Genomic DNA, 57,671 nt, shown 5'->3' on the forward strand with positions numbered 1-57,671 from the left:
TATTATATGATGATAAAAAAGAAAAAAGTCAGTCGGAAAAACTGGAAAACCCAGATTTACAGGATATGATGGAAGAAGTATATTTTCTTGGTCCCATCGATAGACTTATGCCACAGAATTATAATCCTGGCAGATTAAGAGTTTATCCCCTGCTAAAGGAGGTATATGGAAGTCATCAGTCAGAAATAGAAAAAAATCTTACAGGGATAACAATCAACGGCGGACATCACCGTTTTAATCACAATAACTCGGCAGCAAACTTTCTTAAAAGTGCTATAACAGAATTAAATCACTTAGCCCAAGATCACCCTGCCCTTTGGGGATATATGTATCCTATAGGAGGAACTTATAATTTTAGGCACATAGCCAAAACCAACCGATTAAGTCCCCATGCCTTTGGTATATCTATCGATTTAGCCAGCAACAAAAATGACTACTGGCAGTGGACAACAAGAGCAGCAGGAGAAAAACGTCTAAAGACTTACCCTGAAGCTATCGTAGAAGTAATGGAAAAGAACTTTTTTATATGGGGAGGAAAATGGGGCCAATTTGATATTCTTCATTTTGAATATCGACCAGAAATAATCATAAAGGCACTATATTTTAACAACGAAAAAAAGGATCTCTGGTATGAAAACCTTCCAGTAGAAGATCTGCGGGTATCAAACACAATATGGTTAATAGAAGAAAGACTTCAGCAGTTTCCCGCTGCAAGTCCGCAGTGAATTCCTTCCAACAAGCTGAAACATCGGGAAATCAAGATAAACCCCTAGAAATGTATTTGTAGGGGTTTATTATAAGATTAACTTTTAGACGAAATATACTATTATATAGTAAGATAAATACCTCTTATTCTAATCATACTCCTCCAAGTAGGAGTAATTTTTTCCATCTTTCTGCCAGCCTAGGATTGCTTCCATATTGACATTTTGTGCTGCTCTAAATATAGACTTATCTACGCTTTCAAATTTAGTTTTTAGTTCTTTAATTAGGGCCTTCACCTCATAACGTTTTGTCCCTATTTTTTTTGCCGCTACCATACAGGCACAGTTTAGGGGCCAAATACCGCTATGATCTGTAAAATCAATAATAGCCTCCTCTTCTATATGGTATAAAGGTCGAATCAGCTCTAATCCTTCAAAATTCGAAGATTTTAATTTTGGCAGCATAGTACTAAAGTTCCCTGTATATAGTAGATTTAACATTGTAGTTTCAATCACATCATTAAAATGATGCCCAAGGGCCAGCTTGTTGCAACCTAGCTCTTGTGCCTTCCTATACAATGCCCCCCGTCTCATTTTTGCACACATATAACAGGGATAATCCTTTGCTACATTATCTACAATTCTAAAAATCCCTGAATCAAAGATATGAACGGGAATATCTAGATGCTGACAGTTATCCACTAGTAGCTGTTTGATGCTATCATGGTATCCAGGGTCCATCGCAACAAACTCCAACTGAAAATTATCCCTGCCATGACGTTTTAGTTCTTGAAATAACTTTGCCATCAAAAGACTATCCTTACCACCAGAAATTGCTACAGCAATTTTATCCCCATCTTCTATCAACTGAAATTCTTTGATGGCTTTAATAAATTTGCTCCATATGTCTTTTCTATATGTTGTAATAATACTCCGCTCTATTTCTTGAAGAGATTTTCTATCACTGAAGGGAATCAGCTGCTCACAGCCTTTGCCTGCAATATCACTCATTTTATCACCTCTTTTAAAACTTAAGCTTAGAAAGAGCATCCGCTAAAGCGGTATTGATTGGTTCCTCAGCTTGCTTTTTTTGCTCTTTTAAATATCTAGACACTTCTTTCTTAGAAACCTTGTCACCTGCACTTTTCTTTCTTTCATTGAAGGCAGAAAGTTTTTCTCTGTGGCCACAGCTGCAAACAAATATCTGACCCTCACCCTCACCTCTTAATTCAAGTTTTTTACGACAATTTGGGCATCTAGCATTGGTAATTTTCGCAACAGCCTTTCTGTGACCACACTCCCGATCTTGGCATATCAGCATTTTGCCTTTTTTCCCATTGACCTCCAGCATGTATTTTCCACACTCTGGACACTTGGTTCTTGTAAGATTATCGTGCTTAAATACATCTTCACTATTTTTTATTTCCCTTACAACTGTTTTTGTATAATCTCTCATTTCACCAATAAAGCTCTCCTTTTTAAGGCTGCCTTTAGAAATAGCTGCTAGCTTTTGTTCCCATTCAGCAGTTAAAGCAGGAGATTTTAAATCTTCGGGAACCAGTTGCAGCAATTGCTTTCCTTTGGAGGTGATGAAGATATCTTTTCCTCGCTTTTCGATTAAGAAGGTATTAAACAGCTTTTCAATAATATCTGCCCTTGTGGCTACTGTCCCAATACCACCGGTTTCTCCTATCGTTTTAATTAAATCTTTGCTTTCATTTATCATGTATTTTGCTGGATTTTCCATGGCGGAAAGAAGACTTCCTTCATTAAAGGGGGCAGGAGGCTTAGTTTCCCCTTTCGTTTGAAAAACATTGGCTATCTTCAAAGTATCTCCCTGCTTCAAGCTAGGCAATAATTGATCTGAAATATCCTCCTGTGTATCTTCATCTTCAAATTTATTTTGATAAACTGCTTTCCATCCCTCTGCAATAACAATCTTCCCTTTAGCAATAAAGTTTTCTTCTCCTATTTTAGCTTTTATCGTTGTTTGCTCATACTCAAAGAGAGGATATAATACTGCAAAAAAACGCTTAACAACTAGATCATAAATTTTTCTTTCCTTGTCACTCAACATACCCAAATAAGCTGGCTCCTCTGTTGGTATGATGGCATGATGATCTGAAACCTTGTTATTATCTACAAAAGATTTATTCCCTTTTATTGAAGTTTTCAGTATCTTTGCAGCTATGAATGTATAGGGCCCAACACCACATGCCTTTACCCGATCCTTCAGTGTATCTACAATATCCGAAGAAATATACCTAGAATCTGTCCTGGGGTAGGTCAATAGCTTATGACCTTCATACAGTTTTTGCATGATAGAAAGAGTTTCTTTTGCTGAATAGCCAAAAATTTTATTGGCATCCCTCTGTAATTCTGTCAAATCATATAATTGTGGAGAGAAGCTTTTTTTGTAGGTTTTATTTACTTCTACAACTTTTGCATCTTTTTTCTCCACTGCCATAAGAATTTTATCACACTTATTTTTGTCAAAGCTTCTCATATCCTTTGTCTGAGCATCCTGCCATGTTAACTTTAGCTTATCTGCCACAGCTGTGATACCATAAAAACTCTTAGACTTAAAGTTTTGAATTTCTTCTTCTCGCTTTGCAATCATAGCCAGGGTTGGTGTTTGAACCCTGCCGCAGGAAAGCTGTGCATTATATCTACAGGTTAAAGCTCGTGTAGCATTGATACCTACCAACCAATCCGCCTCAGCCCTTGCAACCGCTGAAGTATAGAGATTTTCATAATCTTTTCCACTTTTTAATTTGCTAAAACCCTCTTTAATCGCCTTATCAGTAACAGAAGAGATCCAAAGACGTTTTACCGGCTTTTTTACATGGGCTTTTTCGATAATCCACCTAGCTACAAGCTCCCCCTCTCTGCCTGCATCAGTGGCTATAACAATTTCATCAACATCCTTTCTGCTAAGCTGCTGTTTTACAATATGGAATTGTTTAGCACTTTGCTTGATGATAATAAGCTTTAAATGTGGGGGTAGCATAGGTAAATCTTCGATTTTCCATGACTTATACTTTTGGTCATAGACTTCTGGATCTGCTAATGTCACCAAATGCCCTAAGGCCCAAGTAACAATATATTTTTCTCCTTCTATAAAACCATTTCCTTTTTTGTGACAATTTAAAACTCTAGCTAAATCCCTTCCTACGGAAGGTTTTTCAGCGAGTACTGCTATTTTTTTCATAACAACAATCCCTTCAAAATAACTACGTTTTATGATAATATGCTGGCTTAAGTTGTGCAATAACTGAATGTAGTGTTAAGAATTGCACAAGTCGAATTTACTTCGAGGATGTAGTACTTAATCTCCCATTTACATAAGTAGATAATCCAAATCTTTGATTTAGTGTTAGTCACTTAGTTTGTTCATCTAGAAGCGTAGGTCTTAGTAATACACCAAAGGATAAAATTTACCTTTAAAATTTTGCCTAAGCAGTATACGCTATATTATAACAAATCCTGCTTTATCTATCTAATATTAACACAAAACACAAATCCTATGAAGTATTCTTAAGGAATCTATTACTTTTCCTAAATCTTTGCTATTTTTAGATGTAATTTTCATCAATATATGATATAATACGCACAGATTGTCAAATTTTAAGAAGAGGAAGGTAATAACGTGATTACTGTAACAAATGTCAGTTTACGCTATGGAGATCAAAAACTTTTTGAAGATGTAAATATAAAATTCACCCCTGGTAATTGCTATGGTGTTATAGGTGCCAATGGCGCAGGAAAAAGTACTTTCTTAAAGATTTTATCAGGAGAAGTTGAACCCAACACTGGAGAGATCAGTATTCCCTTTGGTATACGTATGTCGGTTTTAAAACAGGATCATTATCAGTATGATGCCAACCAAGTACTAGAAACGGTTATCATGGGTAATGCAAGACTTTATGAAATTATGAGGGAAAAGGATGCTATCTATGCAAAGGTAGACTTTACTGACGAAGATGGTATAAAAGCTTCTGAGTTAGAGGGGGAATTTGCAGAATTGAATGGATGGGAAGCTGAATCAGAAGCTTCTTCTCTTCTTCAAGGTCTTGGTATCAAAACAGACCTTCATGATAAAAAAATGAGTGAACTTTCAGGTGCCGAAAAAGTAAAAGTGCTCTTGGCACAAGCTTTGTTTGGAAAGCCTGGAATTCTAATTTTAGATGAGCCTACCAACCACCTGGATATTAAGTCCATTAACTGGTTGCAGGAATTTTTAATTCAATTTGAAGGAACAGTAATTGTTGTGTCCCATGATAGACACTTCTTAAACTATGTATGCACACATATTACCGATGTAGACTTTGGTCAAATTAAGTTATACATGGGTAATTATGACTTTTGGTATGAATCCAGCCAACTAGCCCTTCAAATGATGAAGGATCAAAATAAAAAGAAGGAAGAGAAGATTAAAGAACTTCAGGAATTTATTGCACGTTTCAGCGCCAATGCTTCTAAGTCAAAGCAAGCTACTTCTCGTAAAAAATTATTAGACAAAATATCTCTTGATGATATCCAACCCTCTACTAGAAGATATCCTTATGTAGGTTTTACACCTTCAAGGGAAGTAGGTAATGAAATTCTGACTGTAGAAAATCTAACAAAAACCATTGATGGAAAGAAAGTACTGAACAACGTCAGTTTTAGAGTTGCCAAAGGGGACAAAATCGCATTTGTAGGAGAAAGTGAAATTGTTAATACCACCCTATTCAAAATATTGATGGGGGAAATGGAGGCAGATAGTGGAGAATATAAGTGGGGTGTTACCATCACCAATGCTTATTTTCCTAAGGACAACTCCCAGTTTTTTAACGATGTTGACCTTAACTTAGTAGATTGGTTACGTCAATTCTCTGAGGAGAAATCTGAAAGCTATCTTCGCGGTTTCTTAGGTAGAATGCTTTTTTCAGGAGAAGAGGCTTTAAAACAAGCCAATGTACTTTCTGGAGGAGAAAAGGTGCGCTGTATGCTTTCTAAGATGATGTTAAGTAACGCCAATGTCTTAGTCTTAGATCAGCCTACAAACCATTTAGATCTTGAATCTATTACCGCTCTAAATAATGGTCTCAAGGATTATAAGAGTAATATTCTCTTTACATCCCATGACCATGAATTTATCCAAACCATAGCTAATAGAATTATTGAAATTACAGATTCAGGTGTAATTGATAAAACAATGACCTATGATGAATATTTAGAGACTAAAAACCTGTAGGTAGTGTGCAATATACCGCTTCAACAGATGAAAACAATATTATGATAAAAAATAGTGACGAATGCTTTTAGCATTCGTCACTATTTTTGCTATGTATGAGATTTTCTATAGTTACAGCGCTTCTGAACTACAAAGACGTTTCTTATCATTACAGGTTCGACCACATTTACTACATACATGGGTAGCATCTTTTACTATTTTTTTATACTCCTTTAAATTCTCCTTTAACTCTTTCTTTTTAAGTTTACATAGCTTTTTTTTGTCTCCCATTTTTATCCTCCTTACTCAAAAATGTCATATGTCTACGAAAGTCTTAATGATTATATAGTTAAGGGTTGTATCATTTATTGGTAAGAACTAATTGTAATTGATAATTTTTATCAAATTCTCTTTCTATCATTATAAATGAAAAAAAGGACTTTGTCACTGAAAAATAATTTTAACAACTCAAGTTAACAAGTTAAAAACCATACTAATTTTTCTAGTATGGTTTTTAACTTGTTAACTATTATTTATTTTGTTTTTCCTTTGCAATTGCATCTGCTAAATCGTTCAGATACATCCATCGTTCCATCTTTTCCTCCAACTGTTGCTCTAGCATTTCCTTTTCATTTAATAGTTGTTGTAAGCGTGCATAATCTGAGGATGCTTCGTGAATTTTTTCTTGCTTTTCTTGGATTTTTTCCTCAAGACCAGCAATAATATCATCTATTTCTTCATATTCTCTCTGTTCTTTGAAGGAAAACTTCAGGGGTTTTTCCTTCGATAAATTAGAGGTTTTACCATCAGCTTCTTTAGACTTCTTTATTGAGATATGACTTGGTTCTTCAATTTTATTTATAGCATAATTTATTTTAAAGTCTGAATAATTTCCTGTATATTCAATGATCTTCCCCTTATCTTCAAAAGCAAATATCTTTTCTGCCATCCGATCTAAGAAGTATCGATCATGGGAAACCGCAATCACTGCTCCTTTGAAATCTTCAAGATAATCCTCTAAAATTGTTAAAGTTTCTATATCAAGGTCATTGGTAGGCTCATCTAGAAAAAGGACATTAGGTGATGCCATTAAGACGCTAAGTAGATACAATCTTCTTTTTTCTCCGCCCGATAGTTTTCCAATAGGTGTCCACTGCAAATGAGAAGGAAACAAGAACCTTTCCAACATCTGTGATGCTGTTATTTTATCTCCCTCTGCTGTAGTTACATATTCTGCCGCTTCTTTAATATACTCTATCACCCTTAAATCTTCCTGCATATGTTGATTTTCTTGGGCATACACACCGATTTTTACAGTTTCTCCTATCTCTATCTCTCCAACATCCGGTTGCAGTCTACTGCTCATGATATTCAGAAGGGTTGATTTCCCTCTACCATTTGCTCCTATAATCCCGATCCTATCATTTCTAAGCAAAGTATAGCTAAAATCATCTATCACTTTTTTGCCATCAAAGGACTTATTTATATGTTTCATCTCAATGACTTTTTTTCCCAAGCGGGTGGAGGCCACAGAGATTTCTACACTTTCATCAGGAACATATTTATTTTCTTCACTGAGCTTTTCAAAACGATCAATTCGAGCTTTTTGTTTGGTGGTTCTTGCTTTTGCACCTCTTTTTATCCAAGCAAGCTCTTTCCTCAACAGGTTTTGTCTTTTTTTCTCATTGGCTGCTTCGATTTGTTCTCGTTCCAGTTTCTTTTCTAAAAAACTGCTATAATTCCCTTGATAGAGATAGATATTTCCTCTATCTAATTCCAGCATTTCATTTACTACGCTATCTAAAAAGTATCTATCATGGGTGATCATCAAAAGAGCACCCTTTCTTTTATTAAGATACTGTTCTAACCACTCAATGGTGTCATTGTCCAGATGATTGGTAGGTTCATCTAAAATTAGCAGTTCCGATGGTTGAATCAAGGCAGCTGCTAGGGCAATCCTTTTTCTTTGTCCTCCAGACAATGTCCCTACCCTTGCATTATAATCACCAATTCCTAATTTAGTTAATATCATCTTTGCTTCACTTTCTATGTTCCATGCCTCTAGTGCATCCATATCATGTGTAAGCTTTATTATTTTTTCATTAGGTGTATTGGGATCATAAATAGCTTCTTGATAGTCTCTTATTAGTCTCATCACCGGGGAGTTACCTCTAAACACCTGCTGCAATACAGAAGCTTTCGCATCAAAGTAAGGATTTTGAGGAAGATATTCTATCCTGACAGCATTTCCTTTGATAACTCTCCCTTCATCTGGTGTTTCCAACCCTGCAATAATTTTTAATAAAGTGGTTTTGCCTGTACCATTAATACCTATTACACCTATTTTATCTCCTTCGTTAATACCGAAACTAATCCTGTTCAATAATTGTTTTTCGCTATAGCTTTTTGAGATGTTTTCTGCACTTAAAAGATTCATGTTATTCCCTTTCTCTATCACCATTTGTTATTCTATTTTCTTTATAACACATTCAAGAGAAAAGAGCAAATACTTTCCTATCCTTCTGCTATCTTGGGGCTTTCCTAGTATTTTTGCTGGTGGATCTGGAACCTCTACCCGTAGTCTTTTTGTCTTGTGCAGATTTTTCTTTATTGCTGTTGAAGGCTTTTTTATTGTCGGTACGCTTTCCTTTTCCAAACTTCTTATCCTTAGAAGGACTTCTGTCTTTAAATTTATTATTTTTCTTATTTTTTTCTTCTCTGAATTCCCTCGCATCCTGTGTTGATTTTATACTTTTTTCTCGTTTCTCCTCATCTGATTTCTGTCGTTCTATCTTCATGTTGATCCCTTTTTCTATTAAGGCTAAGTTATGTTGATCCCTTGGTGTTACGAAGGTAATGGCAACACCAGTCTGACCAGCTCTCCCTGTACGGCCTATACGATGAATGTAAGCTTCTGCATCCTGTGCTATATCATAATTAAATATATGGGTTACTCCTTCTATATCTAATCCTCTAGCAGCCACATCTGTCGCTACAAGAAGCTGTATTTCTGCTTTTCTAAAGGCCTTCATTACCTTCTCACGCTTTGCCTGACTCAAGTCCCCATGTAATTCATCTGAGGCATAACCCCCTTCTATTAAAGCTTCATTCAAAGCACTGGCACGACGCTTTGTACGGCAAAAGATAATGGCTAAAAATGGATTATACTTGCCCAGGGTTTCAAAAAGTGCCGCCTGCTTGCGTCTATCGGTGGTTTCAATAACAAGCTGCTTGATTTCATCTAAGGTTATTTTATCGCTTTTTACTCGTATATGAATGGGTTTATTCATGTATTGTGAAGCTAAGTGATGTATTTCTTTAGGCATTGTAGCGGAGAACAACATCGTTTGACGGTTTTTTGAGGTCTGATGTATGATTTCCTCTACTTCCTGTAAAAACCCCATATGAAGCATTTGATCCGCTTCATCCAGCACCAACATCTTTAATTGACGAAAATCAATGGTTCTTCTTCTTAGGTGGTCTAAAAGCCTTCCTGGCGTACCAATCACCATATGTACATCCTGTTTTAATTTCCGAATCTGTTTGTCTACATCTTGTCCGCCGTATGCTGCTAACACATTGATACCCTTTGCAGAGATAAGTTTTTTAGCTTCGTTCGTAATCTGAAGTGCCAGTTCTCTGGTAGGGGTCATGATTAAGGCTTGTATAAAAGGTTTTTTTACATCAATATTTTGCATAATCGGCAGCATAAAAGCAAAGGTTTTTCCCGTACCTGTCTGTGCTTGAGCAATCACGTCTTTGCCCGTCAATAGTGGTGGAATCGTCTGTGCCTGTATGGGGGTGGGCTCAACAATACCATTTTTATTTAATAGATTCTCTAGTTCCGTATCAATGCCAAGGTTAAAAAAGTTTTTTCTCATATTCATTTCCTCTCTTGTTTTTAATTGTCTTCATTATTATTGGTAACAGCAGTTCAGTTCATTCTACCATAATTGCTATTCTAAATAAATTGTTGCACAATCTAGCCCATATCTAAAAGAGCTGTTCTCATTTTACTTTGGACAGCTCTTTTAGTAAAGTTCATGTTAAGGTTTAAATATAACATTAAGGTAAAATCCTTGAAAAATCAATAAATATCAAGTTAATCTATATCTTCAACTTTTATAGCTTTATATCATCTACAGCATTTAACCATGCCTCAATAGGAGGAATGATAGACCTGATACAGCCGTCTTCAAAAGGATTTCTTAAACCTGCTAACGCCACAAGCTCTAAAAAGGATTTACTACCTCCTGCTTTACAAAGAGTTAGGTAATACTGCCATGCTTTTTCTTTGTTTTCCTTAGCCATGGTCCAAAATTGGAAGGCGCAAACTTGAGCTAAGGTATAATCTATATAGTAGAAAGGATTGCCAAAGATGTGCCCCTGTCTAAACCAAAAACCACCTCTATCTAAGAAGCTGTTGGCTTCATAGTCTCGATGGGGTAAGTATTTTTTTTCAAGTTCCCGCCACATCCTTTTTCTTTCAGCAGGGCTTGCTTCTGGGTTTTCATATACCCAATGTTGAAATTCATCTACCAAAACACCGTAGGGAATAAATAATAATGCACCACTTAAATGAGCAAATTTATATTTTGTTACATCTTCTTGAAAGAATAAATCCATCCATGGCCATGCGAAAAACTCCATACTCATAGAATGAATTTCACAAGCCTCCAAGGTAGGCCATATATACTCGGGTACTTCGTAGTTTCTGCTGCAATATACTTGAAAAGCATGACCGGCCTCATGTGTCAGTACATCTACATCCCCCGATGTTCCATTAAAATTGGAGAATATAAAGGGTGACTTATACTTGCTCAAATAGGTACAGTATCCTCCTCCCGCTTTGCCTTTTTTCGTTACTAAATCTAACAGCTCTTTTTGTAACATATAGTTAAAAAATTCATCGGTTTCTGGTGATAACGCTTCATACATTTTCTTTCCCTGATCAATAATCCAGTCAGGAGAACCTTTCGGAAAGGCATTTCCTGTTAAAAATTCCAAAGACTCATCATAATATTTCAAGCTGTCCAGCTGAAGTCTTTTTACTTGTCTTTCTCTTAGCTTTGTAGCTAATGGAACAACATCTGCTAAAACTTGCTTTCTATAATTAGCCACCATTTCTGCATGATAATCGGTTCTCGTAAGCCTTGCATAAGCTAAAGCTACAAAATTTTCATAACCTAGTTTTTTTGCAATGCTGGTACGAACCTTTACAAGTCCATCATAGATTGCATCAAATTCTTCCTCTTTTTCCACAAAAAAGCTGCTGAATGCCTCTTGGGCTGCCTTCCTTACACTTCTATCCTTTGATTCCATAAAGGGTATCATTTGAGACAGATTTCTTTCTTCTCCTTCAAACATGATTTTTGCTGAAGCCCTTAGTTTTGTATATTGACTTGCAAGTTTATTTTCTCGTTGAAGGTCTTGAATCACCTCGTCTGAAAAGGTTTTAAGTTGGATTTCAGCTATCCTAAAAAGCTGCTCTCCCCATCGTTCTTCAAGCTGTTTTCTATGCTTAGAATGTGTCAATGCCTGATGGTACTTATGAATTAAACCCTCATAGACAGGTCTTATCTCATCAATAAAGTCATTTTCCTTCTCATAGTATTCATCCGTGGTGTCGATGGTATGTCTTATATGTACTAAAGCCTCCATGGTCTCAAATTCACTTCTTAGTGTGTTGATTTTTCTCATAACATAATCTTGAATCGGAAAAGAACTTGCATTACTAAACTGACTTAATAGGGTTTCAAATTCCTTCTGAAACCTTTCCATATTAGGTCTCTTGTATTGATAATCTTTAAAAGTTAACATCTATGTCCTCCTATCCTTGTTTATCCTAACACTTCATTTTCTTTGCTACATTTCCCATCTAGAAAACCCTCGAACCATCTCTATGACGCCGTTATTTTTTTATATGGATATGCACCTATACATTTTAATATGCTAAGGATTAAGCTTTCCCTATAGTTTTTGGCGAAACTGGCAATTCATGCTACTACATTCTTTACAATCATGAACCTTTGGAACCAAGGGAAGACTTTTATCAGCCCCATACATAAATGTCATGGATTTTAAAGGATCTAGCATAAAACCTTCTGTAACCCTAGCGGCAATAGGTCTTCTCTCCCCCTCATTCAACTTCGCAAGGATTTCTTCTTGTAGTTCCAGCGGGATCTCTTTTTGACCCGGCTCTATTTTGCCCGTTAAGCCAAGAAATCTTTTCTCTGCTTCAATAAATACACTGTTTGCTACTTCATCACTTATAGAAAACAACATCTGATCTGCCATACTATCTAATAATATGCCCTTAAAGTAGTTTCCTATTTCAAAATAGTACTGTATACGGTCGCTTACTTTGTTATCTATGGAAACAAAGCAATAAACAATATGACTGCAGTTGTTTACCAACTGGTATGGACCCTCAAAACACCTTTTTTGATATTTATAAACACCTATAGGATCTGCCAGCACCTTTAACTCTCTTAACAAAGCCTCATACTGCTGATAGAGGGTATCATCAGGTTGACAGTTTATCCTGTCAAAAATCTTTGCTCTGTCTATTTTCCACTGAAAATCTTTTATCATCTGCATCATTATTTATCAGCATCCTTTTTTTCGTTATTCCTCTATCGGTACTTTAGGTCCTATGAGGTCCAGTTGATAAAAAACAAGGTTAAGCCACTTGCCAAACTTATATCCTGCCTTCTCTATTTTTCCAGAAAATCTAAAGCCCAGCTTTTCATGAATTTTTATGCTTTCTTCATTGGCTTCATCAATTCCTGCTACCAGCGTAGCAAATTCTCTTTCATTAGCGATTTTAATGATTGCCTTCATCAGCGCAGTTCCCACACCCTTGTTCCTGGCATTTCTATCGACATATACAGAGTGCTCAATGGTATACTTATAGGCTGGCCATGCTCTAAAGGGGCCGAAGGTGGCAAAACCAAGAACTTTTTCGTCTCCTTCAAACACTAAGACAGGATATCCCTCTTCCTTTTTTTTATTATACCAGATTTTTCTGTCCTCTAGGGAATGGGCCTTGTACTGATAAACTGCTGTAGTATTTATAATCGCATCATTATATATCTCTAAAATATTTTGTAAGTCATCTTCTGTTGCTTCTCTTATCATCTTTTTTCCTCCTTGTATAAATAAAATGCATTGGCTAAGGGTAATTTAACCAACGCATTCAATATTTTATACCAATCTTACATATTTTTATTATACTTATTAGATAGTAGATTAAACCGTCTTTTTACGAATATTTCTTACCATATCTACCAATTGATCGATTTCTGGTTTGGTAATTTGTGCATCCGCCCCGACACTTAAACCTTTATGTTTCAAATCATTGCTGATAATGGAAGAAAACAAAACTACTGGTATATCCTTTAATTTTTCATTGCTTTTTATGTTTTTGGTTAAAGTTAAACCATCCATAATCGGCATCTCAATATCAGTAATAACACAATATATTTCATCCTTAGAAACTTTTTCTAAATAAGATAGCGCTTCTTTACCATTACTAAACTTTTCTACGATTGCTCCAGCTTTAGTAAAAGACTCGTTTACAACTTTTATTAAAAAACTTGAATCCTCGGCTACTACAAGTTTCTTCCCTTCTAGTCCCTCTATAATCTTTGATTCCTTCAATGCCAATGATGGATCTATATCTGCTAGAATTTTTTCAAAATCTAGTATTAACACCAAGTCATTTTCTTCAGTTTTAACAATTCCTGTTATAGGTGTCTCATTTTCATTTACAATAATCGATGAAGGGATTTCAATGTCTTCCCAAGAAAGTCTTTTAATCCCTACCACTGAACTGACCTCAACAGCAAAGTCACTATTGTTGATATGTATCAAGATGAAAAGTCTTTCATTTAAAGGTTTTTCACAATTCTTCTTTAACGACTTAATTAAGTCCATTACCGGTATGACTCTGCCCCTATAATTAATAATTCCCTTAACATTTTTATGAGCATTTGGAATTTTTGTAACCGGCTGAGCTGTAATGATGCACTCTACCTTCGCCACATTAATTCCTAACAAACTATCTCCTACTTTAAATATAACGATTTCCAATTCATTAATACCGCTCTCTAAAAGTATCTCTTGTTTCAATTTAAAACCTCCTTTTCTGTGGATAATTTATTTTAATAATTTTTATTATACGCTTCTATTTTATGGCTATTGTAGCTCTATTTTATTATTTACCCCAAGGACATTCACATAATCACCAATGTACTTATACCAATTTGTTGATCCTCTATGGATTTACAACCTGTTTTCAATGTCTTTATCATAAAAGTTGCATATTTACAATTCAATAATTATATTCGACATATTTTTTAGAAAACCTTTTTTATCAAAAGGAAATTTTAAAAAGTCTATAGCCTGAGAAGCAAGAAAAATGCCTATTACTCCTAATACAATCCATTGAACTTTATGAAACATCCTTCTTATGACCTATTTACTTATTTAATTTTTTTAAAATTACGACAAATTTTGCAATATCTAATTGAAACAAGTCGACAGAGGTGATATACTTGTAAACACAAGTAAATCTTTTCCATTAATGTAAATTCAAGCAGCAAACAAGGCTTCAAATTTCACTTTAAATTCCTATGAATGGAGGTATTGTTATATGGTAAAAAAATTAATCGTGAAAACCAATAGCTTGTTTAGTAAGATTTTCTTTACATCAATTCTCTGTATTATTGTACCTATGTTAATTAGCTTTATCTATGCCAGCACATCTTCTACCCGTTCGTTAGAAGATGCGATTGTTAGTACCTTATCCTCTTTAACCGCTGAAAAGAAAAATCAAATAGAAATTGCTTTGCAGGGTGAGGTAAAATTGATTGAATCTATGGCAAATCAACCCTTTACTGTAGATACATATCAAGAGTTTGCAGAAACAAATCAGCTAGATTCCATAAAAGCAGAAAGAATTTCTAACATTATTGAAGCAAGCCGAAAAAATTCAAATGGTCTATATGAAAATGTCTTCTATACTTGGTATGATGATGCAAAAGTTATAGTGCTGATGGATGCACTAGGTGGAGAATCTATAGGCAGAGAATTAGATACTACTGGATGGCGCCATGGTTTTCTACGAAACCCAAAGGCTGGTGTAGGAGGCCATAATCTTTCACCTGTGACACAGAGGCCTGTTATCCTAGCAGCTGCTCCTATTTTTACTAAGGATTCTCAACAGCTCCTTGGAACTATAGAAAAAGCCTTCGATTTGGAAACAATGACAGAAGGCATTCTTAAAGGAAATTCTAAGCATAACGTGCAAACACTTTTGATTAATTCATCGGGACTTGTTATTTCATCCGAAGATCAATCACAGGTTCTCAGCTTTGATTTTAGCAAAGAAGAGGGAGACATAAAAGATTTTTATGAGGAATTAATGGCTAATCCTTCTGGCTATAGTTTCTTTACAATGAATGGCGTTAGAAATATAGCCGCCTATGAGAAAAGTGATTATTTAGATATGTATATTATAAGCCTTATGCCTACATCTCAATATCTTTCACAAATCAATGCTCTTAAAAAGGGCTTAAGCATTGTGGTAGTCATCAGCATTATTATAGCTACATTTATAACCATGCTGCTTACATCTAGAATTACCAAGCCTATTCGGAAGGCTGTAGAACATATAAAAATCATAGCTACTGGAGATTTTTCCCAAAGTATTCCAGAGAGATACATGACACTTAAGGATGAAACCGGGACCTTGATGACCTCCATGGATATGATGCAAAAGTCTATTAAAGATATGATTAAAACAATTCTTCAGGAGTCTAGAAATTTAGAAGATTTCGTTGTTGAAACCAACCATCAATTATTAGAGTTAAATTCGCAGGTAGAAGATGTATCAGCAACAACAGAAGAAATGTCAGCCGGTATGGAGGAAACTGCAGCTTCAGCAGAAGAAATGAATGCTTCTTCAAATGAACTTGAAAAAGCAGTGGAATCGATTGCCCAAAAGGCACAAGAAGGGGCTGTAACTTCAAGTGAAATAAGTAAAAGAGCAGAAAATTTGAAAGAAAATGCTGTTACATCTCAAAAGAAAGCAGACGATCTACGCAGAAGTGTAGATACAGGTTTACGGTCAGCTATAGAACAATCAAAGGCAGTTGACACTATTAACTTATTGGCAGAATCTATCTTGCAAATCACAGCACAAACCAATCTCCTTGCCTTGAATGCTGCAATAGAAGCTGCTAGGGCAGGGGAAGCTGGTAAAGGGTTTGCGGTGGTTGCTGATGAAATTAGAAAGCTTGCAGAGGACTCTAAGAAGACGGTTAATAAGATTCAAGAGGTTACGAAAACTGTCATCTCCTTGGTAAAAGACCTAACGCAAAACTCTGAAAAGGCATTGGATTTTATCGAAGTAACTGTACTAAATGACTATAAAGCGATGGTTGATACAGGAGAGCTTTACGCCAAAGATGCTGAATCTATCGAGGATTTAGTTACTGATTTTAGTGGAACTGCACAAGAACTAAATGCTTCTATACAAAATATGGGAAGGATCATCAATGAAATATCCATTGCTAATAACGAATCAGCAGCGGGCTCTGAGAATATAGCTGAAAGAGCATCTATCATTTCTCAAAAAACTAATGAAGTCACAGGGGTTGCAGCTAAGTTAAAAGAAAGCTCCCAACGGTTAAAAAGTGTTGTAGATAGTTTTAAGATATAAGTCTTTCAATAAGGGGTTTTAGTGATTTCATGAAATAAAAGCATCAAAAGAAAGCCCTATGGCCATCCTTTTGATGCTTTTTTCTATAAGTCTCATTTTATATCCCGCTTCTAGATTCATGAATCATTCTAAGGTAGGATTTTTTGAATCCCATTTTTTCATACAGTTTAATTGCTCTATTGTTGTTTTGTTCAACATGGAGAGAGATGTTTCCATTAGATACCTCTATTGCTTCACTCAGAAGCTGCGTAGCAATACCTCTGCCTTTAATCGTCCTCTTGGTAGCAATATAACCTAAATGATAGGTAGGTATAAAGTTCTCAAATCCTGTATGAACAATCACAGCGGTTCCAGCTAATTGGTTATTGTAATAGGCCATCAGTACAAACCCTCTGTCAAAAGCCGATTGCAATGCTTCTTTGATTTCATACAGAGGGTCCGTATACTCCATTAACCATTCATTCATGAGGTTAACGATTTCATCAACAGACATGTCTACATCATTTTTTTGAACTCTTCTTACATCTAAGTCTACACGACCATCATCTAATAGAATAACGTGATTTCCCTCTGACAAGTTGCCATTCTTTGCTTCCTTCATAAATCCTGCCACGGCATAACCATTTTCTGTGCTAAACTTAATATTCTCAATGCTTTTAAATTCGTTTGTATATTTTACTAATTCTTCTTCGCTTATTCCAGTAATCTTACCATTGGCATCATAGATTGAATCAAGAGCATCTTGGGCAATAGAACTATTAAAGTTTAACAAATGTCTATTATACTTGGTAACTTTGATTTTTTCATTAGGTAAAGAAATAATTTTTTCGCTATTTTTTTTAAATGATTCATAAATTACATTGCCTTCATTAATTGTACAGCTATACAGCTTAGGAAGTTTTTTTATACTGTCATTAATCCATAGTTGTCTAAAACCTAAATTAAGGGCAGAAACTGAAAAACCATAACTCATTAGAGAAAACACACTATCTATTTCCCCCTTCACCTGTTGATGTAACTCATCCGCTATAAAAGATAATGATGTCATATTGAGGATATTGTTTTCCATTCCCAAACTGGCATTATACCACTTATTTTCTTCAGACAGTTTTTTGCTATAGCTAATAGCATCAAACTGTGTTTTACCATATTCAATTACTTCAATATTATCTTTATGAAAAATCTTGTTTTTTGCTACTTTACTATTAATAGGAAAAACAAAGACACATTTGATATCATAGTATTGAGATATTAATGCTAGAGACTTGGATAGTGCACCATAGGTTCCCACGCATAGGGTCCTTTTGTTGATAGAAATAGCATCTTTCACTAATAGATATGCTAGTCGGTCAATCCTTTGTCCTGACGGATTATTTCCCTCAAGTTTTAGGTAAATCTTTGAAATACCTAGCTCCTTTTCAAGACTTTCTGCTCTTACCAAAGGGGTTTTACCCACCATGTTGATAATCGTATTTTTATTCATTTTTACCTCCTCTTTATTACAAGCAAGAGAACAGATGTATTGCTTTGTAGCCTCCATAAAAGAATTGTACAAAGGGCTGTCACTCCTGCGACTTCTAACACTATAGGTTTCTAAAATATATTTTGCCTATTTCTACCTAGGAATATAATAGTATACATCCCCTATTTTTTCTTTTTTCCCTCTATCCAGCGTTTGATATGATTTATCCCATATTATACCATAACCTAAAATTTGAGGCAATTTTACCCATGGATATGCTTCCATAACCTTGAATTTTAGTACATAAGGTCTCAGTTTTATCCTTAACCTAGTAAAATTTATAGGCGCATATTCATATAACAAATAGATTGTCTTTCCTTTTGCAGAGATTGAAAATAGGTATAAGATTAGCACAAGTCATGATATAATAAACCATATCAAATATAGCTAAGGAGTTTATTCAAAATGAGAAGAAGAAAAAAGCCTGGGGCAAAAGAAAAATTATTAAGTTATGAGGACTATCTATGCAGAGAACCAGAAAAGTATAAAAGCCATTGGCAGGACTATTTTCATGAACAAAAACCAATTCATGTGGAATTAGGAACAGGGCGAGGCCAATTTATCAGCACCTTGGCAGAGATGAATCCTCATATTTATTACATAGGCATTGAAATTAAGGAAGAAGTCTTATTAAAGGCTGTAGAAAAGGCAGAAGCCAAAAAATTAAAAAACATCTTATTTCTTTGGTATGATATCAATAAAATTCATGATATCTTTGATGAAGAAGAGTTAAGTAGAATCTATATTAATTTTTGTGATCCTTGGCCCAAAAAGCGATGGGTAAAGCGTAGACTTACCCATCGGCGCTTTTTACAGAAGTATCAATCCATTTTAATCGAAGAAGGAGAAGTCCATTTTAAAACAGATAACGAAAAACTTTTTGAGTTCTCTTTAAATGAATTTTCTTACGAAAATTTCCGTTTAAACAATATTACTTTTGATCTGCATCATAGTGAAACAAATGATGGTATTACTACAGAATATGAAGATAAATTTTCTGCTATGGGAATGAAAATCTATCGATGTGAAGGGATAAAAAGAAATTGACATTTTTTACTGCCTATTGTTAAATATAGTTATGTAACGAATTAACAGTTATAATAGCATAAAAGAAATGAACAAGGAAAATGGGGTGAACGCATGAGCCGCGTGGGAGACAGAATCAAAGAAGAGAGAGTGAAAAAAGGTATTACCCCTAAACAGTTAGGGAAAAAATGTGGAGTGACAGAGTCCTTTATCTTAGATATTGAAAGTGGTCGCAAAATTATCAACGAAAAACTACTCAGTCAAATTTCTAAAGTATTGGGTTCTAATTTAGAAGAAAGTATGGTGTTAGAAGTATCTTTTGACGATAAAAAAGAAACAACTGAAAAAAAATCGCAAAAACTCATACCTTCATCTTCTATAAAAAGACCAGAAGTAGAGCCTTTAGCCCAATGGGAAGACGCATTATCTAATATCATAAAAAAAATTCCTATTTATGATATGCAGATGACAGCCATCAAAGATTATAAGAGTTTTCCCATTATCGATAAGAAAGTAGAAGGTTTTCATCCAGACAAGTTGATCTATATAGAAATTTCAGATGATCTCCTGACACAATATAGAATTAAAAAAGGAGATCGATGTCTGATCTATTTAAACCAAGAGTTTACCAATGGTGCCTTTCACCTAATAGAATATGATGATAAAAAGCGTCTAAGGAAGCTAAAAAAGGCAGAAGGTAACAACAAAATTCAGTTCGTTGAAGGACTTGATGGTAAAGCCCTTATAAAAGATAGAAAAGAGATTAAAGTGCTAGGCAAGTTGGTTCGGGTAGAAATTGACTTTAAATAAAATGAGACTTAATTCAGGGGGAGTTTTTGCTCCCCCTGAACTGTAAGCAAATTTATCATAATTTTGCTTTAAGGTATAAGACCCCCACCTCTAAGCGTTAACGCAGGTGGGGGTCTTAGCAATACACCGGAGGATAAAAATCAAGTTATAATTTCCCGAAGACCTTAGATATTAAAATTCAAGTTTAAAGACCTACACCTATACAACAATTTCTTCTTTGAATCTTTTGCAACTTATTTTTTATAATACTAAAGATAAAATAAAGTTAAATAGCATATCTTCGTATTTTTGTACTTTAGGTGCCATAGCTGCTTCAAGCGCCTCATTGATCTCGGGGCAAGCTGCTTTATACTCTTTCCAAGTTTTATAATATTTTGAATCCATATTCATCTCTCCTTTAATACTTTCCTTTTTCATCTATGTACTCTAACACAGCCTTTAAATTCTCAACATTAATACTGTCTACGGTTATTGCAACTTTATCTAAATCAAAATAATATTTTCCTCCAGGTGCTAAGATGTCTAAAAGTTCTTTTGCTTTATCAATACATTCTTCCTTTGTTCCACTCTTAAGTAAAGAAAGAGGATAAAATCCACTAACGATATGTTTTTTTCCTAACTTTTCTTTTACCAGCTTTGGATCACCATATTCAAATCTCATTCTTGTATTTTCAGGTAATTCATATAAATAATCTAAATATCTCATCCAATCATGCTCAACAAATAGATAGATCCCCTGGCCTTTGGCTGCAAGCGCTTCTACCATTTTTTTAAATGTAGGCCAATAGAATTTTTCAAAATCTTTTTCACGCATATAAGGCGCCATATGCAATGGTATGACTGTTTCTCCATCCATAGAAGGAACAGGTGGCGTACCTTTTTTTATCATCAAAGGTGTTACTGCTTCGCAGGCTTCTAAAACCTTTTGTGGATGTCTCCTGATATCATTAGAAATCCCCTTGAATCCTCTTATAATATCAGCAATAAAATCATAGGGAGCTTCACAGAAAGTTGTAGAAGCTGGTGGTAAAACTGCATAGCCATATTTCTGAATCATTTTTGCTTTTATTGCTCCAAAGTTTCCAAACTCATCATAAAAAGCCTTCATTCCTTTTGCTAAGGTTAATGCCTTCGTATTTGCATCTGCATCAAGCTTAGTATATAGCCTCGGCAACACTCTTTCTACAATACAGTCATAGGGTGCCTTAATAAATTCATCATATTCATCAGGCTCCAATCCATGAAGTTCTGGATGTTGTATAAACCCACCTGAACCCATCACGAAGGTTTTAGCTCCCAATAACTCATAGAAGGAAATAAATCTATTGGCAGAAATCGGTGCTACATCAGAAACAAAATCTTTACATACTTTATCAAATGCTTCTTCAAGTTTTTCTGTATTCCATTGAACCTCGACTAAATCCATGTTAGCATACTGCATGCAAAATTCCGGATAGAATTTCACTCCTATGGGTACCTTTTTAGGTATTTTTCCTTTATAGAGGTCTTTAAATAACTGGGTCCTCTCCTGAGATAAGACTACTGTATTCTCCATTTTAACACATCCATCCTTGACAAATTTTTACACCTTCCGCTGCATTGGTAGTAAAGGCATCTGCACCAACATGTTCACAAGCCTCTTTTGTTACAGGATTACCGCCAATAATAATTTTTAAATCATTTTTCAATCCTTCTTTTTCTAAACCATCAACTACATTTTTCATAGCATCAATTGCTAGGGTTAGAACACCACTCATACCAAGAATTTGAGGCTTAACCTCTTTGATCTTTTCTATAAACGCAGTTACCGATTGATCTATACCTATATCATAAACTTCAAAGCCAGCAGCCTCCGACATACTTCTAAATATGTTCTTACCAATATCATGCAAATCGCCTTCTACTGTACCAAGAACGATGGTGCCTACCTTTTCTGTTGTTCCAGAACCAATTACTGACTTTAATGCTTCAATAGCACTTGAAAGCAATTCGCCAGCAAAGATTAAGTCTCCTACGAAATACTCACCTTTATCAAATAAATCTCCTACAATTGCCATACCCTGCTGACATGCATTTACAACTTTTTGTGCCTCTTCTTCTGTTGGCTCACTTGCTACAAATTCATTTAACATTTCTACTACTTTGTCTTCATCAAGTTCTCCCACTGCTTCAGTTAATACTTTTAAATCCAATGCCATTTCCATTACTAACTCCCCCTTGAAATTATAGGTTAATTTTAACTACTTATATACTGAAATGTAGTTAAAGTATTGTAAGCATATTAACAAAATAAATATTTTGAATACTCTACGGATAACGTTTTCTCTTTTTTATTGCTATTTACTTTTATTTTACAAATCTGTAGCATATTTTTTATATTCCTGCTGATGATAGAATGTTTTTTACTTGATAGGTCCTATTTTGTTTTTTCTATAAGCAGTATTATACTTTCTACAGTGTTTATCTTTTTGTAGTAATGCTTCTGTTGCAAGTAATGTTGCCAGCATATCTCTATTGCATGGGTCCATAATGGCTGAATCCATGCCTACAAAGGCAGCAATTGTTAAAAATCCTTGATTTACAACTTTTCTTAAAGGCATGCCAAAAGAAATATTACTTAACCCTGATGTCACTTTAATCGTAGGATACATTTCTTTTATAGTTCTTGTGGTTTCTACAAAGCTCATCAAAGATGCGTTATCTGTAGACAAAGCCATAACTAAAGGGTCGATATGTATTCTGTCTGGTGTGATATCATATTTTTGTGCCTTTTCTACTAATATTTTTGTAATATCTATTCTAGTTTTTACGTCGCTAGGTATACCTTTATTATCACAGGTTAAACCAATCACTTCCCATGCTGTACCTTGAATCATAGGATAAATCACTTCACACTTATTCCCTTCTTCAGATACAGAGTTAATTAATCCTGGAGTCTTGGCATATTTAAATACCGCTTCAATCGTTTTTGCATTGGGACTATCAATACATAAGGGTTTATCTACTGCATCCTGAACAATATCCATCAGCCATTTTAAGGTTTCCACCTCGAATTCAGGGGCTGTACTTGCACAAACATCAATATAGTCTGCTCCCGCATCCACCTGATTCATGGCAAGGTTGCGGATGAATTCTTCATCCCTAGCTTCAATAGCCTTTTTTACACTAGGAATGGTTCCATTAACTTTTTCTCCAATGATAATCATTAAAATCCCACCTTTATTTATAATTTGCAATGCTATATATACAGGAATACTAATAAAGCCACAAACCTCTGATAGAGTAAGTTTATAGCTGTTTGTGCTAAATCTACAATGATCCATTATTTATAGGTACCTACTTTTGAAGATAGATTTTAATATACACAATTTACAGCGCTTCTTTTGCCTATTAAAACTGCTAGATGTATAACTAGCTTGTAAAATTTGTAAAATATTGTCGTTTTAGTAAATTTTATATATTTACTATTATATTAACTGTAAATATCTTGTAAGTCAATAAAAAAATAGTAAAAAATAAAATTTTACTATTTTTTTGATTAATTTATATTCCTATGTTATAATCAATCTATCTTATAAAAGGGTTGATGACGATGCAGAAAACAAAAGGAGAAATTACAAAACAAAAGATTTATGATACAGCTAAAGAAATGTTTTACCATAAAGGTTATAACGGCACCACAATGAAGGATATTGCTGCCGATCTTGGCATCTCCTTAGGAAATTTAACCTATTACTTTAAAACAAAAGATGCCATTGTAATCAATATTTTTGTTGATTACTTGGATAATATCTATGAATTTATTAAAGATAAAGTAGAGGATAGTGCAAATTCCTACTACAAGCATTTTTTTGTATCAATTATATTTTACAAGATTATTTTATCTGATCCTAACAACAAAAGATTTTTCGGAGAGATTATGACAAAAAAATCCTTCTATAGATTATTATCTGATAGAATTAGCATCATTTATCAAGATTTTATTGAGGACTATCATCTCAGAGTTTCTCAATCGGAATATGCACGAATTGTCATAGCCGATTTTGGTGCAAGAAGAGAAATCATATTAAACTATTTGTCAGGTAAAATCAAAATGCCCATTGAAGATTTAGCCATCTTTTTATTATCTACTACAAGTAAGCTTTTAGGAATGAAGGAAAAAGACATTTATACCACATCTTTTAATGCTTATACAGTAAGTAAAAAATATAATTATTCTCAAATCAAACTACTTATCTAATTTTTTCTAACAAGTTGTTTTTACAGCTGTTTTTCCAAAAAACTTAAATCATGTTGCAAAACAGAGGGGTTCCGCTAGCCAAACAGCCCTATAATCCCTCTGTTTCACAGTTTTCTTTTCAATTAAATTTGTGTAACTAGCAGCATATACTAGTTTGTGCTATAAGTATGAAAACTTCACTTATTATAATAGGTGAAGTTTTCATACTTTTTGTGAGCTATTAAAGAAACTAAAGCATTATATAATAACTATATAAAATTTGGCTACAATTCAGGGTAGTTTTTACCCTCCCTGAGAGGAATGATTGAAAAAATAGACATATAACCTATGAACTAAATTTACAACTATATCATAATGTAGTATTAAGGTGCTTAAGTACAAAATATTTTATTGATTTATGCATAAATTCCTTTATTAATTAGCAGGGAATAAAAAATATATGCTATAAATTAAAGAGAAGGGAGAAATGACTAATGGCAAAAACGTCACCCAATGAAAATGTAAGTATAGAAAAACAAACTTCACTTATGAATAAAGTTGAAGTTAAACCCACCAAAGATATTTCACCGAACAACACCTTATCTGTATTCTATCCATATATTTCTATACTATTGGTGTTTCTCATATTTAGCAGAAAAGAAAGATATCCTGGGTATATGGAAACATCAAATACAGCTGGGATGGATAAAGCCCTTTCTATTCAGAAGGTAATAGAAAATCCTGATATAAAAAAAGCTCTTCAGTCTGTTTGCATGCATTTAAATGAAGAAGAACAAACCCCTATTCACACACTTACAGGGCTATTGGAAGTGATAAGTACATTCCAGAACCTTCTAGGTAATTTTTCTAAAACTCAAAGATCCTCCTATTCAGCATCTTCTAATAAATTTGAAAAGCAATCAGGAATTATCAAAGTTCTAAAGGATCATGCTCATGAGGAAGATAAAAATTTATTGGAAGCTGTTGAAAGTGTAATAACTGCTGCAGAAAAAATAAAAAAAGTTATGCAGGGATTAAAAACACCAGAAATTTTCGATAAAGAAAGAATAGATGCTCATAAAATTCCAGCATTGGCAGATATTCCTGAACCTTTGCTTTCTGAAAATAAACACTATGCTATTGAAGAAGTACAGGAAACAATAAAAACTATTGAAGCAATAAATCCACCTGAAAGTTAAGAGGATGTTGACTAGTGAACAAAAACTAGAACAGCTTTTTATACAGTCATGCGGCTTTATAAAAAATAGAATCTTTTAAATTTAAAAATTAACCTTTTTGCTTTTAATTGCATATTTTATATTAGGGTTAGGATAATCAAATATTTAAAGGTAGGTGAAAATATATGAGCGATGTAGCTAGAAAAGATTTTTTTGGAGGAATCGCTGGTAAGAGTAGTTTGCTGTTCTTCTTTTTACTACTGGTGATTATCTTCTGTTTCTGTCCATTATTCTGTACTTCAGGTGATAGTTTACTATTCTTCTTCCTATTACTCATTGTACTGTTTGGAGGCAAAACTTTTTTTGGATCCTTTTGCTAAAGTAAGATACTAACTAAACAATACGCTTAAAAGAGAAATTAAAGTTCTAGAAACGAGTCTAGGACTTTAATTTCTTAATTTTAATTATCATAGGCGTTAACTTAACCCTATTATTTCCAAAATTCTCTCATGAACTGTCATTCTGTATAAAACTTTTTTTAAAATTCTTCTTTTCCTTATTTCAAAAGCCCGGCTTTTTCATGTAAATTTTGTATTTTGGCCATATCTGCCTCAGAAATGGAGTCAACATCATTTATCATTTGAAAAGTGTGCTTAGGTTTGAATAACAAGCATTTAACACCCCGTAGCACCCAACAGACAGGTAGTAAAAACGGCAACTTACCAAGGAAGGGATATGAAATTTTCATCCTATTCAATCCTGGGAAAAACAACTTTAGTCTGTATATTTGCTTCGCTGTTCCAATAGACCTTTTCTTATCTGCATTCATAGAGGATACTATTGAATGTTTTTTGATGCCGCAAACCCCACTGGAAAATATGTATGCTGTCATTTCATCATACAGCTCATTGCTCTCTCTACTCTCAAACCATATCTCACTAAGTCTACAAATGTTTTTCGTAAACTTCCAGAGTTGAATCTTCTCTAGTTCTGCTTGTATATACTCCCAATCCATTTTGTCTCTATAGTGCTTATTGTACACCCATATATCCATAATGGAGCGGATTCCCGTTCCGCCATTGGCATAATGCTTTGTAAGATGTATCATGATATAAACAAAAAAATCCTCATGGGACAGCTGATAGATGCATTTGTATCCGGTTTTTAATATGGCTCTATCCCATACTTTATTTAGATAATCACTGTAGGGGGAATTTTCTGCTATAAGCCTACGGTGCATTTCTATATTCATAAAAGGTTTCTTGTAATACACATCATGGTTTCCACCCTCACTTTCTAGGGTGAAACCTAATCCTAACATAAGCTTCTTCACTTGCTTTTTTTGTTCATTTTTAAATAAAATATCCACATCAACCATCAGCCTCATATCCGGCTGCGGATACAAATATTTGATTAGATATCCTTTCAGAGGCATACAGGCGATATGATTCTCTTCAAAGATTTTTAAGACCTGCTCTACTATAATATGCTGGGTAGCTTCCTTTGCGATGCCCTTTTTATAGTCATTATAAAATTTTACCATGATATCTTGCGGGGGCTTGCTGCTCAGCTTGCTTAGACAATAGCAGACCATATTGGATACGCTGTGCCAGGTTGAAAGCTTATACAGCTTTTCCCAATCCAGATTTTCTGGAGGATTTTGTGGCTGTGCATCATGAAGCACTGAGGAAAGCAAATGGATTAAATAACCTCTCTCAAGCTGAATGATAGTCAATAATATTTCTCCTTTCAGTCGTTTTAACTGCGGTATTTTCTATGCGTATTTCCTTGTTGCACACAGATAATGCCGCTTTTTTGTGGCTGATAATGATGCAGGTCTTATCCGTCATTTCCTTGATATTATTCAACAGGCTTTCCTCTGTGGCTTCATCCAGAGCGGAGGTTGCCTCATCTAAAAGTAATATGGGCGCACCACATAAAACTGCCCTTGCAATTGCAAGACGCTGCGCCTGTCCCTCAGATAAACCCTGACCCTTTTCTCCGATGACTGTATTAAGGCCATGGGGAAGAGTCATAATAAACTCTGCTGCACAGCTCACCTGTGCCGCCGCCATGATTTCTTCATCCGTTGCGTTTGAATTTACAAAGGCAATATTTTCCCGGATGGTTCCCGATAACAGCAGATTTCCTTGGGGCACATATGCAAACAGTTTTCTTGTATGCCTGTCGATTGGTATCTGTTCGCCAGTATTAAGTTTAATACTGATAGTTCCATCGCACGCTGAAAATACCCCAAGCAGCAGCTTTAAAAGGGTGCTTTTACCAATACCAGATATACCGGATACCGCAGCAAAGTCGCCTTTCTCTATGGTTAAATCAGCGTGGCTCAATACAATATCTCTATCATATCGGAAGGAAATATCCTCAAGCTTTATGCTTTGCATATCTGTATAAATGGCTGCTATATTGATATCCTGTTTATTTATCTCTATCTCATCAGGCAGGTTTTCAAGCTCTATCATGCGTTCTGCTGACGCGATGACGCCATACACCTTGGGAAGTAATCCCGACAGCCCCGTAAAAGGCGTCTGCACCTGTCCCACAAGCTGCAAAATTGCAGTGAGACTACCAAAGCTGATGGTTTTTGCAACCAACCCAAAGGAACTCCAAACCAAAGCATACAGGTATCCCATGGAAAAAATAAATGAAAAACCCGAATTTGCCAAGATACTGATGGTATTTTTCTTGATTTTTTCCCTGTAATACTCCCCTCCAAGCCCTGCCGCCTTATCTTCCATTTCATGCTCCACACCAAATATTTTTACAACGATTATGCTTTCCAGTACCTCCTGCATAAAGGAACGCACTACGCCGTCCTTTTCCTGCACATTTTTATGCAGGTATTTGAGCTTCTCCCGGAAGTACTTTGTGGTGAGGAATAATAACAAACCGCCAGCAGCAAATATCAGTGCAAAGGTTCGGTCAAACACACACAGTACTACAAAGGCACTGAGCAGCTTTGTCAGTAAGCCCACAAAGTCCGGCAAAATGGTTGTGACGCCCTCGCTGACAATGATAATATCACTGGTAAGCCTGTTCATCAGCTCACCGCTGTGATATTTCCCAGTGTGTGCGTAATCCTTTTGAAAAATTTCCCCAAGAAGCTTCGTTTTGTAGCTCATTTCCAGCCTACCCTGTATACGGACCTCAATGTTCCGGCACAAGATGCGCAGTAGCAGCTGCAGGACAATTACAAAAAACAACCATACCCCCTGTTTAATCAAGATATGCTTTTCTCCTGCGGCGGCACCGTCAATGACACCTCGGCTGGCAAGAGCAAACAGCACACCACACCCTGCAAACAGTGCATTGCCTAGAATCAAAATGAGTAGGGGGAAAAGCTGTGTTTTTGAATTTTCATAGAGCCATGCAAGAGTCTGTTTATCCTTCATTTTTCTTATCTCCCAAAAATCTTTCCGCTTTAACGCAAAGTTGTTTTGCTCTTAAATAAATCCGTCGGATAGGATACCCGAAAACCCAAAGTCTGCAATATACCCGATACCAGAAATCATCACAGGAAATGTATTTTCCCTCTCGCCAAAAGCCCTTGACCACCCCCATCACTTGATAGAAGCTAACAGGATATTCTTTTACCCACTGATTATCTCCTATCACCACATAGCCCTCCTCCTTTACTGCAACAATCCTGTGTAAAATATATTTTCCGTCCTTACGAAGAAATAGAGGAACGTCATACTTTTTCAAAGGCTTTTCTTGGGGTTTCACGATGCATACCTTATCCCTGCGGTGATGCAACATAGGCGCCATACTATTGCCGGTTACTGTAAAAATAACCTCTCCCCCCTTTTCCATGACTTCCGTCATTAGCGGGAAAAGCTCTGCCAGAGGTACCCTTTTATTCAAAGAGATCAGCCGCCTTCAACTTTGCAAGAAATTCGGTAATATCAGCTTTTGCAGTGGCTTCATTTACATCATATTCCTCCAGCAGAGCGGTAAGCATCTGCTGCTGGGTTTTACCTTTTTCAAGCTGACTCCATAAAAATCCTCCTGTTTCATTGAATGTTATCATTCCACTGAAATCAAGGGCTGCCTTCCCGGTGGGAACCACCACATAACTTCCTGCTACCTGTCGCATGAGATATCCCTCTTTTATTTTCATCACTACTTCATCCTCTCTTTGTTTGTTGTTTCATAGGCCAGCTTTACTGCATCAGCGCTAACGGTACAGGCCATTTGATATACAGGTGCCTTTTTCAGCAAAGTATCCAGCAAAGTCAAAAGCCTGCTCATTTTATCTCTGTCACTGTTGGGACGCAAACTTTGATAAATCAGCATCTGTGCCGCTTCCTTATTATTTAAAGGCCTGATATGATTTTCTTCTGCCTGTTCAATAAACACAATTGCCTGCAATGGCACCTTGATATTTGTATTAAGGTGGCTTTTTCCGCTCCAAGGGGTTCCATAGACATAGAAGTTATCTTCTACTAACCTCAGTGCCGGTTTGTCATCATTGATGATAACTGCCTTATCTTTACCGAAATGCTGCTGCCACAAGCTGGCATGGGTGGATTTGCCGATGCCACAGGGGCCAGAAAACAGCACTGCCCTGTTATCGTGAGCAACCGCCGAAGCATGTAGACAAAAACCGTCAAACTCCAATAAAGCACTGGAAAAGACAAAGCCTGTTTGGATATATTCCCATTCATTAGCAGTTAAATGAGGATATTTTTCCCTGTTTTTTTTCAACTCTTCATTTTTGATCTGTATAATTATGTCTATCGGTCCAACTGCATCCATCCTATAAGCTTTTCCTTGCTTCAGCAAGGTTTCACCAAAGCATTTCATCTTTACTGTTAAATCCGCTATTTTATATAAGTCCATAGTATATCACCTTTGCTAAGCTATAGAACAAGCAGAGAGATAATACCCTCTGCCTGTTTTAGCTTTATTATATGTCTGTACCATCCATGCCGAAAAATTGAGTAACACCGCTCATGCTGCAGATTTCTTCCACTTCAAACACAGTAACCTCCATTTCCGGTTTTTCATAGGGTTTTTTCATTTCCTCCACCCGCTTCATCCTCCTTTATTAGCAGACTTAATTCATGGTTTCATTTTCAGTATTGTTACTGTAAACCGTGATCATATTCCCCCCCGTATCCTGATAAATCAAATAGGCTCTTGCATACCAGGTATCCCCTGAGTTTATATCCACCTTTCGGATGTAGAACTGGTCTGTGGAGTTATTTTTTATTTTTCCATAAAGAACATTGCTGGTATCCACTGTCAGATCTCCGGACCAACTAGCGCTTTCCTTTAGCAGCAGTATACCGTTCTCTACTAATGTGTATCCATTGGGGACTTCTCGATTTGCAAAAAACATCATGGTTTTGTTGCTATTATCCACATGTACATCCTGTAATAAAGTAATAAAGGGTACTTTTTCTATCACTGTTGCTTCTCCCACAAATACCGCTTCAAGGGTAATAGGTTTCATCGGCATAAAAAAGCTATAGGTGCTACTGGTGCTTATTTTTACTCCGTTTTGCTGCCAATGACTGAATTTCTGTCCTGCTGGTGCAGTGTCAGCTATTACAGTTACTCGTGTATCATACTGGAAGTTCTCTTGTGTTCCTTCCACTCTTCCGTTTACAACTGTTACTGTATAGGTGTTTGATGATCTTTCAAAGAGGGCATTGATTATCAAATCTGTTGTTACATTGGTATATGCCTTATCCCATCCTACAAATTCATAGCCCGCCAGTACAGGGTCTTGTGGAGGAGTTGCATCTCCACCTTTTTCAACAGTTTCAGTTTTCAGGATTCTTCCCCTTTGATCCTTAAATACAACCGTGAATTCATCTGTAGAAGTGCTATTAAACACAGCCTTGATGTGAATTCCTGTTCCCATGACGCATTCATAAACGCGATCCGTAGAGAGAATATTTTCTATTCTGACATCCTGCCAATAAGCGAAGACATATCCATCCCCTTCAGTGGCTTCTAATCGAATCGTTTCATTCCTTGAGTATTTATAAGTATTTTCTGACGTGATGTTTTCTCCGTTTAATTTGACAGTTCCACTTCCTTCGATATCCACCATCAGATTACTTTTTGGTGGGGTTATCTCTGGCAATATGACCGATGAACTTGTAATCTGGGTAAGATCTGAAGCATCAAATGCCAACTTTGCCCCTGTGACCGATGCCGTATTGGATGCACCCAGATTGTTGAAGGTGGCTACGCCTGTACTTGCTATAGCAGTTTCAGTACCGGTAAGCTCCCATGAGCCTGAATCCTTCTTTGAGGCTGTTATAACCGTTGTGGTATCATTTGTACATATGTTTCCATAAGCATCCTTTAGTGTTACCTGGGGCTGCCGAGCAAACTGTCCTCCGTTTGTCAGAGGTGCTGCGATGTCCTGCGTTAACTCCATTGATGCAGCAGTTGCCGGTACTGGTGTTATGGTAACTTCATTGGTCTTTGGTATATTCACCCCTGCTATGCTAAACTCTATAGTTTGAGCTTCTGCATGGTGCAGTACCAGATTAGATGAAGCAACTCCACTTATAAATTCTACGCTTATTGGATCTAGCGATGAAGTCAGAGTAGTGCCGTTAAAACTTCCGTAGGTGTCGTCTGGAGCTTTTGTATATCCCGATACCGTCACCTCTTTGTTACCACTGAAGGTAGTATCGGTATCGCCGTCTGCATTCTTCACTGTCAGCGTTATGATGTTGTTTGCTCCCGTAGTTGGATCTGGCGACGCCGCAGATGCCTCTGCTGTATAGGCAGGCAACGACTGCATTTTTACATGTATCTTTTTTTCTGTTCCCTGGTATACTCCTTCCTGCCAAGCTACATAAAATTTGCCGTCACCGGCTGTCAGTGTCGGATTGCCAGCATAAATACCTGTATTATGGTTCAATCCATATTGCCCATTTCCATCAATAAATGTAAAACCTGCTCCATCATATTTTGCTACCCGAATTTGAGTTGGCCAAAGTTCCTCACCAATATCAACTATCTCATCCCACGATACATATAATGTATCATTATATGCTGTTAACACAGGGTTACGGGCATCATTTGCTTTGTCAAAGTTAATACCCCAATCATTGTTTCCATCAACGAAAGACCATGAATTGCCGCCATTATATTTTTTGACACGTATTTGGGGTATTGACCCATAAATTGGATCATTATATGTTGCTTCTTCCCAGGCTAAATACAGACTTCCATTACATGCCATAAGCGCAGGTCTTAATGCTTGATTGGAAGCATTACGATTTAGTCCGTAGACACCGCCCCCGTCTACAAAAGACCACGAACTCCCACTGCCACTGTATTTTTTGACACGCAACTGTCCTTTATTAGATTTATTTTCCATCCACACAGCATACAGTTCGTTATTATATGACATAAGATTAGGAAAGTAAGTTGATTCAGAAAAATCATAATTCAATCCAAATTCACTTTCCATCTGACCGGGACCATCATCTATAAATACCCATTCGCCTGTATCTTTATTATACTCTTTCACAGCTACCTTCGAGGCACCAAAAGTCGTCTCGCACCAAGCTGCATATAATTTTCCATTGTTTACTGTAAGTGAAGGGTTATAAGCACTTAAGTGATAATAATGATTTAAACCGTACCATTCATTGCCATCCTGACTATAGCTTGGACTTAGTGAAGTCCAGCTGCTACCTTCATTGTCAAGGTCTAATGATTTTACCTTTATTTGATCACAGTTACTAAATCTTCTGTCAGATTCCGACCATGCTGCAAAAAGTTTACCGTCATAGACAGCAAGCACTGGGCCGTTTGCATTTTCTATATGATTAGTATTATAGTTTAAAGTACCTCCATCTATAAAAGTCCAATCCCCCTCAGAATATTTCATAACACGAACCTGGTATTTAGAGGTTTCTGTACTATGCGCCTCACACCAGGCAGCATACAATTTACCGTTATAGGATGCTACTGATACAACTTGAGGATATGTGTCAAGTACCAATACAGAACTATTGTTTAACCCGTTTTGACCCTTGGTCCCAACAAATCTCCACGCTTCATTAACCCCATAGGCGTACGATATTCTGTCAATACCTTGAAATATAAATACAAAAACAAGACAAAATAACACCATCATAGTAGTTTTCACTAACCTGCCGTTCAAGTTTCACACCCCCTTCTTAAATATAAGCCTGCTTAATTATTCTAAAAATCACTTTGAACCTGAACTAACTTTTTGTAACACTTATTATATAGGTGGTAAGACTGCCGCCGCCTTTAGGCGTTACCTGAATTGTTATGGTGTTAATGCCCGGATTTAAACTAATTGACTGTGAGGGCTGTCCGCTTGGTGTAACAACATTGTTTACCTTTATGATAGAGCTGGTTTCTTTAGCTGTAGGGGTTACTGTAACGCTGGGTACCGACGTGCTTGCAATATAGTTGAAAGTACTTTCCTTAAATACAGGTTCCATGCCTACCGTAATCCCCCTAGGTCCGTTAAGGACAAGCCCAGATAGATATTCAGGTTTCTGTTTTATCACTTTTATAGTATAGGACTGATTAACCGGACCTGTAGTTACTATTATCGGTATGTTTTTATCTCCGACACCTAAGATAATTGGCTCGGATGGTGTACCGCTTGCCACATCCTCACCGTCTACCTTGATGTTTGCATTAGCAGCCTCTGCAGTAGGAGTAACTCTGACAGATGTTATATTCTCCTCTACCTGTACAGTATAAGAAAAAGTTTTTTGAGAAAATACCGGATTAAGTATACCGCTGCTAATGGCAAGCCCCAATAGATATGGTTTATAAGATGATTCGTAAATCTCCAATTCAAGTATGGAAGCAACTCCCTGATTCATACGCATCCCTGCAGTCATGTAGACTCTCACATACCTCACCTGAGCTGCCGTAAAAGTACGGTTCGTAATGCCTGCAAAATTATTCACTACGGTATCCAGATCAACCCACTTTGACTTATCCATACTTCCCTGTAGTTTGTAATCTTTCATATTATAGTCAGATGACCACCATCCTACTGCTCCCATATGCTTTACTATCCATTTGTCAATCCAATAAGGGGCACCCAAGTCCACTTCCAGTGAACAGGGCATAGCATGACACAGCCATCTTCTAGTTGGTGCCAAAGTACCGTCAACTGCCCTTGAGGCAGCAAAAGGTGCGACATATCCACTTGCCCGAGCGGGCTTGTTTAGAGCCAGGTTACTCATATTTTATTCAATCCTTTCTATGTAAAAGATTTTAATTTTTTATGTCCAGTCAAGTTAAGGTCTTTGAGGGTACATACCGTCCAGTGCAATATAGTAATTCGTACCCGGTACTGGTTCCGTTCCTTTTAAATTGGGCAGTGCAAATGTGATTTTACCGTCACCACCGTAATGGGTTCCTATCAGTGAAAATAGAGCTGTATATTTTGAAATACTGAGAAGCCTTCCGTCACAACGTGCCCAGTTATAAGGTTCAAAGTCGTAAGGGAACAGCTCTATTTGACCTAAAAGTGATTCCATACTAGACCCATCTCTGGATGGAAATATGCCCTGAAGTGCAATACAGTAACGGTTCCCCGACTGTGGTTCTGCACCTTGTAGGTCAGGTAAGGCAAAAGTACTTCGACCATCACCGCCGAACTTGTTGCCTAATAATACATAGAGAGCCGAATATTGCTGTACTGGAAGGATCTGTCCTGCACAAAAAACCCAAGAATAAGGTGCGAAATTATAGGGAAATAATTTAATTAGTCCTAAGTATGGTTCCATGATTTTATCACTCTCCTAACAAATAATTTAAACGCTTAAACAATTAATTCCTAGATGGATAGATACCGGCAAGAGCAATATAATATTGATTATACTGACCTAGTGCGGCATTTCGCAGATCCGGTAGAGCAAAGGTTGTTTGACCATCACCGCCATATGTAGTACCCAATAATGAAAATAGTGCCTGATTTTCTGAAATTCTTAAAAGCTGGCCATTACAAACTGTCCAGTCCTGAGGTGCAAAACCATAGGGAAACAATTCAATTTGCCCCAAAAATTGATCCATGCTGTCACCTTCCTTTTTCAAAATTTTATAAATTATCACAATTTACCAATTACATTATATCCCAGTATTATAACAACCTACAACATAATTTTTATCACTTTCCTATAAATTTATATCCCAGTGATTTTATTTCGCTTAGGAAAAAAATACATTGGTGATTTTGCTATTTTTCTGAAAAAGATAAAAAAATTTTTTTGAAACATAAAATTGTAAATGCAATACTTTGATTACAGTCTTATTAGGTGGTTTTGAATATTATAAATAGTCGATAAATTTTTCCTTGAAGTTAAAATTTTACTGTGTTACACTAACAACTAGGATAGTATCTTTTAAGAGCTATACCTATTACTAAACTTTATTATTCTAAAAACATTTCTGCTCTGAACCACAGGACTGAGACGGAAGAAAAAAGCTCTTGGATTCTTGTGCCTTTTTGCAATTTGTAAAAAGGTATTTTACTTACGTGCCTTTTTCTATTTCCGTACTTTGGAATAGAAAAAGGCATTTTTTATATATAAAGGAGGGATGAAATGAAAATTGGTTTTATAGGAGCAGGAAAAGTAGGAAAAAGTTTTGGTTGTTACTTAAAGCAGAATGGTTTTACAATAGCAGGATATTACAGCAGAAGCATAGCGTCTTCAAACGAAGCAGCAGTACTCACCCATAGTTGTGTTTATCACGGGATAAAAGAATTAGCTCATTCAGCCGATGTAATTATGATTACAACACCGGATGATATGATTCAATCCACTGCAGTTGAAATAGCTACAATAAAAGAGCCGATAGGATCTAAAACTTTTGTGCATATGAGTGGAACACATAGCTCAAATATTTTAATGCCAATTAAAGAAACCCATCCAAATGCCAATCTCTGTTCTTTGCATCCTTTACAAGCATTTGCCAATGTTCAACAAGCCCTATTGGAATTAAAAAATACTGTGTTTAGCATTGAGGGAGATCAATTAGGCAGAAAATGTTTAAGCAATATCATGGAAAAATGTGATAATCCTTATTTCCTTTTAGCGGGAGAAAATAAAGTCCTTTATCATGCTGCTGCCTGCATTGTATCTAATTATTTGGTGACATTGATGGATCATGGATTAAAGTTGCTTGAAGCTTCTGGTATTGATCCTCAAAAAGGGTTTGAAGCAATGCTTCCTTTAATAAAAGGAAGTCTTGAAAACATCCAAAGTCTAGGCACTGCCAATGCCTTGACAGGACCCATTGCAAGGGGTGATGTAGAAACCATCAAAAGTCATCTTAATGCAATGAGGCATAAAAAACTAGCAACAGAGGAGTTTTACCGTTATTTAGGAAAAGAAACAACAAAACTTGCAGAGTTTAAAAAGCTTACAAATATTAAGCAAATGAATTCAATCAATCAATTATGGAAAGAGGGAGAAGAATGAGTAAATTTACAACAACGTCTTTTATAAAAAGCAAGAAGGAAGGTCGAAAAATCTCAATGCTAACAGCTTATGATTATTCAACAGCCAAGCTTTTAGATGAAGCTGGCATCGATAGTATACTGGTGGGAGATTCACTGGGAATGGTGGTATTAGGCTATGAAAATACCCTTCAAGTAACCATTGATGATATGATTCATCATACAAAGGCAGTAGCAAGAGGTGTCAAAAATGCTATGGTTATTGGTGATATGCCGTTTTTATCCTATCATGTTAATATTGAAGAAACCATCAAAAATGCCGGTAGATTGATTCAAGAAGGAAATGCCCACGCGGTTAAATTGGAGGGAGGAACTGAAATCATTCCTCAAGTAGAGGCTTTAGTAAAAGCTCAAATTCCTGTTATCGGTCACCTTGGCTTAACACCCCAATCAGTCAATATTTTTGGAGGCTTTAAAGTGCAGGGAAAAGTTGAAGAAGATGCAAAGAAAATGATTGAAGATGCAAAACAACTTCAGAAGGCAGGTGCTTTTGCAATTGTCTTAGAATGTATCCCAGAGAAACTAGCCGAATTAATCTCAAAATCTATTGAAATTCCTACGATTGGCATCGGTGCAGGCAAATATTGCGATGGTCAAGTACTGGTTACCCAAGATATGTTAGGAATGTTCAGTAACTTTACACCTAAATTTGTAAAAAAATATGCTGATTTAGGAGATAGTATTAGAAAGGCGGTTGCTGCTTATTGTAGTGAAATACAAAACGGCGTGTTCCCAGAAACAAAACATACATTTTAGTACTAATGAGAAGATATAGACATCCGCTCCTAAATTTTAGTATACTTTAGTATACTAAAGGCTACATTTGCAGCCCACGGTTTTGGGGGAAACCGTAGACCGTGTATATTAAAATTTAGCTTTAAAAGCGTATGTCTATAGTAAATAAAGGAAGGATAATTATAGTGAAAATCATAACTTCAATTGATGAATTAAAAACAATTATACGTAAAGAAAAGCAAAATGGCAAACAAATTGGTTTTGTTCCCACCATGGGGTACTTGCACGATGGTCACCTTTCACTTATTGAAAAAGCCAGTATTGAAAACCATTTTGTTGTCGTCAGCATATTTGTAAACCCAACACAATTTGGTATAAATGAAGATTTTGATGTTTATCCAAGAGATCTAGAAAGAGATCAAAAGATAGCTGAAATCGGTGGTGCAAATATCATTTTTCATCCAACCATCAAAGAAATGTATCCAAATGGCTATCGTACTTATGTGGAAGTTGAAGAAATTACAGAAAAGCTATGTGGTGCTTCAAGGCCAGGGCACTTCAGAGGAGTGACAACAGTTGTTGCTAAATTATTTCATATTGTTACACCCCATCGTGCTTATTTCGGTTTGAAAGATGCACAACAGGTAGCTGTCCTTCAAAAAATGGTGAAAGACTTAAATATGGATGTACAAGTTATTCCCTGTCCTATTGTCAGGGAAGCAGATGGACTAGCCATGAGTTCTAGAAATGTAAATTTAAGCCCACAAGATCGAAAAACTGCTTTAATTCTTTCTAAGAGCTTAGCGAAGGCAAAAGAAATCGTAGCAGCAGGAGAACGAAATGCTGAAATGATTTTAATACAAGTCAAGAAAACCCTGGCTACTGAACCTACAGTAATCATTGATTATATTGAAATTGTTGATTTTGAAACATTTGAGAGGATAGATATATTAAAAGGCAGGGTGTTAATTGCTATAGCTGCTAAAATTGGTAAAGTGAGGTTGATTGATAATATTATCTTGGAGGATTTACCATCATGTATTTAAATTTTCTTAAATCTAAATTACACAGAGCTACAGTAACAGAAGCTAATTTAAACTATGTAGGCAGTATTACTATTGACGAAGCTTTGTTGGAGGCTGCCAATATTTATCCAAATGAAAAGGTACAGGTTGTTAACAATAACAATGGTGCTAGATTAGAAACCTATGTTATTCAAGGAGAAAGAAACAGTGGTATCATCTGCTTAAATGGTGCTGCAGCTAGACTGGTACAACCTGGAGACCATGTAATTATTATAGCTTACTGTTTGATTCGTGAAGATAAAGTAAACACCTTTAAACCAAAGATTGTGATTTTAGGTGAAAATAATGAAATTGTTGCTTTAAAGGATGAAGAGATTCATGGCACTACGAAGCACCTCTAAGCGTTAGCGTAGGTGGGATTTTTAAATCAGGTGGAGTAGCGTCTCCACCTGATTTCCGGTTCTTTTTTATCATAATATGCTGTGAATCTTTCATCATCCACGTACATCTGAGAAACTCCAGCATGGGCTTCTTTTCGGCCTACTATTTTTTTAGAAACATTTTCCAAATTCCTGACTCCGGCGATTTCGAAGAATCAACCGCTATATCCATTTGGATATCCTTGATGCCATTTCCAAGCACTACCAATGATTTCTTCTAGGGAAGCATGCTTAGGCTTCCATCCCAGTTCTTTTATAATCTTTTCAGACGATGCAATCAAAATCACTGGGTCCCCTGCCCTACGACCTGCAACTTCCGCTGGGATGGGGTGTCCTGTAACTCTTCTTGCGGCTTCTATCACTTCTTTTACACTAAATCCCGCTCCGTTTCCAAGGTTATAGATTGCACTTGTGTTATCCTTTCTCAGTTTATCTACGGCTAGCAAATGTGCCTCTGATAAATCCACAACATGTATATAATCTCTAATACAGCTTCCGTCTTTGGTTGGATAATCTTCTCCATAGATCATAATCTTTTCCCTTTTTCCTAATGCTACTTGTAATATAATGGGAATCAAATGGGTTTCTGGAGAATGATCTTCACCAATTTTACCACTTTTATGGGCACCTGCAACATTAAAGTACCTCAAAATCACATATTTCATAGCATACGCTACCTCCGCCCACCTTAACATCTTTTCAACTGCAAGCTTCGTCTCTCCATAAGTATTTGTAGGGATCGTCTCCTCTTCCTCCTTAATTGGTACTGTCTTTGGTTCTCCATAGGTCGCAGCTGTAGAGGAAAATACAATTTTTTTAACATTGTGTTTATTCATCGCCTCTAAAAGTTTCAATGTACCATATACATTGTTTTCATAATATTTCAAAGGGGCTTCCATACTCTCTCCCACTAGAGAAAAGGCTGCAAAATCAATAACTGCTTCTATTTCATTTTCTTTAAATACTTTATCTAAGAATTCACTATCTCTTAAATCTCCTATATATAATTTCCCGCCTAAAACCGCCTGTTCATGTCCTGTAGCTAAATTATCTACAATGACAACTTCTTCCTTTCTTTCTAATAGCGCAGCCACTGTATGACTTCCTATGTAGCCAGCACCTCCACATACTAAAATTGCCATAGTCTCCACCTCCTCTATTTACTATACCATTTCTCCAGTAGCCTTTGTAGAAAGAATAAAAAATATTGCTTTCATCTTTTTTTATAAAAAAAGGCAAATCAGTTTAGATTTCCCTCTATTAGGTATAATCTATATAACAATTCTTTTATTTTGCTATTTGCGTTTTACAATCACTAAATATAGTGGTGAAAATAATCAGAACAACTGCACAAGTGAAACTTACTATTTTAAAATGGAGGAGATAATATGGGGAAGAAAATTATTGCAATAGACAGTTTTAAGTTTCGGGAGGATGTGGGAGATCCTTTTTTGGCAAGGATGCACCATCTTGACTATTATCCCAGTGGCAATGGCAATATGGGGGTACCTACCTCACTCTTAAAAGGAAAACAAACAGAAGAAGATTTTGATTTAGCTAGTGATTGGAAGATGTACTATGGAAAAAATGTTCCCGGATTTCCTGCACACCCACATCGTGGTTTTGAGACAGTTACGGTAGTCCTTCAAGGCTATGTAGATCATTCAGATTCTAATGGTGCTACAGGTAGATATGGTGCTGGGGATGTACAATGGATGACTGCCGGAAGTGGCATGCAACATGCGGAGATGTTTCCATTGGTACATGATGATAAAGAGAATACCATGGAATTATTTCAAATATGGCTGAACCTTCCAAGTAAAGATAAATTTGTAGCACCTAGCTATAAAATGCTATGGGCTGAAGATATTCCAGTGGTAGAAGAAAAAGATGAGGCTGGAAATGTAGCTAGAATAAATATCATCGCAGGTACTTATAAAGGTAGTGATAGTTTAGATCCTAATCCCAATTCATGGGCCAACAACCGTGAGAACCATGTGGGAATATGGACAATTCATCTAACGCCAGGGGCAAGCTTTACCCTGCCAAGGGTCTCTTCTACCTTAAATAGAAATTTATATTATTACCGGGGTGGTAGTATCATGATAGATGATACCAATATCACCTACCCTGCTAGTATCAAATTGGCTGGAGATGAAGAAATTAAAGTAACAAACGGTAATAAAGATAGCTACCTCCTCTTACTAGAAGGGGAACCTATCAGCGAGCCTATAATCAACCATGGTCCCTTCGTGATGAATACACAGGATGAAATTCTTCAGGCCTATAATGATTATCGTGCTACTAAATTTGGTGGATGGCCTTGGGATAGAGAAGATCCCGTCAATCCTAAAAATGTCGGCAGATTTGCAAGATATGATGACGACAATATAGAGATTCGAGAAGAACATATAGATACGCACCTTTAAACTTCATAGGCATATGTCTATATTAATAAATCAAAATTAAAGTCAAACCATAAGTGAACTCATCCAGCTAAAGCTGAACATCGGGGAATCAGATGGAGACTCTACTCCACCTGATTCAAAGCCCACTTATAGAAGTGGGGGGCTTAACCCAGTAAAGTATTTGATAATAAGATAAAGGTATGCATCTATCATAAAGATTGCATACCTTTTGCTTTAATATATATAGTTAAGTACTTTTTTATTTAATATCTTAAACAGTACATTCACGCATTTATACTATAAAAGATTTACTTCCCTCATAACAGTTTTGATTTCTTCCACTTGTTTTTCGTTTGCTTGAAGAAATGGCTTTGTGCAATAATCTTGCATATCAACACCCCTTATCATCATTGCCTTTTTGATAATTGGAATAAAAGGCGTTCCTATATTATAAAGCTTCATCATTTTATCAACAACTTTTTGATATTCAGCCATTTTATCAAAATCTTTTTCATTCACTGCTTTTGTCCATGCAGCAAAAATTTCTGGCGCAAGATTAGAAAGTCCACCTATGCATCCACCGCCACCACAAAGTACATTGTGTACGAAGTTTTCATCGTATCCTGATAAAACATCAAATTCTGGAAACTCTGATTTCATCAATGAAATCAGCGCTCTTGTATGACCCATTTCCACAACTGTATCCTTACATCCGATAATGTTTTTGTTTTTTCTAGCAAGTCTAAAGGCTATTTCTGGTGATAAATCATAGCCACTTCTGGCAGGGAAGTTATAAAGATAGATATTTGCTTCAGTTGCTGCAGCAACTTCATCATAGAAAGCCTCTATGCTCTCATCAGAAAGACTAAAATAATAGGGACTAATAATCATAACGGCGTCGGCACCCGCGTGATGTGCGTAATTAGCCATTTCTATCGTATCTTCAACTGACATGCAGCTTGTTCCAATATATACCTTTACTCTTTTATTGATATAACCTACAGCTAAATCAATCAGCTCTTTTTGTTGCTCTAAAGGCATGTTAAAAAATTCGCCGGTACTCCCCATTACAACAATGCCATCAACGCCACCTTTAATAAGATGATCATAGATATTCTTATTTGCTTGTATATCCAATTTGCCCTTCTCATCAAATGCAGTCACCACTGGTGTTAAAAATCTTGCTTTCATTATAGAAACACTCCTTTTCATTATCACTATATATTTGACTAAATCTTAATAACCCGCACCCTTCATCGCTGATAATGCAGAAGTAGTATATCTCTTGTATAAGCCTTTTCTAGGTGGTCTTGGAATAACGCCTTCCTTAGCTCTTTCAGCAAAGACTTGTTCAACTTCTTCAAGTGACACTTCAACACCATTGATTCCTACAACATTTAGAGAACGTTCAGGAATGTTATATTCTATAATATCTCCTGTAGCAACCCAAGCCAATGGACCACCTGAAGCAGCTTCTGGAGAAACATGGCCAATTGCAGCACCACGGGTAGCCCCTGAGAATCTACCGTCAGTTACTAATGAAACTGTACCGTTTAAACGCTTGTCACAAACAATCGCTTCTGTTGTCATTAACATTTCAGGCATACCATTTCCACGGGGTCCTTCATAACGAATGACGATAACATCCCCTGGATTAATATCTCCTTGAACAACAGCATTGTACGCATCTTCTTCGGAATTATAAACCCTTGCAGGACCTTTGTGCACAAACATGCTTTCAGTACAAGCAGAATACTTAACAACAGAACCTTCTGGTGCTATATTTCCTTTAAGAATAGCAATAGAACCTATTTCTTTTGCTTTATCTAACGGCAAGATAACATCCTCACGTTTAAGCCCATAGTTAGCTAAGTAACCAAGATTCCTATCAAAAAAGTTTTCCTTCTCTAAATCTTCAAGGTTCTCACCTAAAGTTTTTCCTGTAGCTGTCATAACATCAAGGTTTAAATAATCCTTTATCATATACTGTACCATTGGAATACCGCCGGCAAACCAGAAGGACTCTGTTAAATGCTCTCCGCTTGGATTGATATTTCCAATATGGGGTATCTTATGATTAATTTCATCAAATAGTTCTGGAGATAATTCTATACCTAACTCTAAAGCTATAGATGGAAGATGGATGGCTGCATTCGTAGACCCACCAATAGCCGCGTGTACAATAATTGCATTGATAAAGGCTTCTTTTGTTAATATCTTACTAGGCGTAATATTTCTTTCAACTAACTCCATAATCTTCCTACCAGCTTTACGAGAATTGCGAAGGATATCTGTCATGGTGGCTGGCATAAGTGCTGATCCTGGTAAAGCTAAACCAAGGGCTTCTGACATACATTGCATTGTGCTGGCTGTACCTAAGAATGTACAAGCACCGACTGAAGGGCATCCCGTTACCTTATAATCTCTAACTTCTTGGTCTGTAATTTGACCTTCACGCTTTTGGCGTAAAGAAATATCTCCTGCCACTAAAGATGTTGTCATATGAGGACCTACCCTCATACTTCCACCGGGTATGAATATTGTCGGTATATCAAGTCGAGCTGCAGCCTTTAGATGTGCAGGGATGGATTTATCACAAGAAGAAGCTAAAATCATACCATCCCAAGGGCAAACAGTACCATGAACCTCTACCATATCACATAGGGCTTCTCGAGAAGCCAGGATAATATTCATGCCGTCATGTCCTTGTGCACAACCATCACAAATGTCAGTAGCATGAAATTGTGCAGGGAATCCACCAGTTTCAAATACACCATATTTCACTTGCTCTGTAAGTTTATTTAAATGAACACTACCTGGATGACTGTCTCCAAATACGTCTTCTACTAAAATTTGTGGTTTTTTAATATCTTCTTCATCCCATCCTGAACCAAGTTGTAATGCATCAAATTGCGCCCATAAAAGTCTTTCAGGAGCACTTTTTTGTTTTATGTTTCTCATAATGATAATCTCCCTTCCTTATTTAATGTCAGTTGAAATATTATTGTTGTAAATCAAGCTTGGGAAATAGTTCATTACCTAAACTTGATGGTCTAATGCATTTAATATCTATATACAGGTATACGCTTATGAATTTTAATATACGAAGGATTATATTTGCAGTCCTCGGCTACTCTTTTAACCAAGGGGAAACCGTAGACCCTGCATATTAAAATTCAAGCTTAAAGGCGTATACCTATACGATCTAACTTAATATGATCTATCCCAAAAGCCCAATTGCGTTAAATATAAATACAATTGCAAATAGAATTACACTAATAACAACGCTGGGGAATGTTATATATTTTAAAGCTTGTTTTGGATTTAAGTTGTAGAATCCACTGAATACCCAGAAACCACTGTTGTTTACATGATTCGGTCCAATTGCTCCTGCACCGATAGCTAATACTGCTGCTAATGGAGATAGACCTAACACTGGTAGTAACGGCAAAACTAAAGCTGTTGCAGTCATCTGCGCCATTGTCATGGAACCTAATGAAGCCATCATCACCATAGCAATTAACCATGGAATAGCTAAAGCTGGTATACCAAATCCTGCGATTACTGTTGCTAAATCCTGCGCTGCTGGAGCTGCTGCAAGAACCCTCCCAAAAGCTCCACCCATACCTGTTACAAGTAATGGAATTACTGCCATTTGTAATGCTCTTGTTACCCAAGAACCAAAGATACATTCAAGCAATGAACAGTCTTTTCCTAGTTTTGAATCATTTTTTCTGGCAATTTCCTTTACCTTTTCTGTTCTACCAATTGTAAGGGTCATTGCTGCAGCCACACCAATAAGCAATGCAACTACACGATCGCCAAGGAATGTAATAATCATATAGGCTGTACTACTAGGGTCAAAGGATACCTTCATAAAAGAAGCTACCGTGATTAGTACTACTGGTAAAAATAGTGGCAAAAAAGAATGCAATGTCGATGGTAGGTTTTCATTCCATCCTTCACTGGTTGCAGCTTGCTCTTCGTTAAAAGCCAATTGCTCTGGGCTTTGCTTATACTGATCAATCGGTTCTATCATCTCTTTTCCTGCCCAATTTCTTAATAGGAAGTAGAATAAGAAGAATCCTATAATACCAATGACTGTACCAAATAAAATTACTCTACCTAAGTCAGCACCCATTTCAAGGGTAATTGCTAAAACCCCTGGTGTTGGTGGTACTAAAACATGGGTAATATTTAGCGCAGCACAGATAAATACTGCCATCTTGGCCATACTGATTTTATGTTTTTGTGCAAGGGTACTGGCTATTGGTGCCATAAGAAGCGTTGTTATATCACCAAATACTGGAATGGAAAGTATATAAGCTGCCATAGATGGTCCAAGCTCAACATTTTTTCCATGTACTAGTTTTACAAAGAAATTTGCTATCGGTATAGCTGCACCTGTATCTTGAACAACTACCGCAATAATACTCCCTAAGATAATAACGATACCTATAGAAGTAAGAGTTGCTCCAAAACCATTATTAATTGCTGTGATTGCGTCTGTTGGTGAATTTCCAAGAACAATCGCCATAGGAATTGTTACAAGTAATATAGCTAAAACTGGATTCATTTTCAGTTTTAGAATCAAAAGCATAAGGAATACCACAGAGCTTATTAAAATAAGCAAAAACGTACCTGGTAGCATACTATTAATCCCCCTTGATTTTTTATAGTTTGTTACTTGACTTTACTTTTTTAAACTTTTTTCACTATGCTATTTTAACAACCTGTAGTTTTTTCAGCAGCCAGTATAGATATGTTATGTATGTTGTCAGTTGTCATACAGGTATAGTGTTAGAAAAGTAGCTCTGCCTACTCTTCTCTTTCGGCATCATTGTCAAATATATTTTTGTTATCTAGCATATGTTCATCCATTATTTTTCTTACTTCCTTTGGATCACCTTTTTTAATGGTCTCTAACAACAACTTATGAAAATAAAGACCTGCAGTATTACCTCTTTTATAGACAACCTTCGTCATGGCATCATATAAAACATCGTATATTATACTAAATATTTGTATAAACAATGAGTTCTTGGTTGCCTTCGCCAAAATCAAATGAAAGTCAAAGTCTGCTTTAGAAAATAGCTCTAAATTATCTTTGTGAATTTCCATTTGCTTATAGCAATTTTCAAGTTCGTTTATATCATCCTCAGTAATTTTTTCTGTAGCCAGTTCAGCAACTACGCCCTCTATGGCCCTACGAAACTCTAAAACCTCTTGCAGGGAGTCCTCTCCAAGGTAAGCTATTGGAATGATTGTATTCATATAGAGACCTGGTTTTACTTCTTTTACAAAAGACCCCTCACCTAGCTTTGTTTCCAATAAGCCTAAAGTAGTAAGCTTTTGTATTGCTTGACGCACTGTTACACGACTGACGCCAAATGCTTCTGCTAAATCGTTTTCTGATGGAATCTTTTCCCCTTGCTTCCACTCATTGTTTAAAAGTTGTTGTTTCAGTTGTTCAAAGACCTGTTCACTTACACTTAGTTTTTTCACCTGTTTAATAGCCATTATTTCTATGCTCACTCCATTTTAATAGAATTATTTAGATTAACCTTATCCATTATATCATTTATTGCTATATAATTCTATAAACAGGGTGAAATCTTTTTAATCACACTGGTACTTTGTTTCATAAGGCCAAGGTTTTCCTCCCGCTAGATAACCACCATCTACATGGTAGGTCATACCAGACATGAAGCTTGATGCATCAGACGCCAGCATGATCGTTAGTCCTACAAGCTCTTCAGGCAGTCCGGGTCTTTCCATGGCAGTTCGTTCCCTTAAAAACCTACTGCGTTCCGGGTTTTCCCAAGTAACTTCTGTTAAAGGTGTTAGAATATGTCCCGGCGCAATTGCATTTGCCCTGATGCCATACTGTGCTAATTCTACTGCCATAGACCTTGTTATGCCTAAAAGAGCACTTTTACTAGCACCATAGACGCTGCAGCCACCTAACATACCAAACGAATTGTGTGATGCTATATTAATGATATTTCCTTTTTTAGCTTTTATCATTAGTTTTGTAATTTCTTGAGATAAGAAAAACAATCCCTTTAGGTTAGCATCCATAATCTTATCATAGGTATTTTCTTCAACATCAACAAAAGCCTCTCTTTTATTGATTCCTGCACAATTAATAAGAACATCAATCTTGCCATATTCTTGACTGATATCGTTTACACATTGGGCAATAGAATTCATATCAACCATATCGAGCATAAAACATTTTGCCTTTCCATCATTGCCGATGATCTCTTTTTGAAGCTTTGACATTTTTTCCATACTTCTACCACATAGCGCCATATCAGCGCCTACACTGGCCAATCCCTTAGCTAAAACACTTCCAATGCCACCTGTGGCGCCTGTTAAGACAATCACTTTTCCTTCCAAAGAAAATATTTTTTCAAGATTCTTGCCAATCAAAAATTTCCCCCCTTTACTATAAACTTGAATGATGTCAGCTGTCCTACAAGTCTTATCCTAATAATATAACTTTGACTAATTCATGTCAATATATTTTTGCAAACTTTTTCAAATAATCTTTTATTTTAATAGAATTATAAATGAATCCCTCATAAATGACGAAGCAAGAGTCTATATTCCCGCCCTTTAAATTTTTTCACTTTGCTCTTCTAAATCAACTTTGTAATTAGTTTTCAAAAAAACACCTGCATTTTTGACAGATGTTTTCTATATTTCACCAAGTAAAACTTTTAAGCATTCCTTATGATGTGGTTTTAATCTTTTTCATAGCATTTACTAAAAATCCACCCTTAAACTTTCTTGCTTCATAGGAAATAATAAAGGCTTTAGGTTCATACGCTTCAATTCTCTGTAGTAGCTCTTCTTCTCTGCTTCTCTTTGTAAGAATATCTAAGCGATACCGCTTGCTATCCCGGCCCTCCCCTTCGTACACAGTCACACCAAAACCTTCCGCCCTTAGATGATCAATTAGTTCCATGTTTTTCTCCATCAAATTCACCACAAGACTATTATAACCAATTGCAAGCTTATTCTCAATGGCTCCTCCAACCAGTATTCCAACACCAAATCCAACAGCATATACAATCAGTGCCACCGGGCCCTGTTCTCCCCTGAAAACAAGTGATAAACCAAATACATACACTAATGACTCCATGAATCCAAGAAAAGATGCAATCATAGTCATATTTTTTACAAGAAATATTGTTCTAAGGGTAAAGATAGGCACATAAACCAACTGTAGTAATAGAATTAAAATAATTTCTTGCATGTCAGCACTCCTCCATTTTAATTTCTATTATTCATGATAACATATCTCTAGTAAAAATGCTAATGCTGTAAACGAACTTCCACCTATGCAATTTCTTATAAAAATTTACATATTTCAACAAAGTGAGATTAAAAATTTTAAGATTTTTTCATTGAAAGGGGCGTTAGGCTTGTAGATCCTTGAAAGAAAATGAGGATATACATTTGATTTTTACGATTCTATTAAAATATTAAATAGTTAAACAATTCAAGTAAAACAACTTGACATTTTTTAATAATATGAATTATAATAGTTCTATTAAACCAATGATGTGGAGATAACGTCGTAATAAGCACCTACAGAGAGCAGGGGATGGTGGAAACCTGCGGAGACGCTGTACGGCAAATGGACCACTGAGGGCGAGGTGAAAGATGAGTATTTATAAGGCGTATCCTTGTAAAGTCATCTAGTAGCCAAGACGTAGGTTGGCGTTAACAACAGAGAATGTGTTGGCATTTTCATGAAATTAGGGTTATTATGCTATTTACATAATAACTAGATTAAGGTGGCATTAGCAGATATGATCTGTCCTTAAGTAAAGGGCAGATTTTTTATTTTGCGAGAACTTTCTTAGTACAACACATCCCTCACTGGCAGCATATTTTATATAAACCTAATGAAAAGGAGAGAAAAAGCTATGAAAAAAATTTTATCATCTTTACTTGTAATGATCATGATATTAGGGGTGTTAACAGCTTGTTCAAGCAATACGGGTTCTTCTGGATCAGAAACATCCTCTGAAGCAAAAGTTTTTAAAATTGGTATTATTCAACCTATGGATCATCCTTCCTTAAATCAAATCCGCGAAACAATTATTTCAGAATTAGAGGTACTTGCATCAAATGATGAAATTAAGATTGAAATTGATTTTAAAAATGCCAATGGTGATATGAGCTTATTGCCTTCTATTATGCAGAATATGTTGAGTAGTGGTGTAGATATGCTTGTTCCGATTGGAACCGCTCCCGCTCAAGCTGCAAAGGCTTCTACGACGACTGTTCCTATTGTATTTTCTGCAGTCAGCAATCCAATAGAAGCAGGTATTGTCTCTGCTTTTGAAGAAACAACAGGCAATATTACCGGTGTTTCAAATTCAATTGCTATTGAAGATATTTTTGAACTGGCAAATGCATTAACGCCAGATGTAAAGGTATTCGGTTTTATCTATAACAGCAGTGAAATAAACTCTGCAACCGGCATCGACAGAGCAAAGGCTTATTGCGATGAACATGGTATAGCCTACAAAGAAGCTACCATCACAAGCACCGCTGATTTGCAGCAAGCTGCTACTTCTTTGGTTGGGTCAGTGGATGCCTTCTTCACACCAAATGATAATACAGTTGCTTCTGCAATGCCTACTTATCTTCAAGTTGCAATGGATGCAAACCTGCCTACTTATGTAGGAGCCGACTCTATGGTTATTGATGGAGGCTTGGCAACAGTAGGTATTGATTATACTGTGCTAGGAAAACAAACTGTTTTAATGATTTCTCGTATTCTTCAGGGCGAAACCATAGAAGAAAATCATGTTGAACAAATTGCCGAATATGCAAAAATGATTAATATCAATACAGCTGAGGAATTAGGCATAACTATTTCAGAAGAATTGATGCAAGAATTTGTTATTATTGGTGAGTAGGATTGCTTACCATCTAAGAAAGGAAGAAAAATATGACATTATTCATCGGCTCCATACAACTTGGACTCATCTATGCTATTATGGCATTGGGAATTTATATAACATTTCGTATTTTAAATGTACCAGACTTAACTGTTGATGGCAGCTTTTCACTTGGTATGGCCTGTGCTGCGGTAATCACCATAGCTGGCTATCCCTTCCTTGCCCTATTGTTTGCAATGATTGCTGGTGCATTAGCCGGTCTCACTACTGGTCTTTTGCAAACCAAATTAAGTATACACCCTATTCTGTCGGGTATTCTTGTTATGACAGGATTATACACAGTAAATCTAGGTATTATGGGAGGTAGGGCAAATCTATCTCTTGTGGGGAGTGAAACTCTCTTTATGAAGATGGAATCGATGATTGTTTCTCAAAGCGGCTTAGGAAGAACACTTCTAGCTTTACTGGTATGTATCGTTATCATAGGATTCCTCGCTATTGTTTTCAAAACAAGGTTTGGACTTGCCATTCGAGCAACGGGAGATAATGAGGAAATGGTTCGTTCCTCCTCTATCAACGCAAATACTTCGAAGTGTATTGGTTTATCTATGGGTAATGCCTGTGTGGCTTTATCTGGCGCTTTAATCTGCCAATACCAAATGTTTTCCGATGTAGGCTCTGGAAGTGGTATGGTGGTCATTGGACTAGCCTCTGTAATCATTGGAGAAGCTTTGTTTGGTAGACGCTCTGTTACCTTTGGTTTGATTTCTTCAGCAGTAGGCTCTATCATCTACAGAATTATTGTCGCCTTTGCTTTGAAAATTGATCTATTCCCTCCCTATGCTTTAAAATTAGTCTCTGCAACTATTGTAGCAATTGCTCTTTCTGTACCTTCTATAAAAGCAAACATAGAACAGAATAAAAAGAGAAGGGAGGCTGCAAACCGTTTGAATTAAAGTGGTTTGTGACAATATATGTTAGACTTAAAAAATGTTAGTAAAACTTTTTACCCCGGAACAGCAAATGAAAAGAGAGCTTTGAATTCATTAAATCTTCACTTGGATTCAGGTGACTTTGTTACCATCATTGGTTCCAATGGTGCTGGAAAATCTACATTATTTGGTGCTATTGCTGGAGCTTATTATATAGATAGCGGTGTCATTATGCTGGACAATAAAAACATCACTGGACTTGCCGATTATAAACGGGCATATGATATCGGAAGGCTTATGCAGGACCCGATGAAGGGTACTGCCCCCTCCATGACCATTGAAGAAAATTTAGCACTAGCCTACACGAGAAAAGCTAAGAAAAGCTTCTTTGCTTTGAATAAAAAAGATTCTTCTTATTTTAGGGAATTATTAACTACCTTAGATTTAGGTTTAGAAGACCGTATGAAAACAAAGGTAGGTCATTTGTCAGGAGGGCAAAGACAGGCGGTTACCCTCCTGATGTGTACTATTTCTTCACCAAAACTTTTACTTTTAGACGAACATACCGCTGCTCTTGATCCACTGACAGCACAAAAAATCCTAAAAATTACTACAGATATTATTGCTGAATCAAAAATAACCACCATGATGATTACCCACGATATACAGGCGGCACTTTCCTTTGGTAATCGTACGATTATGATGGATGCTGGTGAGATTATCTTAGATATCAAAGGGGAAAAACGAAGTAAAATGACGGTGGAGGAATTATTGCTCTACTACTCTAAAGAAAGAAAAAAACAGCTGGTAAATGATAGAATGTTATTAGCTTAATAAAAAAAGAGGGCCTCCCAAACAATTTTATTCTTTGGGAGGCTTTATTTTAGTTGTTATGACTTAGCTTCTTTTAGTATTTCTCTAGAAGGTATTTAAATTATTCTATAGAAATGATCTTACTTTTTCATTTCCGTATAAATAAGGATGGCATCTCTCAGAAATTCTGCTGTTCCCGGTTGTTCTTGATCATAATATGCAGTGAATCTTTCGTCATCTACATACATTTGTGCAACTCCAGCATGAGCTTCTTTGGTGTAGTTATCCCAAAAAAGGTTTAACCATTGGCGATGTAAATCCGCTGCCTTCTGAGCCAATTCACCTGCTGGATTTCCAGTTTTAAGAGCTGTATGAAGTGTTGCAATAATTTCTTCTCCTAATCTATTAGCTTCATCATACTCTTTTTTTACCATATTTTTCAGTTTATTGTTTGACCGATCCACAACCTTATCACCGTATTTTTCACGAATTTCTTTGCCATATTTCTTTTCATTGTCATTGATTAACTTTTGGTTAAAACCTTGAAATCTTTCTCTATTATCCATAGTAGTTCTCCCTTCTATTACCGCAATGGTTTTATTGACATTTGCAATTAACAAATCTAATTGCACTCTTTTCTCAAGCAGCTTTTCTCGATGTTCTCTCAATGCCTTTTCTCTGTCAAAAGAGGGTGTAGTTATAATATCTTTAATTTTTTCTAAATTCACACCTAGTTCTCTATAAAAAAGGATCTGTTGCAAGGCATCTACTTCTTTTTCACCATAAATACGATAACCTGATGAATTGATCCTTGCCGGCTTAAGGAGTCCAATCTCATCATAGTATCTCAATGTCCGTGTGCTGACACCTGCTATTTGAGATAACTTCTGTACTGTATATTCCATGTTTTCACCTCCTGATAAAATAACCATATACCTTCACGCTACGTTAATGTCAACAGGGATTTTAAATATTTTTGGAGAAACAGTAATCTTCTGTGTTGCTAAACGCATGCTAGAATTATCCTATTATCTACTTCTTTCACTTACCTCATCTAATTGGCCCATTATTTTTTGAAAGTATTCTCCAAATTCCTGACTCCAACGATTTCGAGGATAGGCTAGTTCTATATGATAGTCTCCTACAATTTCTCCAGGTCTTGGACTCATTAAAATAACTCTTGTACCTAAAAATATTGCTTCCTCTACACTATGGGTTACAAAGACGATGGTTCTCTTTTCTTGCAACCAAAACTCTATTAAATCTTTTTGCATTTGAAATCTTGTATAGGCATCTAAGGCCCCAAAGGGTTCATCCATGTAAAGTATTTTAGGAGAAGTTGCTATAGACCTTGCTATAGCCGCTCTTTGTTTCATACCACCGGATAACTCATGGGGAAAACTTTTTGTAAACTCTCCAAGACCAAACTTGTCCAGAATTTCGCTAGCAACTTTGTATCTATCCCTCTTAGGTACTTTTCTTAATTCTAACCCAAAAGCTACATTATCTATTATATTTTTCCAAGGCATTAACGAATACTCTTGAAAAACCATTCCCGCATCTAATATAGGTCCTCTTATGGTCTGACCCATAACTTTTACTTCACCTGTTGTAGGCTCTGTAATCCCTTCCATAAGTCTAAGTAAGGTTGATTTTCCCGAACCGCTAGGACCTAGCAAACAAACAAATTCCTGGGCTTCTATACTAAGGTTAATATCTCTTAATGCATAAACTTCCTTTTTCTTTTCTGTTAAAAAAATTTTGTTCAATCCTTTAACCTCTATCATTTTATTCATGCCCTACCTCCTACTTCTCTAACCTCTGCCAGCTAAAAAATTTCACTTCTATGATGTGAAATAGATTGTCAAAAATTCCACCAACCAAACTTATTGATATCATACCTGCTATCACAATATCCGTTCTTGCCAGGGTGTAGGCGTGGGTTATAAGATATCCTATGCCCGCTAAACTTCCTGGAAGCATTTCAGCAGATACAAGGCACATCCATGCCACACCAAGGCCTACCCTTAGTCCTGTTACTATAGAAGGTAAGGATGCTGGTAGAAGAACCTTTATAAGTATATCTATCTTTTTAGCGCCTAAAGTTAAAGCAGAATCTATCAGTGTATTCCTTACACTTTTCACACCATATATGCTATTTGTTAGTATAGGGAAAAAAGCCCCTATAAAAATGATAAATATCATGGAAAGCTTTATATTATTAAATAATATATATAGCTCTCCACCTTGAATATTAAACAAAGTAGCTAAACTTGCTACTCCAAACCAAGCTAATACCAATGGAACCCACGCTAATGGAGCAATAGGCCTAAAAAGACTTAAAAAAGGCATGAGAAATTTTTCAACCTTTTTAAAATATCCAATAAACATCCCCAAAGGGATTGCTACGATTGCAGCCACAGTATAGCCTATCCCTACCCTTAAAATGCTTATCCACGTATTTCTTACCAATGATCCTATGCTCAAAAGACTTTCATTAGGCTGCATAAGTATCTTAACTACATTATCTACTGAGGGTATGACAATAGGGTTTTCTATCCTTATAGAAAAAAGCTGCCAGCTAAATATAAACAAAAGCGGCAGTATTATTGGTGATACAAATTTCAAACCTTTATTCAAGAGAATCCCCCCAAGATATAATTCATATTTCTGTAATGCAGAATTAGCAGGGTATCCCCTGCTAATCTGTTTTTTGTTTTTAAACTATTTTTCATCTATAGACATCCAAGTTAAAAACTTAAGTTATACCTATAAATTTATACAGGGCAATTCATTGAAAATCCTATAAATAATTAAATGTATAACTTAAGTAATTAGGTTGGATATCTATATTTTATTTATAAATACAAACTCAAATATATCATCATGAATTTCTTCGTAGGCTTTATCACTAAATCTTCCATTAAAACTATCTGCATTTTTAAGTGTTTCATAAACAAGGCCTAGGTTGGTTATCCATGTCTCACTTGGATTGGTTGTATACTTTATAGCTGACATTCTAGCCGCTTCTATAGGCACACCTGTAAATTCTGAAGTTATTTTTGCTGCATCATCACTATGCTCATCAGCATAATTAGCCGCTACAGTCATTAGCTTTGTAAAATATTCTACTGCCTCTGGATATTCATCTATCGCTTTTTGAGTAGCTCCTGCTACACAACAAGGAAAGTCATACCATTTTCCTTCAGGAGGCATATGCTTCATATCCAGAATGACTTTACCTACATTTTCTGTAACAGCCAATTCAGGATACGGTGATGGTCCCACCCAAGCATCTACTTGCTTGCTGGTTAAGGCAGGTATTAAGTTGTTTGTCCCCTTAAGGTCTACAAGCATAATATTTACACTTAAATCCTCTGGATTTTTTGTATAGCTTAGTCCTGCTTCCCTTATGGCTGCTTCAAATAATATAAGAGGTGCACTAGTTGGAGAGTGATATCCTACCTTTATAGGCTCCTCACTGTCCTTTGCAAGCTTAGCAAATTCTTCCCAGTTGTTTACTTCAACATCTTTAGCCATTACAAGACCAATTCCCTCTGTATGTACAGGACAAAGCATCTTTACTTCAGCACCTTGATCAACAGCAGATATAAATGCAGCACTAGATGCTAAAGCTAAATCAATATGCCCTTGCGTCATCATCGTAATAGTTTCTGCTCCATTTTTATTAACAATTATATCTAAATTGGCTACAGGAGTTTCTTCCCTCATCAATACATATTTTTCACGATTTATTATCTCCTTTAAATAAATACCTTCTTCTTTAAACGCCTCACCCTTACTAGCAGCTACCATCAAAGGTGTTTGATGATTTGTAAATATGTATCCTACCTTTAAGCTTGGTATGTCTATATTGGCCTTATTACTGTCAATATCATTAGAACTACATCCACTAAAAATTGCAAAAAAAATAATAATTCCAAGTATGAAAAAAATCATGTTTTTCTTCATTTTTACACATCCTTTTCCTTATTTTATAAAATACTCAAGAAACATATAACATCTTTTACATTATATAGCAGCTTTTTGTTGCTGTCTAATTGATAAAACCAATACATCTCTATTGGTTAATTAATTTTGTCTATTGCAAATACTTGGTTCTTACATACAAAAAACAAAGCCCTACATCAATAGGACTTTATTAGCACAATAACATTAACTGTTTTTTGCAACAAACAAAACTTAAACTTTTAAAAACTTATAACAGTAAATCTATATTTATTGCCCCTTATATCCATTTGGATATCCTTGATGCCATTTCCAAGCACTACCAATAATTTCTTCTAGGGAAGCATACTTAGGCTTCTATCCCAGTTCTTTTATAGTTTTTTTAGATAAACTTTTTCAAGCCGGCTGCCTAGTCTACTAACCAACTCATTGGTAATCGTTCCAGCTTGTCCAGCCACTTCTCCTGCGGTGATTTTTTCTTTGCCTTCTTGCCCTATCATTGTAACGATATCCCCTTGTTCTACATTTGGGATATTGGTAACATCAATGGTTAATTGATCCATACAGATTCTACCTATAATTGGTACCTTTACACCTCTTAAAAGAACATGCCCACGAATAAGATTTCTAGGAATACCGTCTGCATAGCCAAGGGTGACGGTGGCAATTTTCATTGGAGTATTGGCTACAAATTGTCGTCCATACCCTATCGTTTCAGAAGCTTTGAGGGTTTTTATGATAGAAATTCTGGCTTTAATAGAAAGTACTGGACGAAGTTTCGCTTTTGCTTTTGTTTCATCCATCTCATTACTCAACAGACCATACAGGGCAATGCCCAGTCGTGCATAATTACAAGAGATCTCTGGATAGTTCAATACGCCATAACTACTTTGAATATGAAGTTTCAGTGAAGAATAGCCTAATCCCTTTAAGTAGTCTACTACCTTATAAAAATTTTCAACCTGCTGTATAGTAAATGCTACATCCTTTCTTATCTGGCTATCAGCTACACATAAATGCGTATACATTCCTTCAATAACTAAATTTGGCAATTGAAATATTTTTGTGATTTCATCTATATGGTGAAAATTTTCACCTAAACGATTCATACCAGTATCAATTTTAATATGAACTTTGATTTTTTTCCCATATTGATTCAAAACAGTAGCATAATGATAATCTATAACCGTTTGGGTTAGATCATACTTTATCACTCTATTTATTTCTTCTGGATAGATATAACCTAAGATTAAAATACATCCCTTTATCCCATTTTTGCGGAGACGAATTCCTTCCTCTAATGATGCCACTGCAAAGGCATTGACCCCCATGGTCTGCAATTCATAAGCAATTTGAATATCCCCATGCCCATAAGCATTTGCTTTAACCACCGCCATGACTTGGCATCCTTTTGGCAGCACATCTTTTAACTGTAAGAAATTATGCTTCAAATTTGATAAATCAATTTCTAGCCAAGCTCTTCCTTTTTGATCCAGGTTTTTTCTCT

The 57,671-nt window shown here is 36.1% G+C and carries 52 protein-coding genes (2 of these 52 cut by a window edge); 15 read left to right on the forward strand and 37 right to left on the reverse strand.

Features of this window, described 5'->3' with window-relative positions:
- Nucleotides 1-725 carry the 3' portion of a M15 family metallopeptidase gene (locus BJL90_RS20160; protein ID WP_070972475.1) on the forward strand. Its footprint begins 235 nt before the window's first position, so 725 of the gene's 960 nt are visible here — the last part of the coding sequence; its start codon lies off the left edge, out of view; the stop codon is at nucleotides 723-725.
- Between the two features lie 129 nt (nucleotides 726-854).
- On the opposite strand, the gene BJL90_RS20165 is transcribed toward BJL90_RS20160, so the two are convergent.
- A complete protein-coding gene (locus BJL90_RS20165; RefSeq protein WP_070972477.1) occupies nucleotides 855-1,715 on the reverse strand; it encodes a tRNA 2-thiocytidine biosynthesis TtcA family protein in 861 nt (286 codons plus the stop codon).
- A gap of 13 nt (nucleotides 1,716-1,728) precedes the next feature.
- Nucleotides 1,729-3,915: a DNA topoisomerase III gene (locus BJL90_RS20170; protein ID WP_070972479.1), complete on the reverse strand. Its 2,187-nt coding sequence runs from the start codon at nucleotides 3,913-3,915 to the stop codon at nucleotides 1,729-1,731.
- A gap of 438 nt (nucleotides 3,916-4,353) precedes the next feature.
- On the opposite strand from BJL90_RS20170, the gene BJL90_RS20175 reads away from it, so the two are divergent.
- On the forward strand, nucleotides 4,354-5,943 hold the full coding sequence (locus BJL90_RS20175) for an ABC-F family ATP-binding cassette domain-containing protein (RefSeq protein WP_070972480.1): 1,590 nt from the start codon (nucleotides 4,354-4,356) through the stop codon (nucleotides 5,941-5,943).
- Nucleotides 5,944-6,054: 111 nt separating this feature from the next.
- Here BJL90_RS20175 and BJL90_RS22480 read toward each other — a convergent pair whose 3' ends face one another.
- The 7 genes from BJL90_RS22480 to BJL90_RS20205 all read right to left on the reverse strand — a co-directional run bounded on the left by BJL90_RS22480 (nucleotide 6,055) and on the right by BJL90_RS20205 (nucleotide 14,055).
- Nucleotides 6,055-6,213 (reverse strand): hypothetical protein, encoded by a 159-nt coding sequence (locus BJL90_RS22480; RefSeq protein WP_169824248.1) that lies wholly within the window; start codon nucleotides 6,211-6,213, stop codon nucleotides 6,055-6,057.
- Nucleotides 6,214-6,451: 238 nt separating this feature from the next.
- A complete protein-coding gene (locus tag BJL90_RS20180) occupies nucleotides 6,452-8,359 on the reverse strand; it encodes an ABC-F family ATP-binding cassette domain-containing protein (protein ID WP_070972482.1) in 1,908 nt (635 codons plus the stop codon).
- Nucleotides 8,360-8,447: 88 nt separating this feature from the next.
- Nucleotides 8,448-9,803, reverse strand: coding sequence for a DEAD/DEAH box helicase (locus BJL90_RS20185; protein WP_070972484.1), 1,356 nt, complete (start codon nucleotides 9,801-9,803; stop codon nucleotides 8,448-8,450).
- A 241-nt stretch (nucleotides 9,804-10,044) separates the two neighbouring features.
- Nucleotides 10,045-11,742, reverse strand: coding sequence for a M3 family oligoendopeptidase (locus tag BJL90_RS20190; RefSeq protein WP_070972485.1), 1,698 nt, complete (start codon nucleotides 11,740-11,742; stop codon nucleotides 10,045-10,047).
- Between the two features lie 150 nt (nucleotides 11,743-11,892).
- Nucleotides 11,893-12,525, reverse strand: a complete 633-nt coding sequence (locus tag BJL90_RS20195; protein WP_070972487.1) for a hypothetical protein — start codon at nucleotides 12,523-12,525, stop codon at nucleotides 11,893-11,895.
- Nucleotides 12,526-12,549: 24 nt separating this feature from the next.
- Nucleotides 12,550-13,062 carry a GNAT family N-acetyltransferase gene (locus BJL90_RS20200; protein ID WP_070972489.1) on the reverse strand — a complete coding sequence of 171 codons (513 nt, stop codon included), beginning with the start codon at nucleotides 13,060-13,062 and terminating at the stop codon, nucleotides 12,550-12,552.
- A 111-nt stretch (nucleotides 13,063-13,173) separates the two neighbouring features.
- Entirely contained in the window at nucleotides 13,174-14,055 is an 882-nt protein-coding gene (locus BJL90_RS20205) for a chemotaxis protein CheV (protein WP_070972491.1), read from the reverse strand.
- Nucleotides 14,056-14,578: 523 nt separating this feature from the next.
- On the opposite strand from BJL90_RS20205, the gene BJL90_RS20210 reads away from it, so the two are divergent.
- The gene (locus BJL90_RS20210) at nucleotides 14,579-16,648 is read left to right on the forward strand and encodes a methyl-accepting chemotaxis protein (protein WP_081562132.1); all 2,070 of its coding nucleotides are present in this window, start codon (nucleotides 14,579-14,581) and stop codon (nucleotides 16,646-16,648) included.
- Between the two features lie 97 nt (nucleotides 16,649-16,745).
- Here BJL90_RS20210 and BJL90_RS20215 read toward each other — a convergent pair whose 3' ends face one another.
- Nucleotides 16,746-18,203 (reverse strand): pyridoxal-phosphate dependent enzyme, encoded by a 1,458-nt coding sequence (locus BJL90_RS20215; protein ID WP_236904969.1) that lies wholly within the window; start codon nucleotides 18,201-18,203, stop codon nucleotides 16,746-16,748.
- 372 nt (nucleotides 18,204-18,575) lie between these two features.
- Between BJL90_RS20215 and trmB the strand changes: the two genes are divergently transcribed.
- Both trmB and BJL90_RS20230 read left to right on the forward strand, forming a co-directional pair.
- Complete coding sequence (gene trmB / locus BJL90_RS20225) at nucleotides 18,576-19,217, forward strand: tRNA (guanosine(46)-N7)-methyltransferase TrmB (RefSeq protein WP_070972496.1); 642 nt, start codon at nucleotides 18,576-18,578, stop codon at nucleotides 19,215-19,217.
- A 93-nt stretch (nucleotides 19,218-19,310) separates the two neighbouring features.
- Nucleotides 19,311-20,006: a helix-turn-helix domain-containing protein gene (locus tag BJL90_RS20230; protein WP_070972498.1), complete on the forward strand. Its 696-nt coding sequence runs from the start codon at nucleotides 19,311-19,313 to the stop codon at nucleotides 20,004-20,006.
- Between the two features lie 240 nt (nucleotides 20,007-20,246).
- On the opposite strand, the gene BJL90_RS22485 is transcribed toward BJL90_RS20230, so the two are convergent.
- The 4 genes from BJL90_RS22485 to BJL90_RS20245 form a co-directional block, all read right to left on the reverse strand.
- The gene (locus BJL90_RS22485) at nucleotides 20,247-20,390 is read right to left on the reverse strand and encodes a hypothetical protein (RefSeq protein ID WP_169824249.1); all 144 of its coding nucleotides are present in this window, start codon (nucleotides 20,388-20,390) and stop codon (nucleotides 20,247-20,249) included.
- Between the two features lie 13 nt (nucleotides 20,391-20,403).
- Nucleotides 20,404-21,561, reverse strand: a complete 1,158-nt coding sequence (locus BJL90_RS20235; protein WP_070972499.1) for a uroporphyrinogen decarboxylase family protein — start codon at nucleotides 21,559-21,561, stop codon at nucleotides 20,404-20,406.
- A 1-nt stretch (nucleotide 21,562) separates the two neighbouring features.
- Nucleotides 21,563-22,210 (reverse strand): cobalamin B12-binding domain-containing protein, encoded by a 648-nt coding sequence (locus BJL90_RS20240; protein WP_070972501.1) that lies wholly within the window; start codon nucleotides 22,208-22,210, stop codon nucleotides 21,563-21,565.
- Between the two features lie 198 nt (nucleotides 22,211-22,408).
- Nucleotides 22,409-23,329: a methyltetrahydrofolate cobalamin methyltransferase gene (locus BJL90_RS20245; RefSeq protein WP_472234916.1), complete on the reverse strand. Its 921-nt coding sequence runs from the start codon at nucleotides 23,327-23,329 to the stop codon at nucleotides 22,409-22,411.
- A 269-nt stretch (nucleotides 23,330-23,598) separates the two neighbouring features.
- Here BJL90_RS20245 and BJL90_RS20250 point away from each other — a divergent pair, with 269 nt between their 5' ends.
- Together BJL90_RS20250 and BJL90_RS20255 are read left to right on the forward strand one after the other, a co-directional pair.
- Complete coding sequence (locus BJL90_RS20250; RefSeq protein WP_070972506.1) at nucleotides 23,599-24,246, forward strand: TetR/AcrR family transcriptional regulator; 648 nt, start codon at nucleotides 23,599-23,601, stop codon at nucleotides 24,244-24,246.
- Nucleotides 24,247-24,719: 473 nt separating this feature from the next.
- Nucleotides 24,720-25,424, forward strand: a complete 705-nt coding sequence (locus tag BJL90_RS20255; RefSeq protein ID WP_070972508.1) for a hypothetical protein — start codon at nucleotides 24,720-24,722, stop codon at nucleotides 25,422-25,424.
- Nucleotides 25,425-25,959: 535 nt separating this feature from the next.
- Here the strand turns inward: BJL90_RS20255 and BJL90_RS20260 are convergent.
- The 10 genes from BJL90_RS20260 to BJL90_RS20300 form a co-directional block, all read right to left on the reverse strand.
- A complete protein-coding gene (locus BJL90_RS20260) occupies nucleotides 25,960-27,138 on the reverse strand; it encodes a nucleotidyltransferase domain-containing protein (RefSeq protein WP_070972510.1) in 1,179 nt (392 codons plus the stop codon).
- Complete coding sequence (locus tag BJL90_RS20265; protein ID WP_070972512.1) at nucleotides 27,119-28,816, reverse strand: ABC transporter ATP-binding protein; 1,698 nt, start codon at nucleotides 28,814-28,816, stop codon at nucleotides 27,119-27,121. The genes BJL90_RS20260 and BJL90_RS20265 overlap by 20 nt, the downstream gene beginning before the upstream one ends.
- Entirely contained in the window at nucleotides 28,806-29,288 is a 483-nt protein-coding gene (locus BJL90_RS20270) for a S24/S26 family peptidase (protein ID WP_236904970.1), read from the reverse strand. Before BJL90_RS20270 ends, BJL90_RS20265 begins: the two co-directional genes overlap by 11 nt.
- Nucleotides 29,281-29,544, reverse strand: a complete 264-nt coding sequence (locus tag BJL90_RS20275; protein WP_070972514.1) for a PqqD family protein — start codon at nucleotides 29,542-29,544, stop codon at nucleotides 29,281-29,283. The genes BJL90_RS20270 and BJL90_RS20275 overlap by 8 nt, the downstream gene beginning before the upstream one ends.
- 2 nt (nucleotides 29,545-29,546) lie before the next feature.
- Nucleotides 29,547-30,266 (reverse strand): hypothetical protein, encoded by a 720-nt coding sequence (locus BJL90_RS20280; RefSeq protein ID WP_070972516.1) that lies wholly within the window; start codon nucleotides 30,264-30,266, stop codon nucleotides 29,547-29,549.
- 67 nt (nucleotides 30,267-30,333) lie between these two features.
- The gene (locus BJL90_RS23105; protein ID WP_257786391.1) at nucleotides 30,334-30,456 is read right to left on the reverse strand and encodes a hypothetical protein; all 123 of its coding nucleotides are present in this window, start codon (nucleotides 30,454-30,456) and stop codon (nucleotides 30,334-30,336) included.
- Between the two features lie 27 nt (nucleotides 30,457-30,483).
- Nucleotides 30,484-33,567, reverse strand: coding sequence for an InlB B-repeat-containing protein (locus tag BJL90_RS20285; RefSeq protein ID WP_070972518.1), 3,084 nt, complete (start codon nucleotides 33,565-33,567; stop codon nucleotides 30,484-30,486).
- 64 nt (nucleotides 33,568-33,631) lie between these two features.
- Nucleotides 33,632-34,639, reverse strand: coding sequence for a cadherin-like beta sandwich domain-containing protein (locus tag BJL90_RS20290; RefSeq protein ID WP_070972520.1), 1,008 nt, complete (start codon nucleotides 34,637-34,639; stop codon nucleotides 33,632-33,634).
- Nucleotides 34,640-34,693: 54 nt separating this feature from the next.
- A complete protein-coding gene (locus BJL90_RS23210; protein WP_081562135.1) occupies nucleotides 34,694-35,185 on the reverse strand; it encodes a phage tail protein in 492 nt (163 codons plus the stop codon).
- Nucleotides 35,186-35,228: 43 nt separating this feature from the next.
- Nucleotides 35,229-35,471 (reverse strand): phage tail protein, encoded by a 243-nt coding sequence (locus tag BJL90_RS20300; protein ID WP_070972522.1) that lies wholly within the window; start codon nucleotides 35,469-35,471, stop codon nucleotides 35,229-35,231.
- A gap of 530 nt (nucleotides 35,472-36,001) precedes the next feature.
- Between BJL90_RS20300 and BJL90_RS20305 the strand changes: the two genes are divergently transcribed.
- The 4 genes from BJL90_RS20305 (at nucleotide 36,002) to panD (ending at nucleotide 39,079) form a co-directional block, all read left to right on the forward strand.
- The gene (locus BJL90_RS20305; RefSeq protein WP_070972523.1) at nucleotides 36,002-36,880 is read left to right on the forward strand and encodes a Rossmann-like and DUF2520 domain-containing protein; all 879 of its coding nucleotides are present in this window, start codon (nucleotides 36,002-36,004) and stop codon (nucleotides 36,878-36,880) included.
- On the forward strand, nucleotides 36,877-37,674 hold the full coding sequence (gene panB, locus BJL90_RS20310) for a 3-methyl-2-oxobutanoate hydroxymethyltransferase (protein WP_070972525.1): 798 nt from the start codon (nucleotides 36,877-36,879) through the stop codon (nucleotides 37,672-37,674). The genes BJL90_RS20305 and panB overlap by 4 nt, the downstream gene beginning before the upstream one ends.
- A gap of 164 nt (nucleotides 37,675-37,838) precedes the next feature.
- Nucleotides 37,839-38,699 (forward strand): pantoate--beta-alanine ligase, encoded by an 861-nt coding sequence (gene panC, locus BJL90_RS20315; protein WP_070972527.1) that lies wholly within the window; start codon nucleotides 37,839-37,841, stop codon nucleotides 38,697-38,699.
- Nucleotides 38,690-39,079, forward strand: coding sequence for an aspartate 1-decarboxylase (panD, locus tag BJL90_RS20320; RefSeq protein WP_070972529.1), 390 nt, complete (start codon nucleotides 38,690-38,692; stop codon nucleotides 39,077-39,079). The genes panC and panD overlap by 10 nt, the downstream gene beginning before the upstream one ends.
- A gap of 26 nt (nucleotides 39,080-39,105) precedes the next feature.
- Here panD and BJL90_RS21680 read toward each other — a convergent pair whose 3' ends face one another.
- Nucleotides 39,106-39,246 (reverse strand): TipAS antibiotic-recognition domain-containing protein, encoded by a 141-nt coding sequence (locus BJL90_RS21680; protein WP_472234923.1) that lies wholly within the window; start codon nucleotides 39,244-39,246, stop codon nucleotides 39,106-39,108.
- Nucleotides 39,247-39,273: 27 nt separating this feature from the next.
- A complete protein-coding gene (gene galE / locus BJL90_RS20325) occupies nucleotides 39,274-40,260 on the reverse strand; it encodes a UDP-glucose 4-epimerase GalE (protein ID WP_070972531.1) in 987 nt (328 codons plus the stop codon).
- 246 nt (nucleotides 40,261-40,506) lie between these two features.
- Between galE and BJL90_RS20330 the strand changes: the two genes are divergently transcribed.
- Nucleotides 40,507-41,547 carry a pirin family protein gene (locus BJL90_RS20330; RefSeq protein ID WP_070972533.1) on the forward strand — a complete coding sequence of 347 codons (1,041 nt, stop codon included), beginning with the start codon at nucleotides 40,507-40,509 and terminating at the stop codon, nucleotides 41,545-41,547.
- Nucleotides 41,548-41,823: 276 nt separating this feature from the next.
- On the opposite strand, the gene BJL90_RS20335 is transcribed toward BJL90_RS20330, so the two are convergent.
- From BJL90_RS20335 to BJL90_RS20360, 6 genes are all read right to left on the reverse strand, one after another.
- The gene (locus BJL90_RS20335; protein WP_156778865.1) at nucleotides 41,824-42,717 is read right to left on the reverse strand and encodes a dihydrodipicolinate synthase family protein; all 894 of its coding nucleotides are present in this window, start codon (nucleotides 42,715-42,717) and stop codon (nucleotides 41,824-41,826) included.
- Nucleotides 42,718-42,762: 45 nt separating this feature from the next.
- On the reverse strand, nucleotides 42,763-44,487 hold the full coding sequence (gene ilvD / locus BJL90_RS20340; RefSeq protein ID WP_070972535.1) for a dihydroxy-acid dehydratase: 1,725 nt from the start codon (nucleotides 44,485-44,487) through the stop codon (nucleotides 42,763-42,765).
- Nucleotides 44,488-44,746: 259 nt separating this feature from the next.
- Nucleotides 44,747-46,177, reverse strand: a complete 1,431-nt coding sequence (locus BJL90_RS20345; protein WP_070972536.1) for a GntP family permease — start codon at nucleotides 46,175-46,177, stop codon at nucleotides 44,747-44,749.
- Nucleotides 46,178-46,344: 167 nt separating this feature from the next.
- A complete protein-coding gene (locus BJL90_RS20350; RefSeq protein WP_236904972.1) occupies nucleotides 46,345-47,031 on the reverse strand; it encodes a FadR/GntR family transcriptional regulator in 687 nt (228 codons plus the stop codon).
- Between the two features lie 114 nt (nucleotides 47,032-47,145).
- The gene (locus tag BJL90_RS20355; RefSeq protein WP_169824250.1) at nucleotides 47,146-47,961 is read right to left on the reverse strand and encodes an SDR family NAD(P)-dependent oxidoreductase; all 816 of its coding nucleotides are present in this window, start codon (nucleotides 47,959-47,961) and stop codon (nucleotides 47,146-47,148) included.
- A 301-nt stretch (nucleotides 47,962-48,262) separates the two neighbouring features.
- Nucleotides 48,263-48,790: a DUF2179 domain-containing protein gene (locus tag BJL90_RS20360; protein ID WP_070972540.1), complete on the reverse strand. Its 528-nt coding sequence runs from the start codon at nucleotides 48,788-48,790 to the stop codon at nucleotides 48,263-48,265.
- 676 nt (nucleotides 48,791-49,466) lie between these two features.
- Between BJL90_RS20360 and BJL90_RS20365 the strand changes: the two genes are divergently transcribed.
- From BJL90_RS20365 to BJL90_RS20375, 3 genes are read left to right on the forward strand one after another with little or no spacing between them, the layout of a single operon-like run.
- Nucleotides 49,467-50,468, forward strand: a complete 1,002-nt coding sequence (locus tag BJL90_RS20365) for an ABC transporter substrate-binding protein (RefSeq protein ID WP_070972542.1) — start codon at nucleotides 49,467-49,469, stop codon at nucleotides 50,466-50,468.
- A 32-nt stretch (nucleotides 50,469-50,500) separates the two neighbouring features.
- Nucleotides 50,501-51,406 (forward strand): ABC transporter permease, encoded by a 906-nt coding sequence (locus BJL90_RS20370; protein WP_070972544.1) that lies wholly within the window; start codon nucleotides 50,501-50,503, stop codon nucleotides 51,404-51,406.
- 18 nt (nucleotides 51,407-51,424) lie between these two features.
- Nucleotides 51,425-52,216, forward strand: a complete 792-nt coding sequence (locus tag BJL90_RS20375; RefSeq protein ID WP_070972545.1) for an ABC transporter ATP-binding protein — start codon at nucleotides 51,425-51,427, stop codon at nucleotides 52,214-52,216.
- Nucleotides 52,217-52,335: 119 nt separating this feature from the next.
- Here the strand turns inward: BJL90_RS20375 and BJL90_RS20380 are convergent, their stop codons facing one another.
- The 5 genes from BJL90_RS20380 to vanT form a co-directional block, all read right to left on the reverse strand.
- Nucleotides 52,336-53,100 (reverse strand): MerR family transcriptional regulator, encoded by a 765-nt coding sequence (locus tag BJL90_RS20380; protein ID WP_070972547.1) that lies wholly within the window; start codon nucleotides 53,098-53,100, stop codon nucleotides 52,336-52,338.
- A 123-nt stretch (nucleotides 53,101-53,223) separates the two neighbouring features.
- Nucleotides 53,224-53,991, reverse strand: coding sequence for an ABC transporter ATP-binding protein (locus tag BJL90_RS20385; RefSeq protein ID WP_205684253.1), 768 nt, complete (start codon nucleotides 53,989-53,991; stop codon nucleotides 53,224-53,226).
- Nucleotides 53,992-54,001: 10 nt separating this feature from the next.
- On the reverse strand, nucleotides 54,002-54,835 hold the full coding sequence (locus BJL90_RS20390; protein WP_205684254.1) for an ABC transporter permease: 834 nt from the start codon (nucleotides 54,833-54,835) through the stop codon (nucleotides 54,002-54,004).
- Between the two features lie 207 nt (nucleotides 54,836-55,042).
- Nucleotides 55,043-56,167, reverse strand: coding sequence for an ABC transporter substrate-binding protein (locus BJL90_RS20395; RefSeq protein WP_070972551.1), 1,125 nt, complete (start codon nucleotides 56,165-56,167; stop codon nucleotides 55,043-55,045).
- Nucleotides 56,168-56,535: 368 nt separating this feature from the next.
- Nucleotides 56,536-57,671, reverse strand: partial view of a serine racemase VanT catalytic subunit gene (vanT, locus tag BJL90_RS20400; RefSeq protein ID WP_236904973.1) — the 3' portion only. It continues 988 nt past the right edge of the window; 1,136 of the gene's 2,124 nt are visible here — the last part of the coding sequence; the start codon falls outside the window, past its right edge — the gene reads right to left on this strand; the stop codon is at nucleotides 56,536-56,538.

It is taken from the genome of Clostridium formicaceticum (assembly GCF_001854185.1).
GTDB classification, from domain to species: Bacteria; Bacillota; Clostridia; order Peptostreptococcales; family Natronincolaceae; genus Andreesenella; species Andreesenella formicacetica.

What these genes read in the sequence shown, in the direction of transcription:
- BJL90_RS20165 (WP_070972477.1), bottom strand. Translation starts at nt 1,715, where the DNA reads ATGAGTGATATTGCAGGCAAAGGCTGTGAGCAGCTGATTCCCTTCAGT.
- BJL90_RS20170 (WP_070972479.1), bottom strand. Translation starts at nt 3,915, where the DNA reads ATGAAAAAAATAGCAGTACTCGCTGAAAAACCTTCCGTAGGAAGGGAT.
- BJL90_RS22480 (WP_169824248.1), bottom strand. Translation starts at nt 6,213, where the DNA reads ATGGGAGACAAAAAAAAGCTATGTAAACTTAAAAAGAAAGAGTTAAAG.
- BJL90_RS20180 (WP_070972482.1), bottom strand. Translation starts at nt 8,359, where the DNA reads ATGAATCTTTTAAGTGCAGAAAACATCTCAAAAAGCTATAGCGAAAAA.
- BJL90_RS20185 (WP_070972484.1), bottom strand. Translation starts at nt 9,803, where the DNA reads ATGAGAAAAAACTTTTTTAACCTTGGCATTGATACGGAACTAGAGAAT.
- BJL90_RS20190 (WP_070972485.1), bottom strand. Translation starts at nt 11,742, where the DNA reads ATGTTAACTTTTAAAGATTATCAATACAAGAGACCTAATATGGAAAGG.
- BJL90_RS20195 (WP_070972487.1), bottom strand. Translation starts at nt 12,525, where the DNA reads ATGATGCAGATGATAAAAGATTTTCAGTGGAAAATAGACAGAGCAAAG.
- BJL90_RS20200 (WP_070972489.1), bottom strand. Translation starts at nt 13,062, where the DNA reads ATGATAAGAGAAGCAACAGAAGATGACTTACAAAATATTTTAGAGATA.
- BJL90_RS20210 (WP_081562132.1), top strand. Translation starts at nt 14,579, where the DNA reads ATGGTAAAAAAATTAATCGTGAAAACCAATAGCTTGTTTAGTAAGATT.
- trmB (WP_070972496.1), top strand. Translation starts at nt 18,576, where the DNA reads ATGAGAAGAAGAAAAAAGCCTGGGGCAAAAGAAAAATTATTAAGTTAT.
- BJL90_RS20230 (WP_070972498.1), top strand. Translation starts at nt 19,311, where the DNA reads ATGAGCCGCGTGGGAGACAGAATCAAAGAAGAGAGAGTGAAAAAAGGT.
- BJL90_RS22485 (WP_169824249.1), bottom strand. Translation starts at nt 20,390, where the DNA reads ATGGATTCAAAATATTATAAAACTTGGAAAGAGTATAAAGCAGCTTGC.
- BJL90_RS20235 (WP_070972499.1), bottom strand. Translation starts at nt 21,561, where the DNA reads ATGGAGAATACAGTAGTCTTATCTCAGGAGAGGACCCAGTTATTTAAA.
- BJL90_RS20240 (WP_070972501.1), bottom strand. Translation starts at nt 22,210, where the DNA reads ATGGAAATGGCATTGGATTTAAAAGTATTAACTGAAGCAGTGGGAGAA.
- BJL90_RS20245 (WP_472234916.1), bottom strand. Translation starts at nt 23,329, where the DNA reads ATGGATCATTGTAGATTTAGCACAAACAGCTATAAACTTACTCTATCA.
- BJL90_RS20250 (WP_070972506.1), top strand. Translation starts at nt 23,599, where the DNA reads ATGCAGAAAACAAAAGGAGAAATTACAAAACAAAAGATTTATGATACA.
- BJL90_RS20255 (WP_070972508.1), top strand. Translation starts at nt 24,720, where the DNA reads ATGGCAAAAACGTCACCCAATGAAAATGTAAGTATAGAAAAACAAACT.
- BJL90_RS20265 (WP_070972512.1), bottom strand. Translation starts at nt 28,816, where the DNA reads ATGAAGGATAAACAGACTCTTGCATGGCTCTATGAAAATTCAAAAACA.
- BJL90_RS20275 (WP_070972514.1), bottom strand. Translation starts at nt 29,544, where the DNA reads ATGAAAATAAAAGAGGGATATCTCATGCGACAGGTAGCAGGAAGTTAT.
- BJL90_RS20280 (WP_070972516.1), bottom strand. Translation starts at nt 30,266, where the DNA reads ATGGACTTATATAAAATAGCGGATTTAACAGTAAAGATGAAATGCTTT.
- BJL90_RS20290 (WP_070972520.1), bottom strand. Translation starts at nt 34,639, where the DNA reads ATGAGTAACCTGGCTCTAAACAAGCCCGCTCGGGCAAGTGGATATGTC.
- BJL90_RS23210 (WP_081562135.1), bottom strand. Translation starts at nt 35,185, where the DNA reads ATGGAACCATACTTAGGACTAATTAAATTATTTCCCTATAATTTCGCA.
- BJL90_RS20300 (WP_070972522.1), bottom strand. Translation starts at nt 35,471, where the DNA reads ATGGATCAATTTTTGGGGCAAATTGAATTGTTTCCCTATGGTTTTGCA.
- BJL90_RS20305 (WP_070972523.1), top strand. Translation starts at nt 36,002, where the DNA reads ATGAAAATTGGTTTTATAGGAGCAGGAAAAGTAGGAAAAAGTTTTGGT.
- panB (WP_070972525.1), top strand. Translation starts at nt 36,877, where the DNA reads ATGAGTAAATTTACAACAACGTCTTTTATAAAAAGCAAGAAGGAAGGT.
- panD (WP_070972529.1), top strand. Translation starts at nt 38,690, where the DNA reads ATGTATTTAAATTTTCTTAAATCTAAATTACACAGAGCTACAGTAACA.
- galE (WP_070972531.1), bottom strand. Translation starts at nt 40,260, where the DNA reads ATGGCAATTTTAGTATGTGGAGGTGCTGGCTACATAGGAAGTCATACA.
- BJL90_RS20330 (WP_070972533.1), top strand. Translation starts at nt 40,507, where the DNA reads ATGGGGAAGAAAATTATTGCAATAGACAGTTTTAAGTTTCGGGAGGAT.
- BJL90_RS20335 (WP_156778865.1), bottom strand. Translation starts at nt 42,717, where the DNA reads ATGAAAGCAAGATTTTTAACACCAGTGGTGACTGCATTTGATGAGAAG.
- ilvD (WP_070972535.1), bottom strand. Translation starts at nt 44,487, where the DNA reads ATGAGAAACATAAAACAAAAAAGTGCTCCTGAAAGACTTTTATGGGCG.
- BJL90_RS20345 (WP_070972536.1), bottom strand. Translation starts at nt 46,177, where the DNA reads ATGCTACCAGGTACGTTTTTGCTTATTTTAATAAGCTCTGTGGTATTC.
- BJL90_RS20360 (WP_070972540.1), bottom strand. Translation starts at nt 48,790, where the DNA reads ATGCAAGAAATTATTTTAATTCTATTACTACAGTTGGTTTATGTGCCT.
- BJL90_RS20365 (WP_070972542.1), top strand. Translation starts at nt 49,467, where the DNA reads ATGAAAAAAATTTTATCATCTTTACTTGTAATGATCATGATATTAGGG.
- BJL90_RS20370 (WP_070972544.1), top strand. Translation starts at nt 50,501, where the DNA reads ATGACATTATTCATCGGCTCCATACAACTTGGACTCATCTATGCTATT.
- BJL90_RS20375 (WP_070972545.1), top strand. Translation starts at nt 51,425, where the DNA reads ATGTTAGACTTAAAAAATGTTAGTAAAACTTTTTACCCCGGAACAGCA.
- BJL90_RS20380 (WP_070972547.1), bottom strand. Translation starts at nt 53,100, where the DNA reads ATGGAATATACAGTACAGAAGTTATCTCAAATAGCAGGTGTCAGCACA.
- BJL90_RS20385 (WP_205684253.1), bottom strand. Translation starts at nt 53,991, where the DNA reads ATGAATAAAATGATAGAGGTTAAAGGATTGAACAAAATTTTTTTAACA.
- BJL90_RS20395 (WP_070972551.1), bottom strand. Translation starts at nt 56,167, where the DNA reads ATGAAGAAAAACATGATTTTTTTCATACTTGGAATTATTATTTTTTTT.